Annotated in this window: 48 protein-coding genes and 4 pseudogenes (2 of these 52 only partly in view); 22 read left to right on the top strand and 30 right to left on the bottom strand. The window is 73.3% G+C overall.

The window, feature by feature from the left end; all coding sequences use genetic code 11:
• The 5 genes in view from GL259_RS03645 to GL259_RS03625 are tightly spaced (at most 21 nt apart) and all read right to left on the bottom strand, a layout consistent with a single transcriptional unit that may run on beyond the window.
• Positions 1-794, bottom strand: the 5' portion of a protein-coding gene (locus GL259_RS03645; protein ID WP_159529114.1) for a glutamate-5-semialdehyde dehydrogenase. It extends 481 nt beyond the left edge of the window; 794 of the gene's 1275 nt are visible here — the first part of the coding sequence; it begins with the start codon at positions 792-794; the stop codon falls past the left edge of the window.
• A gap of 6 nt (positions 795-800) precedes the next feature.
• A complete protein-coding gene (locus GL259_RS03640; protein ID WP_159529113.1) occupies positions 801-1586 on the bottom strand; it encodes an SDR family oxidoreductase in 786 nt (261 codons plus the stop codon).
• Complete coding sequence (locus GL259_RS03635) at positions 1583-3121, bottom strand: amino acid adenylation domain-containing protein (protein ID WP_159529112.1); 1539 nt, start codon at positions 3119-3121, stop codon at positions 1583-1585. The genes GL259_RS03640 and GL259_RS03635 overlap by 4 nt, the downstream gene beginning before the upstream one ends.
• A gap of 21 nt (positions 3122-3142) precedes the next feature.
• Complete coding sequence (locus GL259_RS03630) at positions 3143-6382, bottom strand: non-ribosomal peptide synthetase (protein WP_159529111.1); 3240 nt, start codon at positions 6380-6382, stop codon at positions 3143-3145.
• Positions 6379-6615 carry an acyl carrier protein gene (locus GL259_RS03625; protein WP_159529110.1) on the bottom strand — a complete coding sequence of 79 codons (237 nt, stop codon included), beginning with the start codon at positions 6613-6615 and terminating at the stop codon, positions 6379-6381. Before GL259_RS03625 ends, GL259_RS03630 begins: the two co-directional genes overlap by 4 nt.
• Before the next feature lie 404 nt (positions 6616-7019).
• Here GL259_RS03625 and GL259_RS03620 point away from each other — a divergent pair, with 404 nt between their 5' ends.
• The 4 genes from GL259_RS03620 to GL259_RS03605 are packed head-to-tail and all read left to right on the top strand — an operon-like array spanning position 7020 to position 11662.
• The gene (locus GL259_RS03620) at positions 7020-8507 is read left to right on the top strand and encodes an AMP-binding protein (protein ID WP_243762535.1); all 1488 of its coding nucleotides are present in this window, start codon (positions 7020-7022) and stop codon (positions 8505-8507) included.
• Positions 8504-9754, top strand: coding sequence for an alanine racemase (locus tag GL259_RS03615; protein ID WP_159529109.1), 1251 nt, complete (start codon positions 8504-8506; stop codon positions 9752-9754). The genes GL259_RS03620 and GL259_RS03615 overlap by 4 nt, the downstream gene beginning before the upstream one ends.
• The gene (locus tag GL259_RS03610; protein WP_159529107.1) at positions 9747-10283 is read left to right on the top strand and encodes a cobalamin-dependent protein; all 537 of its coding nucleotides are present in this window, start codon (positions 9747-9749) and stop codon (positions 10281-10283) included. Before GL259_RS03615 ends, GL259_RS03610 begins: the two co-directional genes overlap by 8 nt.
• On the top strand, positions 10280-11662 hold the full coding sequence (locus GL259_RS03605; RefSeq protein WP_159529105.1) for a methylaspartate mutase: 1383 nt from the start codon (positions 10280-10282) through the stop codon (positions 11660-11662). The genes GL259_RS03610 and GL259_RS03605 overlap by 4 nt, the downstream gene beginning before the upstream one ends.
• 241 nt (positions 11663-11903) lie before the next feature.
• On the opposite strand, the gene GL259_RS03600 is transcribed toward GL259_RS03605, so the two are convergent.
• From GL259_RS03600 to GL259_RS03580, 5 genes are all read right to left on the bottom strand, one after another.
• Positions 11904-12377 (bottom strand): hypothetical protein, encoded by a 474-nt coding sequence (locus tag GL259_RS03600; RefSeq protein ID WP_159529103.1) that lies wholly within the window; start codon positions 12375-12377, stop codon positions 11904-11906.
• Between the two features lie 132 nt (positions 12378-12509).
• A complete protein-coding gene (locus tag GL259_RS03595) occupies positions 12510-13424 on the bottom strand; it encodes a hypothetical protein (protein ID WP_159529101.1) in 915 nt (304 codons plus the stop codon).
• A 249-nt stretch (positions 13425-13673) separates the two neighbouring features.
• Positions 13674-14900, bottom strand: a complete 1227-nt coding sequence (locus GL259_RS03590; protein ID WP_159529099.1) for a hypothetical protein — start codon at positions 14898-14900, stop codon at positions 13674-13676.
• 200 nt (positions 14901-15100) lie between these two features.
• Positions 15101-15391 carry a hypothetical protein gene (locus tag GL259_RS03585; RefSeq protein ID WP_159529097.1) on the bottom strand — a complete coding sequence of 97 codons (291 nt, stop codon included), beginning with the start codon at positions 15389-15391 and terminating at the stop codon, positions 15101-15103.
• A gap of 255 nt (positions 15392-15646) precedes the next feature.
• Positions 15647-16588 carry a LysR family transcriptional regulator gene (locus GL259_RS03580; protein WP_243762236.1) on the bottom strand — a complete coding sequence of 314 codons (942 nt, stop codon included), beginning with the start codon at positions 16586-16588 and terminating at the stop codon, positions 15647-15649.
• Positions 16589-17244: 656 nt separating this feature from the next.
• On the opposite strand from GL259_RS03580, the gene GL259_RS03575 reads away from it, so the two are divergent.
• Positions 17245-18258, top strand: a complete 1014-nt coding sequence (locus tag GL259_RS03575) for a winged helix-turn-helix domain-containing protein (protein WP_159529095.1) — start codon at positions 17245-17247, stop codon at positions 18256-18258.
• 55 nt (positions 18259-18313) lie between these two features.
• Here the strand turns inward: GL259_RS03575 and GL259_RS03570 are convergent, their stop codons facing one another.
• Together GL259_RS03570 and GL259_RS03565 are read right to left on the bottom strand one after the other, a co-directional pair.
• The gene (locus GL259_RS03570; protein ID WP_159529092.1) at positions 18314-19708 is read right to left on the bottom strand and encodes a DHA2 family efflux MFS transporter permease subunit; all 1395 of its coding nucleotides are present in this window, start codon (positions 19706-19708) and stop codon (positions 18314-18316) included.
• Positions 19705-20085: a hypothetical protein gene (locus GL259_RS03565; RefSeq protein ID WP_159529089.1), complete on the bottom strand. Its 381-nt coding sequence runs from the start codon at positions 20083-20085 to the stop codon at positions 19705-19707. The genes GL259_RS03570 and GL259_RS03565 overlap by 4 nt, the downstream gene beginning before the upstream one ends.
• A 96-nt stretch (positions 20086-20181) precedes the next feature.
• Here GL259_RS03565 and GL259_RS03560 point away from each other — a divergent pair, with 96 nt between their 5' ends.
• Together GL259_RS03560 and GL259_RS03555 are read left to right on the top strand one after the other, a co-directional pair.
• Complete coding sequence (locus GL259_RS03560) at positions 20182-20805, top strand: TetR/AcrR family transcriptional regulator (protein WP_243762235.1); 624 nt, start codon at positions 20182-20184, stop codon at positions 20803-20805.
• 170 nt (positions 20806-20975) lie between these two features.
• A complete protein-coding gene (locus tag GL259_RS03555; protein WP_159529087.1) occupies positions 20976-21218 on the top strand; it encodes a DUF6411 family protein in 243 nt (80 codons plus the stop codon).
• A gap of 298 nt (positions 21219-21516) precedes the next feature.
• Here the strand turns inward: GL259_RS03555 and GL259_RS03550 are convergent, their stop codons facing one another.
• Positions 21517-22074 carry a TetR family transcriptional regulator gene (locus GL259_RS03550; protein WP_159529085.1) on the bottom strand — a complete coding sequence of 186 codons (558 nt, stop codon included), beginning with the start codon at positions 22072-22074 and terminating at the stop codon, positions 21517-21519.
• A gap of 267 nt (positions 22075-22341) precedes the next feature.
• On the opposite strand from GL259_RS03550, the gene GL259_RS03545 reads away from it, so the two are divergent.
• The gene (locus tag GL259_RS03545; RefSeq protein ID WP_159529083.1) at positions 22342-23214 is read left to right on the top strand and encodes an SGNH/GDSL hydrolase family protein; all 873 of its coding nucleotides are present in this window, start codon (positions 22342-22344) and stop codon (positions 23212-23214) included.
• A 296-nt stretch (positions 23215-23510) separates the two neighbouring features.
• Here the strand turns inward: GL259_RS03545 and GL259_RS03540 are convergent.
• Positions 23511-24100, bottom strand: a pseudogene (locus tag GL259_RS03540) (TetR/AcrR family transcriptional regulator).
• A 206-nt stretch (positions 24101-24306) separates the two neighbouring features.
• Here GL259_RS03540 and GL259_RS03535 point away from each other — a divergent pair.
• A complete protein-coding gene (locus GL259_RS03535; RefSeq protein ID WP_159529081.1) occupies positions 24307-24873 on the top strand; it encodes a hypothetical protein in 567 nt (188 codons plus the stop codon).
• 324 nt (positions 24874-25197) lie between these two features.
• On the opposite strand, the gene GL259_RS03530 is transcribed toward GL259_RS03535, so the two are convergent.
• Both GL259_RS03530 and GL259_RS03525 read right to left on the bottom strand, forming a co-directional pair.
• Complete coding sequence (locus GL259_RS03530) at positions 25198-25851, bottom strand: YceI family protein (protein ID WP_159529079.1); 654 nt, start codon at positions 25849-25851, stop codon at positions 25198-25200.
• Positions 25852-26496: 645 nt separating this feature from the next.
• Entirely contained in the window at positions 26497-26892 is a 396-nt protein-coding gene (locus tag GL259_RS03525) for a RidA family protein (protein WP_159529077.1), read from the bottom strand.
• Between the two features lie 135 nt (positions 26893-27027).
• Between GL259_RS03525 and GL259_RS03520 the strand changes: the two genes are divergently transcribed.
• Positions 27028-28002 carry a WYL domain-containing protein gene (locus tag GL259_RS03520; RefSeq protein WP_159529075.1) on the top strand — a complete coding sequence of 325 codons (975 nt, stop codon included), beginning with the start codon at positions 27028-27030 and terminating at the stop codon, positions 28000-28002.
• Positions 28003-28223: 221 nt separating this feature from the next.
• Entirely contained in the window at positions 28224-29297 is a 1074-nt protein-coding gene (locus GL259_RS03515) for a hypothetical protein (RefSeq protein WP_243762234.1), read from the top strand.
• Between the two features lie 135 nt (positions 29298-29432).
• On the opposite strand, the gene GL259_RS03510 is transcribed toward GL259_RS03515, so the two are convergent.
• From GL259_RS03510 to GL259_RS03465, 10 genes are all read right to left on the bottom strand, one after another.
• A complete protein-coding gene (locus GL259_RS03510; protein ID WP_159529071.1) occupies positions 29433-30689 on the bottom strand; it encodes a CU044_5270 family protein in 1257 nt (418 codons plus the stop codon).
• Entirely contained in the window at positions 30689-31237 is a 549-nt protein-coding gene (locus GL259_RS03505; RefSeq protein WP_243762233.1) for a sigma-70 family RNA polymerase sigma factor, read from the bottom strand. The genes GL259_RS03510 and GL259_RS03505 overlap by 1 nt, the downstream gene beginning before the upstream one ends.
• Before the next feature lie 249 nt (positions 31238-31486).
• Entirely contained in the window at positions 31487-32707 is a 1221-nt protein-coding gene (locus GL259_RS03500; protein ID WP_159529069.1) for an FAD-dependent monooxygenase, read from the bottom strand.
• Entirely contained in the window at positions 32704-34101 is a 1398-nt protein-coding gene (locus GL259_RS03495; RefSeq protein ID WP_159529067.1) for an MFS transporter, read from the bottom strand. Before GL259_RS03495 ends, GL259_RS03500 begins: the two co-directional genes overlap by 4 nt.
• Before the next feature lie 189 nt (positions 34102-34290).
• The gene (locus tag GL259_RS03490; RefSeq protein ID WP_159529065.1) at positions 34291-36840 is read right to left on the bottom strand and encodes an FtsX-like permease family protein; all 2550 of its coding nucleotides are present in this window, start codon (positions 36838-36840) and stop codon (positions 34291-34293) included.
• A complete protein-coding gene (locus tag GL259_RS03485) occupies positions 36837-37694 on the bottom strand; it encodes an ABC transporter ATP-binding protein (protein ID WP_159529063.1) in 858 nt (285 codons plus the stop codon). The genes GL259_RS03490 and GL259_RS03485 overlap by 4 nt, the downstream gene beginning before the upstream one ends.
• Before the next feature lie 437 nt (positions 37695-38131).
• Positions 38132-38824 carry a response regulator transcription factor gene (locus GL259_RS03480; RefSeq protein WP_159529061.1) on the bottom strand — a complete coding sequence of 231 codons (693 nt, stop codon included), beginning with the start codon at positions 38822-38824 and terminating at the stop codon, positions 38132-38134.
• Positions 38821-40053 carry a histidine kinase gene (locus GL259_RS03475; protein ID WP_159529059.1) on the bottom strand — a complete coding sequence of 411 codons (1233 nt, stop codon included), beginning with the start codon at positions 40051-40053 and terminating at the stop codon, positions 38821-38823. The genes GL259_RS03480 and GL259_RS03475 overlap by 4 nt, the downstream gene beginning before the upstream one ends.
• A 367-nt stretch (positions 40054-40420) precedes the next feature.
• Complete coding sequence (locus GL259_RS03470) at positions 40421-41095, bottom strand: SUMF1/EgtB/PvdO family nonheme iron enzyme (RefSeq protein ID WP_159529057.1); 675 nt, start codon at positions 41093-41095, stop codon at positions 40421-40423.
• 223 nt (positions 41096-41318) lie between these two features.
• A complete protein-coding gene (locus tag GL259_RS03465; RefSeq protein WP_159529055.1) occupies positions 41319-41924 on the bottom strand; it encodes a dihydrofolate reductase family protein in 606 nt (201 codons plus the stop codon).
• 347 nt (positions 41925-42271) lie between these two features.
• On the opposite strand from GL259_RS03465, the gene GL259_RS03460 reads away from it, so the two are divergent.
• The 7 genes and pseudogenes from GL259_RS03460 to GL259_RS38480 all read left to right on the top strand — a co-directional run bounded on the left by GL259_RS03460 (position 42272) and on the right by GL259_RS38480 (position 49004).
• Entirely contained in the window at positions 42272-42481 is a 210-nt protein-coding gene (locus tag GL259_RS03460) for a hypothetical protein (protein WP_159529053.1), read from the top strand.
• Between the two features lie 2077 nt (positions 42482-44558).
• Positions 44559-45944, top strand: a complete 1386-nt coding sequence (locus GL259_RS03455; RefSeq protein ID WP_243762232.1) for an APC family permease — start codon at positions 44559-44561, stop codon at positions 45942-45944.
• Between the two features lie 444 nt (positions 45945-46388).
• On the top strand, positions 46389-46754 hold the full coding sequence (locus tag GL259_RS03450; RefSeq protein WP_159529051.1) for an STAS domain-containing protein: 366 nt from the start codon (positions 46389-46391) through the stop codon (positions 46752-46754).
• A 237-nt stretch (positions 46755-46991) separates the two neighbouring features.
• Entirely contained in the window at positions 46992-47321 is a 330-nt protein-coding gene (locus GL259_RS03445) for a glyoxalase superfamily protein (RefSeq protein ID WP_159529049.1), read from the top strand.
• Positions 47322-47357: 36 nt separating this feature from the next.
• A pseudogene (locus GL259_RS39485) lies at positions 47358-47613 on the top strand (hypothetical protein); the annotation flags it as partial.
• A 198-nt stretch (positions 47614-47811) separates the two neighbouring features.
• Positions 47812-48636: pseudogene (locus GL259_RS39480) on the top strand (SpoIIE family protein phosphatase); the annotation flags it as partial.
• A gap of 68 nt (positions 48637-48704) precedes the next feature.
• Positions 48705-49004 (top strand): PP2C family protein-serine/threonine phosphatase, encoded by a 300-nt coding sequence (locus GL259_RS38480; protein WP_243762230.1) that lies wholly within the window; start codon positions 48705-48707, stop codon positions 49002-49004.
• A 345-nt stretch (positions 49005-49349) separates the two neighbouring features.
• Here GL259_RS38480 and GL259_RS03435 read toward each other — a convergent pair.
• The 3 genes and pseudogenes from GL259_RS03435 to GL259_RS03425 form a co-directional block, all read right to left on the bottom strand.
• Positions 49350-49643 (bottom strand): annotated as a pseudogene (locus GL259_RS03435) (transposase family protein); the annotation flags it as partial.
• A gap of 43 nt (positions 49644-49686) precedes the next feature.
• Positions 49687-50562: a PaaX family transcriptional regulator C-terminal domain-containing protein gene (locus GL259_RS03430; protein WP_159529047.1), complete on the bottom strand. Its 876-nt coding sequence runs from the start codon at positions 50560-50562 to the stop codon at positions 49687-49689.
• Positions 50563-50567: 5 nt separating this feature from the next.
• Positions 50568-51200, bottom strand: coding sequence for a GNAT family N-acetyltransferase (locus GL259_RS03425; RefSeq protein ID WP_159529045.1), 633 nt, complete (start codon positions 51198-51200; stop codon positions 50568-50570).
• A 108-nt stretch (positions 51201-51308) separates the two neighbouring features.
• Here GL259_RS03425 and GL259_RS03420 point away from each other — a divergent pair, with 108 nt between their 5' ends.
• From GL259_RS03420 to GL259_RS03405, 4 genes are all read left to right on the top strand, one after another.
• Positions 51309-52373, top strand: a complete 1065-nt coding sequence (locus GL259_RS03420) for an alpha/beta hydrolase (RefSeq protein WP_159529043.1) — start codon at positions 51309-51311, stop codon at positions 52371-52373.
• A gap of 311 nt (positions 52374-52684) precedes the next feature.
• A complete protein-coding gene (locus GL259_RS03415) occupies positions 52685-54166 on the top strand; it encodes a HEAT repeat domain-containing protein (protein ID WP_159529041.1) in 1482 nt (493 codons plus the stop codon).
• A 461-nt stretch (positions 54167-54627) separates the two neighbouring features.
• Entirely contained in the window at positions 54628-55971 is a 1344-nt protein-coding gene (locus GL259_RS03410) for an endonuclease domain-containing protein (RefSeq protein ID WP_159529039.1), read from the top strand.
• Positions 55972-56467: 496 nt separating this feature from the next.
• A complete protein-coding gene (locus GL259_RS03405) occupies positions 56468-57340 on the top strand; it encodes a trypsin-like serine protease (protein WP_208026421.1) in 873 nt (290 codons plus the stop codon).
• Positions 57341-57434: 94 nt separating this feature from the next.
• Here the strand turns inward: GL259_RS03405 and GL259_RS03400 are convergent, their stop codons facing one another.
• A protein-coding gene (locus GL259_RS03400; RefSeq protein WP_159529035.1) for a hypothetical protein crosses the window boundary here: on the bottom strand, positions 57435-57671 show its 3' portion. The gene runs 213 nt beyond the window's last position; only the last 237 of its 450 coding nucleotides appear in the window; its start codon lies beyond the right edge, outside the window; it ends in the stop codon at positions 57435-57437.

Genomic DNA, 57671 nt, shown 5'->3' with positions numbered 1-57671 from the left:
ACGGCCCGCTCGACCAGGACCAGTTCCAGGGCGTTGCAGGCGGTCGGCTCGGTCATCTTGCTGTTGAGGGCGAGCGACGCGGCCAGCGGCAGGTCGGCGCTGGCGTGCACGAACAGGTGGTTGACCCCGCCGCCGCTGGCGATGACCGGCAGGGTGCTCGCGGTGCGGCAGTAGTCGACGAGCGACGGCCCGCCCCGGGGGACGAGGACGTCGACGACGTCCGGCCGGGCCAGGAGCCAGCGCAGCTGGGACCGGTCCGGGTCGTCCAGCACCGTGGCCAGCGCCTCGGGCAGCCCTGCCTGCGCGCAGGCGGCGCGGATCGCCTCGCCCAGCTCGGCGTTGGTCGCCGCGATCTCCTTGCCGCCGCGCAGCAGCACGGCGTTGCCGGTGGCGACGCACAGCAGGGCGCCCTCGACGGTGGCCGTCGGCCGGGCCTCGTACACCATGAGGACGACGCCGAGGGGCTTGCGCACCTGCCGGCGGCTGCCCCAGGTGCCCACCGGGCTCTCCGGGCCGGGCGCGGTGACCTGCGGCAGCGCCTCGTGCACCTGCTCGGTCAGCCGGACCGCCACCTCCAGGTGGGCGTCGCGCAGGCGCAGCCGGTCCACCAGCGTGGGCGGCAGGCCGCGGCGCTCGGCGGCGGCGACGTCCTCCTCGTTGGCCTTGCGGATCCGCGGCCAGCGGGCGCGCAGCTGGTCCGCCAGGCGCAGGCAGTACTCCCGGTAGGCCGGGGCACCCACGGGGGGCGCCTGCACACTGGCCTCGCGTGCCGCTCGGGCGGCTTCTTCGATCATGACTCCCTACCACATGAATTGGCCGCCGTCGACGATCAGCTTCTGCCCGGTGACGTACGAGCTGCGGGAGTCCACGAGGAACTCCAGGGCGTCGGCGATCTCGGCGGTGGAGGCGATTCGTCCTTGCGGGATCTGGCGCAGCACCGCTTCGCGTGCCGCGTCGTCGTCCAGGCGGAACCGGGTGACGACCTCGTCGGTCCAGGTGAAGCCGGGGATGAGGCAGTTGACCCGGACCCTCGGCGCCAGTTCCAGGGCCAGGCACTTGGTGAGGTGCAGCAGGGCCGCCTTGGCGGCGCAGTAGGCGGCCCCGTCCGTGCGGGGGCGCAGCCCGGTCGTCGCGCCGATGTTGACGACGCTGCCACCGGGCCCGTCCAGCATGTGCGGGGCGCACGCGTGGGTGAGGTTCAGGGCGCCGAAGAGGCTGGTGCCGATCACCGTGTCCCACTCGGCGGGGGTGCTCTCCAGGAAGGGCTTGTCGATGTTGACGCCCGCGTTGTTGACCACGACCCCCGGCGGGCCGTACCGCTCCACGGCGTCCGCCACGGCGGCGGCCACGGCGCCGGCGTCGGTGACGTCGGCGCGGACGGCCCGGACGGCGGGGCCGAGGTCGTCCTCGGTGGCGCGGGCGGCCTTCTCGTCGGAGACGTACAGGGCGACCACCCGGTGGCCGCGGCGGGCCAGGCGCTCGGACAGGGCGCGTCCGATGCCCCGGGTGCCGCCGCTGACCAGGGCCAGGGAGCCGGCCCCGGCCGGGGAGGCGCCGGCCGGGGCCGCCGCGGTGGCGGTGCTCATGCTCCCCCCGTCCCCGCCAGCACCTTCGCCCGGTCGACCTTGCCGGTCGCGCCGAGCGGCAACTCGTCCAGGACCCTGATCACTTCGGGGACCATGTAGACGGGCAGCCGTTCGCGCAGCTCCTGCCGCACCCGGGCGGTGAAGACGTCCGCCGGCACCGCGCGGTCCTCCGGCACGACGTGCGCCTCCAGCCGGTCCCGGCCGCCGGGGCCCCTGCCGACGCCGACCACCGCGCCGCGCACCCGCGCGAGGCCGCGCAGCACCACCTCGATCTCCTCCGGCTCGATCCGGAAGCCGCGGATCTTCACCTGCCGGTCGACGCGCCCCACGAACACCAGGTCCTCGCCGTTCCGGGACACCAGGTCGCCCGTGCGGTACCACACGCCCTCGCGCCCCGGGAGCCGGACGAAGCGTTCGGCCGTCAGGTCCGGGCGGTTGAGGTAGCCGCGCGCCACGCACCTGCCGCCCAGGTACAGTTCGCCGCCGGCGCCCGGGGGCACCTCGCGGCCCTCGTCGTCCAGCACCACCGCCTCGTGCCCCGGCACGCAGGTGCCGATGGGCACCTGGTCGCCGCCGTCCCAGCCCTGCCGGATCCAGTAGCGGGTGGCGGCGATCACCGCCTCGGTGGGGCCGTAGCCGTTGCACAGCGGCACATGGCCCAGCGGTCCGGCCGCCCACCGCCGCACCACGGCGGCGCTGGGCGCCTCCCCGCCGAAGAAGACGGCGCGCAGCCCGCTCAGCAGCTCCACGTCACGCGCCGTCAGCTCCTCGCCGAAGAACGTCTCGAAGTAGGCGGTGGTGCAGCCCACGTAGGTGACACCGTGCTCGGCGACCCGGGCGAACAGCTGCGGGCCGGTCCACAGGGCGGAACCGCGCAGCAGCACGGTGCCCCCGGCCACCAGACCCGCCCACATCTCCATGACGGTGGCGTCGAAGGCGGGCGCCGAGAAGGAGAGCAGCACGTCGTCGTCGGCGAGACCGTACGCCTCCACCGCGCCGGCCAGGTGCGCCGCCAGCGCCCCGTGGTCCACGCACACGCCCTTCGGGGCGCCCGTCGAACCGGAGGTGTAGATCACGTACGCCTGGTCGTCGGGGCCGGGCCGGCCGGGCGGCGCGCCGTCGTCCGGTGTGCCGTCGTCCGGTGTGCCGGAGGCGATCGCCCCGGCCACGGGGAGGACCGGAGTCCCGTGCAGCCGGTCCGGTGCGGCGGACCCGTCGGTGGCCAGGACCAGCGGTGCGCCGGTGTCCGCGAGCACGTGCCGCTGCCGCTCCTCGGGCCACGCCGGGTCCACCGGCGTCCAGGACGCCCCGGCCAGCCAGCAGCCGAGGACGGCGGTCATGAAGTGCTCGTTGCCCGGGCCCAGCACCCCCACCACGGAGCCCCGGGCCGGGCCCCGCGCGGCCAGCGCCCGCGCCACGGCCCGCGCGCCGTCCCACAGCCGGCGGTAGCTGAGCCGGGCGTCGGCGCAGATCACCGCCGTACGGTCCGGGGTGCGCCGGACCCGCTCCCCGATCGCGTCCAGGGCCGTCGTCATGTCCGTCCTTCCCGCCATCGCTCAGGCACCCCCGTCCACGTGGGCGGCGAGCGCCCGGACGGTCGGCCGGCGGAAGAAGTCACCGACCGTCGGGGGCCGGTCCGTGGTCTCGCGCAGCGCCGCGATCAGCTTCAGCACGTCGAAGGAGTTGCCGCCCAGGGCGAAGAAGGACTCGTCGGGGCCGCTCGGCGCGCTGCCGAGCAGCGTCGCCCACAGGTCGCGGATCATCCGCTCGGTCCCGGTCGGCTCCCAGCCGGACGCGGCCCCGTCCGGCCGGGCGGCCCGCAGCCGGCCCGCCTGGAGCGCGGTCGTCAGGGCGGTGCGGTCGACCTTGCCGTTCGGCGTCAGCGGCACCGCGTCGATCAGCCGCACGTGCCGCGGGAGCATGTAGGAGGGCAGGATCCGCTCCAGGTGGGCCCGGACGTCCGGCTCCTGGGGCTGTGCCTGGCCGGCCGGCCGCAGGAACAGGCACAGGGCGGCCTGTTCGCCGGTGCCGGTCACCGCCGCCACCGCCTCGCCCACCTCGGGCAGGCGCTCCGCCGCGGACTCCAGCTCGCCCAGCTCCACCCGGTGCCCGCGCACCTTGACCTGCGCGTCCCGGCGGCCGAGGAACACCAGGGCGCCGTCCTCCGCGAGCAGGGCCAGGTCACCGGTGCGGTAGACACGGGCGCCGGACCCGGACGGCGCGTCCGGCGCGGGCAGGAACGCCGCCGCGGTGCGCTCGGGGTCGTTGACGTAGCCCACCGCCGGGCACACGCCGCCCAGGTAGAGCTCGCCCACCGCGCCCGGCGGCACGTCGCGGCCGTCGGGGGTGAGCAGGTGGGCGTCCACGCCCGGCACCGGACGGCCCACGGGGACGTGGTCGTGGGCGGGCAGGTCGTCGCCGCGCACCACGTGCCAGGTGACCGCGGTCGTCTCGGTCGGGCCGTAGAGGTTGACCAGCTCGCGTCCGGTGTCCCGGACCAGCAGCCGCCGCAGCCGCTCGTCCAGGTTCAGCTGCTCCCCGGAGACGCAGACGTGGCGCACGGTGGGCAGGGTCAGCCCGGCCTCCTCGACCGCGCCGGCGAACGCGCCGGCCACCGCGACCGGCAGGTAGACGTGGGTCAGCTCCTCCCGCTCGGCGAGCCGGGCCACGGCCGTCAGGTCCCTGCGGTCCAGCGCGCCGAGTCCGACCACCGTCCCGCCGCAGGCGAGGGTCGGGAAGATCTCCTGGTAGGAGACGTCGAAGCCGAGGGGCGCGTACTGCAGGAACCGGCTGTCCGGGCCCATCCGCAGCTCGCGCAGCTGCCAGTGCAGCAGGTTCACCAGGGGACCCTGTCCCATGTGCACGCCCTTGGGGCGGCCGGTCGAGCCGGAGGTGAACATGATGTACACGGGGTCCGTGCCGTCCGCCGCGTCCGGCGCCTGCGCCGTGCCGGCCTCGGCCTCCAGCCGCGCCGGGGTGGCGCGCGGCGGCCCGTCCGGCACCGCGTCCCGGTCGCCGACCGTGAAGCGGCACCCGGACTGCTCGATCATGTAGGCCAGCCGTTCGGCGGGCAGCGAGGTGTCCAGCGGCAGGTACGCCGCCCCGCGCCACAGCACGGCGAGCATCGCCACCACCGTCTCCACCAGGTCGCCCGGGACGACCGCCACGGTGTCGCCGCGGCCCACACCGCGCCCGGCGAGCCCGGTCGCGGTCCGCTCGGTGCGCCGCAGCAGCTCCGCGTAGGTCACCTCGGCGCCGCCCGGCTGCCGCACGGCGACGGCGCCGGGGTGGCGGCGCGCGGCCTCGCGCACCAGGCCGAGCAGCCCGCCCGGCGCGTCGGTCCGCCCGTCGGCGCCCCGCCGCAGGGCACGGGCGATCGCGCCGCGCCGCGCGCTCAGCCCGGCCAGCAGGCTCCCGGTGCCCGCCGACGGCGCCTCGACGGCGCGCAGCAGCAGCTCCCGGTACTCGGCCAGGAAGCGCTGCGCGTAGGACGCGGGCAGCAGGTCCCGGTCGTAGTCCAGCTCGATCCGCAGGCCGTCCTCGACCGCCGTCGCGCCCAGCCAGAGGTCGAACTTGGCCGAGCCGTTCTCCAGGATCTCGACCCGCCCCTCGATCCACGGCATGAGCGCCACCCGGGTGCGCAGCTCGTCCTGCATGGCGAACATGCACTGGAAGACCGGGTTGCGGTTGCTCGAACGCTCCGGGGCCAGCCGCGTCACCAGGGCGTCGAACGGCACCGACTGCCGGGCGCGGGTCCCGCGCACCGTCGCCGACACCTCACGGCAGTGCGCCTGGAACGGCACGTCGCGGGCGGGCAGCGCCATGGGCAGCGTGTTGACGAAGAACCCGCACAGCTGGTGCGAGGCCACCGTGCGCCGGGTGGCGAACGGGCTGCCCACCAGGACGTCCCCGGTGCCGGCGTAGTCGCCGAGCAGCAGCGCGTAGCAGGCCAGCAGCAGCTCGTACGGCGTGGTGCCGAGGTCCCGGGCCGCCCGCTCGACGCGCGCCCGCTCCGGCCGGTCGAGCAGCACGCGCAACCGCTCGGCCCGGTGGGCGGTGTCCTGCGGACGGCCGGGCACCGGGTACAGCGTGGTGGGGGCCACGCCGGCCAGCGGTCCGGCGAGCGCGTCGGCGTCCCCGGCGGCCACCGCCGCCCGCGCCGCCGCGCACTGCGCCGCGAGCTCCGCGCGCAGCGAGCGCTCGCGCGCCAGGGCCAGCACCGCCGGGTCCTCGTCGCCCTCGGCGGCGGCGCGGCCCAGGGCCTGCCGGTACCCGGCGCTGATCTCGTCGACGAGGACCCGTACCGACACCCCGTCGCTGACGGTGTGGTGCACCGTCACCAGCAGGGCCGACCGGGCGGGCGCGCCCGGCGCGGACGTCAGCAGCCGGAACCGGCACAGCGGGGCCCGGGACAGGTCCAGCGGCAGCCGCACGAACTCCTCGGTCCGCTCCTCCAGCCAGGTCTCCCACGGCACCGCGCCGCCGTCGTGCCCGACGACCTCCCACGGCAGCGCGACCGCCCGCGCGATGCGGGCGCCGGGGCCGTCCGGGCCGGCGTGGAACTCGGTGCGCAGCGCCGGCTGCACCAGCACCAGCCGCTCCAGGGCGGTCCGCATGGCGTCGGCGTCCGGCGTTCCGTCGAAGACGATGCGGAAGCTGTTGTTGTACAGGTCCTTGCGGGCGGCGGCCTCCTGGATGAAGAGCAGGCTGCGCTGGGAGTCGGTCAGGGGGAGCACGTCCCCGTGCCCGTCGGGGCGCAGCACGGGCGTCTGCGGTCCCAGGTCGAGGGCGGTCACGGGCGCGGCCCCCCGTTCCACCGGCCGACGAACTCCGTCAGGTCGCCGACGGTGACGAGCCGTGCCAGCTCGTGCGGCTCGATCTCCTGCGTCTCGTCCGCCGCCAGGTCGGTGATGATGCGCAGCAGCAGCAGGGAGTCGACACCCAGGGCCGTCAACTCGCTGGTCTCGCTCATCGGTTGGTCCCCGACCCGGCGGCTGATGCAGGCCAGGACGTCTTCGGTGGTCGTCATACGGAGCAACCGCCCTTTCTGCGGGATCCGGCGTCGGCGACCAGCACAACAGCCCGTCCTAACGATCCGGTTGCCGTCGGCTACCGGCGGACCGCGCGCCACCGCCGACGTGCGTCGCTAGTGGTCCGGTAGCCGCCGGTGAGCCGAACGTCAGGGGCCGGTGGTGTTCTCGGTGCGCACCCCAGGGGCGGTTCCGCGGCCCGCGGCGCGCACCCGGCCCGTACCGGCCGCGCGCCGCGCCGGCCCGGCCGGAGCGCTCGGGCCCGGCCGCGTCCGTCCCCGCCCCCGCCCACAGGCCCGCCGGGCCGGAGAACCCGGGCCGGAGAACGGAGAGCGGAGCATTGGCAACCCCACAGGACCTGATCGAACGAAACACCGCGCCCCCCGCGGCCGGCGGCCGGACGGTGCACGGCCTTCTGGACGAGGCCGTGGCCGAGACCCCGCACCGCCCGGCCGTACGGGACGCGACCGGCGCCTGGACCTACGCCCAGCTGGCCGACCGGACCGCACGGCTGACCGCCTGGCTGGCGGCCCGTGGCGTGGGCCGCGGCGACCGCGTCCTGCTCCAGCTGCCCACCGGCCGGCCGCTGGCGGCCCTCTTCTACGCCACGGTGCGGCGCGGGGCCGTCTTCGTGCCGGTGCACCCGGCCATGAAGCCGTTCCACCTGCGGTCCGTCGTCGCCGACGCCGACCCCGCCCTCGTCCTGACCGACACCGAGGGCGTCCACCGCCTGCGCCCCCTCACCGGCGCCCCCGTCCACGACGTCGCCGAGGTCCTCGCCGAGGCGGCCGCGCGGGAACCCGGCCCGGACGCGGCCGCGTCGCCGGACGTGTCCGGCGACGACCTGGCGGCCCTCGTCTACACCTCCGGCAGCACCGCCGCGCCCAAGGCCGTGGCCTGCCCGCACGCCGCCGTGGTGTTCGCCTCCACCGCGCTGGTCCGGACCCTGGGCTACCGGTCCGACGACGTCGTCTTCTGCCGCTTCCCGATGTCCTGGGACTACGGCCTGTACAAGGTCCTGATGACCTGCGTCGCCCGCTGCGAGATCGTCCTCGCCGACGGCGACTCGGACTTCACCGTGCTGCGCCGCATGCACGAGACGGGTACGACCGTGGTGCCGCTCGTCCCCTCCTACGCCTCGATGATCGTCTCGCTGGCCCGGCGTCACCCCGACCAGCGGCCGCCCGTGCGCATGTTCACCAACACCGGCGCCGCCCTGCCCGCCGCCACCGCCGACGCCCTGCGCGCCCTGTTCCCCGGCGCCCGCGTGGTGCGCCAGTACGGGCAGACGGAGGCCAAACGGATCACCGTCATGCCGCCCGAGGAGGAGCACGAACGCCCGCACAGCGTCGGACGCGCCCTGCCCGGCACCCGCGTGCTGGTCTGCGGGCCGGACGGCGAGACCCTGCCGCCGGGCACCACCGGCGAGATCGTCGCCGTCGGCCCCCACGTGATGCGCGGCTACTGGCGCAACCCCGAGGCCACCGCCCGCAGTTTCCGCCCCGATCCCGGCGACCCGGCCGTCACCCGGCTGCACACCGGCGACTACGGACACCTCGACGAGGACGGCTACCTCTACTTCCAGGGCCGCCGCGACGACATGTTCAAGCGCAAGGGCTTCCGCATGAGCACCGTGGAGATCGAGACCGCGGCCCTGGACATCCCCGGCGTGCGGGCCGCCGCCGCGCTCCCCCCGGACGACCGCCACGACCTGACCCTGTTCGTGGAGAGCGACCTCGACGAGCGCACGGTCGTACGGGAGCTGATGGAACGCCTGGAGACCGCGAAGATGCCCGCCCGGTGCCGCGTCCTGGCCGAGTTCCCGCTCACCCTGCACGGCAAGAACGCCCGGCGGGAACTGGCCGCCCTGATCGACGGAGAGCGCCCGTGACCGTCAGCCCCCACCACCGCGACCTCGCCGAGCGGTACGGCACCCCGCTGTACGTCTACGACCTGGCCCGGGTGCGCGCCGCCCGCCGCGACCTGTTCGGCTTCCTGCCGGAGGGCGTGGAGGTCTACTACGCCTTCAAGGCCAACCCCCACCCCGACCTGGTCCGTGCCCTGCGCACCGGCGACGGGCCCGCCTGCAAGGCGGAGATCAGCTCCACCGGCGAACTGGCCGCCGCCCTGGAGGCCGGCTACCCGGGCGCGGACATCCTCTACACCGGCCCCGGCAAGACGCCGGGCGAACTCGACGAGGCCGTCCGCCACGGCGTCGGCCTGTTCTCCGCGGAGTCCCTCACCGACCTGGAGCACATCGGCCGCGCCGCCCGCGCCCACGGCACCACCGCCCTCTGCCTGCTGCGCGTCAACAGCGCGACGGCGAGCGCCGCCAGCGGGGTGCGCATGACCGGCAAGCCCACCCAGTTCGGCATCGACAGCGAGACCGTCCCCGAGGCCGCCGCCGCGCTGACCTCCGTGCCCGGCACCTCGGTCGAGGGACTGCACCTGTTCTCGCAGAGCAACGCCCGCGACGAGGAGAGCCTGCTGGCGGAGTTCCGGCACACCCTGGAGACCGCCGCCCGCCTCCAGGACGAGCTGGGGGTGCGGCTGCGCGTCCTGGACATCGGCGGGGGCTTCTCCGCGCCCTACGGCCGCACCGGCGACCGTGCCGCCTACCCCAAGCTGCGCGGCGAACTCGCCGCCGCCCTGGACCTGTTCTTCCCCGGGTGGCGGCAGGGCCTGCCGCGGGTCGCCGTGGAGTCCGGCCGCTACCTCGTCGGCGACAGCGGCCACCTCGTCACCGCGGTGAGCAACCTCAAGACCGGGCGCGGCCACACCTTCGCCGTGCTGGACGCGGGCATCAACGTGTTCGGCGGGATGTCCGGCCTCGGCCGCATCCTGCCCGTCTCCGTCGAGGTCCCGGAGGACGGGGACAGCAGGCAGGTCACCCTGGCCGGCCCGCTGTGCACCCCGGGCGACGTGCTGGGCCGCAACGTCGCCGTCCCCGCCGGCCTGGCGCCCGGCGACCTCCTCGCCGTGCCCAACACCGGCGCCTACGGCCCCACCGCCAGCCTGCTGATGTTCCTCGGCCGGCCCAGCCCGGTGGAGGTCGTCACCGACGGCGAGGACACCGTCTCCGTCACCCGCATCGAACGCACCAGGGTCCCTCACGGCGCGGAGCACACGCATGGCTGACCTGTCCCGGCCGGCCGGCACCGCCCCCGGCCGCGCCCGGGCCACGGTCGTCGTCACCACCGTGGCCTCCGACTCCCACACCTGGAACCTGGTGTTCCTGCAGTTGCTGCTGGAGGAACTCGGCTACCACGTCGTCAACCTCGGCCCGTGCGTCCCCGACGAGCTGCTGGTGCGCCACTGCCGGGAGATCCGCCCGGCCGCCGTGATCATCAGCAGCGTCAACGGCCACGGCGCCCAGGACGGGCTGCGCGTCATCCGCGCGCTGCGCGACGACGAGCTGACCGCCGCCCTGCCCGTCGCCATCGGCGGCAAACTCGGCGTGGACGGCGGTGCCACCTCCCACGCCGAGCGGCTCCTGGCCGCCGGATTCGACGCCGTCTTCGAGGACGGCACCGACACCCTGGCCGCCTTCCGCCGCTTCCTGGACGACCTGGGCACCGGACCGGACCGTGCCCTGGGCGCCCGCCCGCGGCGCGCCGGCGCCGGGCAGGCGCGCCGCGCCGACGAGCAGATGGGCGTCCCCGCGTGACGCCGCCCGCGCCGGGCGGCGCGCCGGACCGCCGACCGGGTCCCGCCGCCGGACCCGCCCCGGCCGGTCCGGCCCCGCGCGGCTTCGGCGACTTCGTCCGTGCCCACGGCGGCAACGGCCGTCTGGTGGTCCAGCCCCGGATGGGTTTCAGCGACCCGGCCGCCATGCGCGCCGGTCTGGCCGCCACCCGGGCCGCCGCCGCCCGAACCGTCGGCACCATCACCCTGGACGCCCACACCCGCGTCGGCCACCTCGACGCCGCCGCGGCCGCCCTGCGCGCCGGCACCCCCCTCAACGGCTACCCCGTCGTCACCCACCCCCCGGCCACCACCGAGCAGGTCCTGCACGGCATCCGGGGCCCCCGCTTCCCCGTCCAGGTCCGGCACGGCTCCGCCCGCCCGGTCGGCATCTTCCGGGCCCTGGCCGCCCTCGGCCTGGACGCCAGCGAAGGAGGCCCCGTCTCCTACTGCCTGCCCTACGGCAGGACCCCCCTGGCCGAGTCCGTCACCCAGTGGGCCACCGCCTGCGAACTGTTCGCCTCACTGCGGGAGACCGGCCGCGAACCCCACCTGGAGACCTTCGGCGGCTGCATGCTCGGTCAGCTGTGCCCGCCGAGCCTGCTGGTGGCCATCAGCGTCCTGGAGGCGCTCTTCTTCCTCCGGCACGGCGTGCGCAGCCTGTCGGTCAGCTACGCCCAGCAGAGCTCCCCGGAACAGGACGCCGAGGCCGTCGCGGCGCTGCGCCGCCTGTGCGCGGAGCTCCTGCCGACCGACGACTGGCACGTGGTCCTCTACACCTACATGGGCGTCTTCCCCGAGACCGAGCAGGGCGCCCGGCGGCTGCTGGCGAGCTCCGCCGAACTCGCCGTACGGACGGGGGCGGAACGGCTCATTGTCAAGACGGTCGCCGAATCGCGGCGCATCCCCACCATCCAGGAGAACGTCGACGCCCTGGAACTGGCCGCCGCCGTCGCGCGCACCGCCGGACGACGGGCCCCGGCCCAGCCGTCCCGGCCCGCCGACAGCCCCACCTACCAGGAGGCCGCCGCCCTCGTCCACGCCGTCCTCGACCTGCACCCCGACCTCTCCCAGGCCCTGCTCCACGCCTTCCGCCGCGGCTACCTCGACGTCCCGTACTGCCTCCACCCCGACAACCGGGGCCTGACCCGCAGCTACATCGACCCGGCCGGACGGCTGTGCTGGGCCGCCACCGGCAACCTGCCCATCGCCCACCTGGTACGTCCCCGCAGCGGCACCCGCCTCACCTCCGCCACCCTGCTCGCCGACCTCACCCACGTCCGCAGCCGCTTCGACGGCCCCGCGGCCCCCGCCGTCGCCCCCCGCACGGCAACGCCGGGGGAAGCCGCCCCGGCCCGCTGAGCCGACCCGGACGACCCCGGGCGCCGGCGACCCGCGGCCGGCCCACCCGCCGTCCAGGAGGAAGCTCTCCCCGGCCCCGTGCCGACGGCGGCCCCGGCGCCGGAGTCCCGCCGGACCCGGCGGCCGTCACGGTCGCCGGGCGGCAGCGTGCGGGCGGCATCCGGGCCGGACCGCCCGCTCGGCGGGACGCGGCGTCGCCGAGCCGGAGGACGGCTCGGCGACGCGCGTCGGACCATGCGGGTCAGGTCAGCCAGCTGTTGCCCGCGCACTCGGAGGCGGTCACCCACCGGTGGAACGCGACGCCCTCTATCCGGGCACCGCTCGTGTAGTAGTTGTCGGTGATGTCGTCCGCGTACAGCTCGTAGGGGGAGAGGCAGACGTAGCTGGCACCGCTGTTGTGGATCTGGTAGAAGGCGACGACGTCCCTGCCGCCCACATAGCCGTTGTTCATCACGGACTTGACCTCCTTCCAGTCCTGGTTCCGGAAGGCACCTCCCTGGTCACCCCAGTTGAGGTCGTTGTCGTAGGCCGCGCCCAGCAGAGTGCCCGTGCAGTCGAACCCGCTCCAGGCCCGCAGGTAACCGTCGCGGCCGATGCTGTTCCAGGTCTGGTCGCAGTAGTACCCCTGCTGCGGAGCCGCCTGGGCCGCGGAGGGGAAGGCCGCGCCGAGGGCCAGCAGGCCCAAGGACGCGACGAGGGTGCCCAGCTTGCGCATGTGTACTCCTTCGTGGAAGCCCCCAGGGGGGCATGGCCGGTCCGCGGGTGTGGGACCCGCGGAGGTGTGCGGGAGGCCGGACCCGCGGCCGGGCGGTCGGACCCGCGGCCGCTCGGCCCCGCGGCCGGACGGTCAGGTCCGTGGCCCGACGATCTTCATGGCGCGTTCCAGCGCCCGGTGCTGCAGGCGCGCCCGGGTGTCGAGAGCTTCGCGGTGGACACCGTCGAGCTGGTTCACGTAGTGCTTCTCACGCTCCTGGCCGATCGACCGGAGCTTCACCGAGCGGGCACAGGCGGCGTCCGCCACCGCGAGCGCACGCTCGGCCTCGAAGGCCTCGCCCGGGGCGGCCCCGAGCCTGTGCAGCAGCGCCGCGTCGCGGGCGTCTCCCGGGTTCGCGTAGGTGTGGCCGGCACGCTTCAGGCACCTCGACCAGGCCGCCAGCGCGGCCGTGAACTCCTTGTCGGCCATGACCTTCGGTACGAGGAGGCGGCCGGCGCTCCCGGCGACCTTGTCCGCACGGAACCATGCCTCGGGGTCCCCGTACAGCCGCTTCTCCGAGTCGGCGACGCAGCCGCCCACCCGCTTGCGGACGACGCCGCCGGAGGGCAACCGGACGGACATCTCGGGGGCGCCCGGCCCTTCGTCGAGAGCCCGGTCGTAAGCCGTCCGCCGCTCGGGGGGCAGGGCGGCACGGTAGGCGGCGTTGCGGTTGTTCCTGCGGGCCTCGTCCTCCTTGGCGTGGATCCGGCTGCCGTAACCGTACGCGCGAGCCCAGCCGACATCGTCCGCCACGTAGCCGAGTGTGCGGCTCTCGCGCAGACTCAGCCGTTCCGCTTCCCAGTACTCGAAGCCCTTGCCGGCCATGCAGCGGCCGATCAGCCGCTGCTGGGCGTCCGCTATCCGCAGCGTCTCCGCGTCCGTCAGCGGCCTGGGCCGCTCCGCCGTGGCGGGGACGGGCCGGTTCCGCGGCTCCTCGCTGTCCGCGCATCCCGTCACGGCGAGCGCCGCGACGGCCAGTGCGGTACTCGCGGCGGTGAGTGTGCGCATGCGCCACATGGCGGTGTCCCCCTGACTCGGTGGCCGCTTCGGTCGCGGTGGCCACGCCGGAAATGCTCATGAGGTCCCGGGCGTAGGGCGGGACCGGGTTCGTCGCGACCCTGTCGACGCGGAACCGGGTTTCCCGGTCGCCGTGAAGTTCCGCCGGGCCCGTGCCCGGCGGAAGCCGGATGCGGGGCGTGCTCGTGCGGCGGGACCACCCGGGCCGGGGACCGTGCCCCCGGCCCGGGGACCGGTGCGTCACTGCCGGCTCGGGCACAGCGGGACGTCCGGCAGCTGATTGTCCGGATGGCTGATGTAGATGTTGGAGACGTAGCCGCCGTACTGGGGCAGGTACGCCCACCACTCGTTGGTGTACGGCGGCACGGAGACGGTCTGGCCCTTCTTCTGGCAGCCCACCAGCACCTCGACCCCGGCGGGCAGTCGGGTCATCACGTTGTTCCCGAGGACCGGTTCGCTCCGGACATTGACGAGCGAACTCCAGGTCCCGTACCACTTTCCGGACGGAGCGACGCCACCGGGCACGTTCAGCGAGCGGGTCAGCCGGCCCAGGTCGGTGAAAGCCTTCCCGTAGGAAGTGCCGTTCGGGTGCAGCGTGAAGACGGCCACGATGGAGCGGTCACCGGCGCCGACGGTGCCGGTGGAGTGCAGGGCCGGACGGGTCAGGTCCACGGCCGCGGTGGTGGTGGTGCCGGGGCCGGGGCCTTCTGCCGCCGTGTCCGCCCGGGCCGGGGCCGTGCTGACGGGGCCGCATGTGCCCGCCGGGTACGAGGAGCCCGCCCAGCCCTGCTTCACGGCCCACGGACGGTCGAAGGCGCCTGCGATACCGAAGTGCTGGTCGAATCCGTCCGACGCGCAGCGTGTCGACTGACGGAGGTTGCCCATGATGAAGTCCCGGACGGGCGCGGGTGCCTTTTCCAGGACGTAGCGGTAGACCTTCACCGTGTCGCGGGCCGACATGGCGGTGTAGCCCCAGAAGTTCTCGTCGACGGGCGGCACCGTGTCGCTCAGGCCGAGCCGGCCGACCATGCGGTCGATGATCGCCGAATAACCGTAGTTCGACCAGTAGTGATTGGCCGCGGCGTCGTCGCTGCTGCGGAGCATCGGTTCCAGCCGGGCGCGGTCGGCGGCCGGGACGGTGTAGTCAGGACCTCGGTTCCACAGGAAGTCCAGGGCCATCAGCAGCTTGACGATCGAGGCCGAACGGAATTGCGCGCTCGCGTTCACCTGCTCGGTGAAGGTGCCGGTCTGCCGGTCGAAGACGGCGACTCCGGCCGTGACACCGGCGGGCACCTGGGCGCTCGGTTCCTCGACGGACGAGGTGTTCCCGGGCCGTGCCGGTGCGGCCGCCGCGGGCGGGGAGAACGAGGTGGCGGCGAGGGCCAGGGAGAAGAACACCGCGATCGCGGCGAGAAGGCTCCGGTGTCTGCGACCTCCGGTCGCCCTGGTGGGGACAGTGCAACGCATATCGTCGTCAACCTTCGAGTGATGGGATGACAAGGCGTTTGGGGGCGTGACGCACGCCGTTCCGCGGGACACGTCGGTGTACTCGTCACCGGCTGCCGTCGCGCGACGGCAGCCGGTGCCCTTCGGCGCCCGACGGGCGTGCCGGGCAGCCCTTTCCCGTCCGTGCGGCGCCGGCTTCGTGTCCCCGCGTCCGCCTCGGCTCAGAGGGGGCACGGGCGGATCCGCTGCTTCCAGGCGTCGGGGTGCCCCGTGTCGGGGTACCGGTCGTTGACGCAACCCCAGAAGCTGTCGCCGGCCCCCGCCTGCGTCCAGTGGCGGTAGCCGGGGTCGTCGTACGCTCCGTCGCCCGTCGTCCAGCAGCTGGGACCGGCCTCGTTCCCGTTGTACAGCCTGCTGCAGGGCCCGTGGAGGGGGCCGTACCCGTGGCCGGGGCCCGTGCGCACCCGGAGCCAGGAGCCCGGACCGATGCCGGTGACCGTGGTGCAGTTCATCCGGTCGCCGCCGGGCTTCCGGCACCGGTGTGTCGCGGCGCTCGCCGGTGCCGCGACCCCGGCATCATCGTGACGGCGGCGGCCGCTGCGGTCACGGCGGCGAGTCTCTTTCGGCAGCCCGTGTTCATGTCGGACACGTCCTTCGCTCCGGTTCGGTCCTGTACCGCAGCTTGCCGATCCGCGCGGAAAACCGCGCTGCCTTTCGGTCTGGACCGAAATCCCCTGGTGACGGCCCCGACGCCGCGGTCGGCACGCTCAGCGGGACGGGGCGTCTCCCCAGCCGGGGGCGGCCATGGCGGCGGCCGCGGCCTCCCGCACGGCTCGTACGCCCGGGCGGTTGCGGTGCTGGGCCGGCCAGCCGAGGGCCGACACCGACGGGGACAGATCCACCACGTCGAGGTAGCGCACCCCCGGACGGGGAAACAGCTCCCGGGCCGCCGCGGGCAGGAAGCACATTCCCTCGCCCCGGGCCACCGCGAGCAGCAGCCCCTCCATGTCGGAGACGACGGGGCCGTAGCGCACGCGCGTGCCGTCCGGGCGCGGGTCCACCGCCCAGAAATCCCACCACAGCCGGGGTACCTCCGGGGGGACGTCCAGGAAGACGCGGTCGGCGAGGTCGGCGAGCCGGACCTCGGTCCGGTCCGCCAGGGGGTCGGTGGCCGCCAGACAGGCGACGCGGGGTTCGGTGGCCAGTTCCAGGAGCTCGATGGTCTCCGGCACCGGCGGCCGCAGGAAAGCGAGATCGATGTCGCCGGAGAGCAACTGCGCCAGGTGTTCGGAGAAGTTGAGACTGCGGATCTCGACGGTGATGCGGGGGTGGCGGGCGCGGAGGTGCTCGAGGACCGCGCGGGTGTAGGGCATCGCCGCCTCCGCGCCGACCGTCCCGATCACCACGTGCCCGGCGAGGGTACGGGCCCACTGGTCGGCGCGGACGCGCAGCCGGTCCATCGCCTCCACCGTGGCACGCGCCTCCACCGCCAGGGCGCGGCCCGCATCCGTGAGGGACACCGTGCGGCTGTCCCGCGAGAACAGCAGGACGCCCACCCGTCTCTCCAGATCGCGTATCTGACGGCTCAGCGCGGACTGGGTCATGTGCAGCCGCGCCGCCGTCCTGCCGAAGTGCAGCTCTTCGCCCAGCACCAGGAACAACCGCAGCTGATGGATGCTCGGCTCCGCTGATCCCGCGAAATCAGGCACAGCAGACGTCCTCCACCTGCGGCCATAGCGGCCACTGCATCGATCACACGCATTTTCTCATCACTTGCCTCCCTGACAAAGGCGATGTCTTCGTACGACCCTGGAGGAGCCGCTTCGCCGACCGGCCTGACCACCGGCACGGGCAGGGTGGCCGCACCTGTGGGTCGAGGGGGAAGAGGGAATGAAGACACGCCCGTTCTCCGGCGTGAGCCGTGTGCTGCCCGCCGCCCTCCCTCCGGCCGGCGGCCTCTCCGCCACCGTCGCACCGGTGCTTCCGCCGGTGCCCTCGTCGGTGACCGCCCGGCCGCCGGGCCGCGTGGGCGGCGCCGGGTGCGGCCCGGCGGCAGGGCCCGTACGGACGCCGCCCGGCACCCGCATACACACCCGGCTCCTCACCGCCGGGTGCCCCCGGGCGGCCGGGACCGCAGACGACGTCCCGTCAAAGTGACGGCCGGGGACGGGCCACCGCCTCCGGACCGCACGGCCCACCGCGCCCGCTCCCGCGGGTCCGCACCGGCGGTCGACCGCCACGGCCCCCCACCCGGCCGGCGAAGCCGCTGTCCGAGCCGTTCCGCACGGCGACGGGCGGCCTGCGCCACACCCGGAACACACCCACCGGAAAGCGTGTCCCGACAGCGACCACACGGGGAGAAAAGGTGCTGCGCATTCATTTCACGGACGGGGACCTGGCCCGCGTCCATCTGGCCCGGGAGCCCGATCCGGTCTGGGAGACCCTGCTGGGCCTGCACCAACTGACCGCGCCACGGCGCGGCCTGCCGGTCTTCGCCCCCTGGCGGCGCGACGCCCGCGCCCGGCTGGCCGAGGAACACCTGGCGGGCCCGGTCCGGATGCTCTCCGCCCTGGCCCCCGCTTCGGCGGGCTACTGGCCCGACTTCCTGACCCCCGGCGCCTCGGCGGACGGCCTCGAGGTCGCGCTGGAGGCACTGCGCGCCACCCCCCGGCCGCAGCTGCGCCAGGAGATGTACCGCCTGGCGGACACCCATCCGCTGCCGCGCTGGGCACACGGTCTGGCCCGGGGGGAACGGCACCGGATGGAGGAGGTGGCGACGGCGTTCCGGCTGGTGCACCGCACGATCATCGCGCCCGACTGGACCGGGACGGCCAGGACCACCGAGGCCGACCGGGCCCTGCGGACACGCGTCCTGCGCGATCACGGTGTCCACGGACTGCTGAACTCCTTCCGCCCCCTGATGGACTGGCGGCCGCCGGTGCTGCACGTGCGCTACCCGGAGGACCGGGACCTCCACCTCGGCGGACGCGGCGTGCGACTGATCCCCTCCCACTTCTGCTGGAACACGCCGATCGCCCTGGCCGACCCCGCCCTGCCGCAGGTCCTCGCCTACCCCGTCGCCCACCCGCCGGCCTGGGCGCCGGCGGTCACCCGTGACCGCCGCCCCGAGGCCCTGGCCGCCCTGCTCGGCCGGACCCGCGCCCGCGTGCTGGCGGCCCTGGAGAGCACTGCGACCACCGGAGAACTCACCCGGCGCCTGAACATCTCCGCCCCTTCGGCGAGCGAACACATCGCCGCCCTGAGAGAGGTCAGCCTCGCCCACAGCCAACGCGTCGGCGCCCAGGTCATCCACACCCTCACCCCGCTGGGCACCGCGCTCCTCCGCGGCGAACTCCCGCCCCACCCCCCGGCCGGCTGAGGTGGGGGAGGCCGGGAGGACCGAGGGGACGCGGTCGAAGGCGCGGCGTCCGTGTTCACGGCCGGTGCTTCGGCAGGCGCGCCGCCATCGGCAGCGCCAGCGCCATCAGGCCCGCCCCGCACAGCAGCGTCGTACGGAATCCGTCCGTCGCCGTCAGCAGCGAGGCCATCAGGGCCGTGCCGACGGACGCGGCCATCTGGGAGACGATGTTCAGCGCCGTGCTGCCGGCGGCGACCTCGGTGTCCGCGAGGCCGCGCGTGGCGGACGCCATGACGGGCATGTTCGTCATGCCGACCCCGGTGCCCATGACGGCGAGGGAGGCGACCAGGCGCCAGTACGGGGTGTCGGAGCCGGCCTGGACGGCGAAGGCGAGGAAGCCCGCGACGGCGACCAGGACGCCGGGCACGACGATCGCGCGCGGTGCCACGCGGTCCGAGATCCGGCTGGATATCTGCATCACCGTGCCGCTGCACAGGAACTGGGGGACCATCAGCAGGCCGGCCTGTGTGGCGGACAGGCCGCGCTGCTGCTGCCAGTACAGCGGTACGAGCATCATCGAACCGAAGTACGCGGCCGAGAACGGCATCATGGTCGCCACCGCACGGCCGACCGACGCCCTGCGCAACAGCCGCAGGTCGAGCAGGGGGTGGTCCGCCCGCAGCGCCCGCACGGCGAAGGCGGCCACCAGCGCCGCACCGGTGACGACCGGGACGACGACTCCCGCGGTGCCGAAGCCGCCGCGCTCGCCGCCCAGCGTCAGCCCGTACAGCAGAGCGGCCAGGCCGGGGGAGAGCGTCAGCAGTCCGGCCAGGTCCAGCGGGCGGCCGGTCCGCTCGTCGTCGTCGCGCATGACCCGGGCCCCCAGCAGCAGGGCGAGAGCGCCGACCGGAACGTTGACGAAGAAGATCCAGCGCCAGGACAGCGCGTCGGTGAAGACGCCGCCGAGGACCGGGCCCGCCATCGGTCCGACGAGGACGGGGATGCCGAGGATGCCCATCATCGTGCCCTTGCGCTGCGGCGGGGCGGCGCGCAGGACGACCGTCATCGCGACGGGCACGATCATGCCGCCGCCGAGTCCCTGCACCACGCGGAACACGATCAGTGAACCCGCGTTCCAGGCCAGGCCGGTGAGGCCCGAGCCGAGCGTGAAGAGCGCGACGGCGGTGAGGAAGACCCGCTTGGCGCCGTACCGGCCCACCGCCCACGCGGTGACCGGGATGACGGTCGCCAGCGCCAGCGAGTAGCCGGTCACCGTCCACTGGATGACGGACAGGGGCGCGTCGAAGGCACGCGACAGGTGGTCCAGGGCGACATTGACGATGGTCAGGTCGAGCACCGTCATGAACGAGCCCAGCACCACCACGCCCGCGAGGGCGAGGACGTGCCGGGGGACGGCCGGCGGGGGCGGCCCCCCGCTCTTCCCGGCCCGTGCCGGGAGAGCGGTGCTCATCGCTCTCCGTACGCGGCGCGGGCGCGCCCGGTCCGCGGCGTCGGCATCGCCTCGCCCGCCCCTTGGAGCGTCCCGGGCCGCAGCGGCGCGCCGTCCCCGGCGCGGTCCTCCCGCGCGTTGCGGAAGCCCACCGTGTCCCGCGCCGTGACGGCGTGCGGTTCGGCCGGGACCGGCCGGAGTCGGCCGCGTTCGGGATCGTCGCGCTGGGCGGCGGACCGCAGGAACCGGTCGGCGACGGCAGGGGCGGAGCGGCCCTCGCGGGTCGGTCCGGCCGCAACGGCGGCGCGCAAAGGGGTGTTCGCCGGGAGAGCGCTCGAGGGGGCCCCGGTCGTCAGGGGGGCGTCCGAACGGGGAGGAGAGGCTGAGGAGTTGGCCATACCGAGAAAGTACAACGACCATGGCAACAATTGCAACGATCGTTGTAATCTCTCCGGTCCGGATACCGTGGCCGACGACAGGAAGGGGCAGGACGCGTGAGGCAAGGGCTGGCGGAGAAACGGCAGGCGATCGTGCGGGGGGCACGCCGCGTCTTCGGGCGCGACGGCTACACCCGCGCCGGCATGGACTCCATCGCCAAGGAGGCCGGGGTCTCCACCCGCACGATCTACAACCACTTCCCGGAGGGGAAGGCGCAGCTCTTCCGCGTCGTCGTCGTGGAGGGTTCGGAGGAGGTCGTACGGTCCCATCTCGACGCCGTCGACCGGCGGCTCCACAAGGTCACGGACCTGGAGGCCGACCTCGTCGGCTTCGCGCACGCCTGGATGGCGCCGATGTACCGGTACCACGACCACTTCGCCGTCGTGCGGCAGCTGCGGGCCGAGGTCGGCCACATCCCGCAGGAGTTCCTGGACGCCTGGCGCGCCGCGGGTCCCGACCGTGCCCTCAAGGGGGTGGCGGCCCGCTTCCGTGAACTGGCCGAGGACGGGCTGCTCGACGCCCCGGACCCGGAGCGTGCCGCGAGCCACTTCCTGCAGCTGACCGTCGGCGAGATCAGCGACCGCACCTACCAGGGGGGCCTGCCCCTGCCGGACGGGAAGCGGGACGAACTGATCGCATCCGGGGTGCGCGCGTTCCTCCGGGGGTACGAACGGCGCTGAGGCCGCACGCGCACGACGGCACCGGGACCGCGCCGGGGGGCGCGACGCCGGCGCGGACGTCACGGTGGCGGGCCGCCCCGGTCCGGAAGCGTGTTCACGCGGGAACGGGGCACGCGGTCCCACACGGACCGACCGGTCCGGCGTCCGCACCCCCGACTCCGGAGGCCCTCATGATGGTTGTCGGCATCATCGCCGTTTGCGTGGTCATCGCCGCCCTCGCCTTCCTCGTCCCGCGTCTCTCCCGGCACCCGCAGAACGGAGCGCAGCGCACGCTCGGCCTCGGTTCCCGGGCCGGGTCCAAGGCCCCGGGCCCGCTCGGGCGCCTCTTCAGCAAGCCCTTCCGCTCCAGTTCCCGCGCGGTCGGCCGCAGCGGCTCCGCGGGCCGACGGGCGCGGGGGCGGCTGCCGTTCTGACGCCCGGAGGGGGCGCCGCCCTCCAGGGGGAGGAGGGCGCCCGCGACGGAGCCGTGCCTGACCGGTCGTCCCGGGGCCGCCTTGCGGCCGAATCCGGGCGGGAGGCGAGGAGTCCGGCCCCTTGAAGACCTCCGGTCACCGCTGCGGCGCAGCGGCCGGAGCCGACACCGCCCTCACCGGCCCCGGCCGCCCGACGCGCTCCTCCGGCACGGCCGCCGCGAGATCCGCCTGCCGCGACACCCCTCGTCGGTGGACGCCCCGCCGCGGCCGGCCCCGCCCCGGCGACGCCACGAGGACGTCAGTGGTCCCGGGGGGTCAGCACCCCTTGAAGCAGCGCGCCGTACCGTGACACCAGTTCCGTGCGGTCCGTCCGCAGCAGTCCCTCGTCCTCGACCACCCACAGTGCGTACAGCAGTCCCCCGGCCAAGGCGGCCGCCATGCGCGCACGGACGTCGGCGTCGGGGCCGGACAGACGGCGGCGCAGGGGTGCGACGAAGAGGTTCTCGTGCGTGCCGCGCAGACGTTCGTGGATCTGCGGTTCGTTGCCGCCGTGCACCAGGGCCAGGAAGACGCCCCGCGCGGAACCGTCGAGTTCGACGAGGAGTTCGGCGAGCCGATCGCCCAACTGCTCCAGCGGCACGTCGAGCAGCGGCTCGTCGTCGATCGTCAGGTGCATCGTCTCCAGGAACAGGAGTTCTTTGCTCTTGAAATGACGGATCACCAGCGCAGGGTCCGTGTCGGCCGCCGCCGCGATCCGGCGGACGGTGGTCCTGGAGAAACCCTGGTCCCGGAACAGCCGGGCAGCGGCCGAGCGGATGGCCTCGCGGGTCGTGGTACTGGAGCCGGTCTGCAGCATGCGGGACAGGATAGGGGCCCGACGCTTCGCGACTGCGGGTTCGCGCGGTTGCGGGATCGGGTCGGGGGCTTTTCGTGAGCATTTCAAGAAGTGCGGTCAACAATGTTGACTCCCCGTCGGGGGAGCTGCACATTACCTGTCAGTAGAACCGTTCGGTAATTGTGCAGCCCCACGCTCTTCCCTGGTCGAACCGCTCCGTTCCCGCCGGTGGCGCGCCCCGTCGGCTGCCGCGCCCACCGCTCCGCGCCCCCCGAGAAGAGGGATCACATGCCGAAGCACGCCCTGCGGAATGTCATGGCCACGTCATTCGCACTCGTCGGTGCGCTCGCCCTCAGCCTCACGGGCGGCACCGCCCACGCCTCCGCACCGCTGGACTACGTCGCCCTCGGCGACAGCTACAGCGCCGGCTCGGGCGTGCTGCCCGTGGACCCCACCAACCTGCTGTGCCTGCGCTCCACCGCGAACTACCCCCACGTGATCGCCGCCCGGACGGGCGCCCGCCTGAAGGACGTGACCTGCGGCGCCGCCCGGACGAAGGACTTCACCGAGGCGCAGTACCCCGGGGTCGCACCCCAGGTGAACGCGCTCGACGCGGACACCGACCTGGTGACGCTGACGATCGGCGGCAACGACAACGGCACCTTCATCAACGCCCTGACGGCCTGCGGCACCGCGGGTGTCCTCAGCGGCGGCAAGGGAAGTCCCTGCAAGGACAAGCACGGCACGTCCTTCACCGACCAGATCGACGCGAACACCTACCCCGCGCTGAAGGCCGCCCTGCAGGCCGTGCGCGCCAAGGCGCCCGACGCCCGGGTGGCGGTCCTGGGCTACCCGTGGATCACACCGGCCGAGGCCGACCCGTCCTGCTTCGTGAAGCTGCCGGTCGCCGCCGGTGACGTGCCCTACGTACGTGGCATACAGGCCCACCTCAACGCGGCCGTCCAGCGCGCCAGCGAGGAGAGCGGCGCCACCTACGTGGACTTCTCCCGGGTCTCCGAGGGCCACGACGCGTGCAAGCCCGGCGGCACCCGCTGGATCGAGCCGCTCCTCTTCGGCGGCAGCCTCGTCCCCGTCCATCCCAACGCCCTCGGGGAGCGGCGCATGGCCGAGCACACCATGAGCGTCCTCGGCCTGGGCTGACGGCGGATCACCTCACCTTCGGTGACCGCCCCGCTCGGGGCCGACACGGAACTCGAGCGGGGCGAGCCGCGCCGGGCCCGGCACAGGGACCGGATCCTCGGGGAACCCGGCACGTCCGCAGCGGCGTGGACGCCCACCGGGCCGACGGCGACCACCGCCTGATGCCGAGGAACGGTCCGACGCCTCCGCGCACGGCCTCGACGCCCGCCGCGGACCGGCCCCCGGCGGCGTGATCGGCGAGTGCCGCTCCGCCGCTCGACCGGCGACGACTTCTCGAGCGGCACGGGGGTCCCGTTTCAGGCAGGGACCGTGCGCGCGTGCAGGATGCCCTCGACGCCGTGCAGGAAGGTCTCGGAGATCAGTGCGGGGTCGAAGAGGCAGCCGGCCGCCATGGCGCCGTCCCGGAGCATGACGAAGTGACGGCCCGCCGCGTCGGCGGGCGTGCAGCCGGCCTGCGCCAGCAACTGTGTGGCGGTCTCCAGGAACCACTGCCGATGGGCCAGCACGGCCTGGTGGACCGGGTGTTCCGGGTCGGGGTACTCGGCCGCCGCGTTCAGGAAGGCGCACCCGCGGAACCCCGGGGACCGGATGCCCTCGGCGATGGAGCGGCTGACGGCCCGGACCGTGTCGTCGGCCGGCAGCCCTTTCGCCCGGGCGGCCGTGACCTGCCCCGGATGCCCTGGTCGGCGCGTCGGAGGTAGGCGAGGATCAGCTCCTCCTTCCCCTTGAAGTGCCGGTACAGGGTGGCGCGGGTGACCTGGGCCTCCACAATGATCCGGTCCACGCCGACGGAGTGGATCCCCTCGGCGTAGAAGATCCGGGTCGCCGTGTCGAGCAGCCGCGACCGCGCCTCGGACGTGCTCCCATCCTCTGGACTCGCGCTCATGGCGCCACCGTACCAGCCGATGAGGGAGAACGTTCGGTCTTGACAGGGGAGGGCGGACGTCTTTGGATGAGAAGCGAGACCGAACGTTCTCCCTCATGAGGTGGACGGCCCACGGCGGACGGTCGGGCGCGTCCGCGCCGCACACGGCGCCCGACGCTCCGCCGCGCTCGCCGCACGCCATTCCCACCGAACAGAAAGAAGCCCTCATGGACAGCTCCGTCGCCGCCCCCGCCCCTGCCGCGAGCACTTCCGCAGCGCTGCGCCGCCTGTACTTCCTGCGCTTCGCGTTCGCCGCCGTATGGGCCGCCCTGCTGTTCACCTCCGCGCGCACCCTGGACACCCTCGGTGCGACGCTGCTGGTGATCTACCCCTTGTTCGACGTGGCGTGCGCGGTCGCCGACGTCAGGTCCGCCCGGGCGAACCGCGGACCGGTGCGCGGTCTCCACGCGAACATCGTGCTCAGCACCCTCACCGCCGCAGGTCTGGTCGCCGCCTCGTCCTCCGGCATCCCGGCCGTCCTCCGCGTCTGGGGCGCCTGGGCGATCACCGCGGGTCTCGTCCAGCTGGTCGTCGGCGTCCTGCGACGCGGCATGGGGGGACAGTGGCCGATGATCGTCAGCGGCGCCGTCTCCACCCTCGCCGGAGCCTCCTTCGTCGCGCAGGCCGGCAAGGACGACGCCTCCCTGGGCGCCCTGGCCGGCTACGCCTTCCTCGGCGGGGTCTTCTTCCTCGTCTCCGCACTCCGCCTGGGACGAGCCGGCAGGACCGCGTGACCGTGAACGGCTCGTGCGGATCATCCGGCAGATCCTGAGGGCGGGCGAAGGGACCGGGGAAGCCTCAGTGTTCCAGGAGCGCACCGCCACGTGGCGGTGCGCTCCTGGAACACTCGCTGCCCACGGGCACTTCGAACTCCTCGTGCCACCGGACCGAGGCCGCGCCGGCCGCCGGAATCGGCGCCTCCTGGGTGACCGGCGGCGAGGCCCACGGACAAGACCCCCGGCGTACCGGGCCGCCCCCGAGGCGCGCGGCCCGGTACGCCGCGGTCATCATGACGGTGGTCCGCGGATTTCCCCGGGCGACCACGTCCCCCGGAGAAGCTACGAGGTGGACCGGATCGCGGAGATGTCGAACTGCAACCGGACCTTCTCGCTCACCATGGCGCCGCCGTTCTTGAGGCGCTGGTTGTAGACCAGGCCCCACTCGGTGCGGTCGATGGTGGTGGTGCCGTCGAAGCCGGCTCGTTCGTAACCGAACGGATCCAGGACCGAGCCGAGGTAGTCGAGTTGCAGGTCGACGGGCCGGGTGACGTCGCGGATGGTCAGGTCTCCCGTCATGCGGAAGCTCTCCCCGCCCTCGTGGACGGTGGAGGTGCTGCGGAACACCATCTCCGGGTAGCGCCGCACGTCGAAGAAGTCGGCGCCGATGAGGTGCGCGTCCCGTTGTTCCACGCCCGTGTCGACGCTGGCGACCCGGATGACGAGCTCGGCACGCGACTCGGAGGGCCGCGCCCCGTCGAAGTACAGTGTGCTGTCGTAGTCGGTGAAAGCTCCCCGTACCGTCGTCACCATCGCGTGCCGGACGGAGAATCCGATGCGGCTGTGCGGACGGTCGATGGTCCATCGCCCGGTCAGCGCCCGCAGTGCCGGATCCAGCGCGACACCGGTGCCCCAGGCCTCCGCAGTGGGCGTACTGGTACCGGCAGTCGGCGTCGGCTCGATGACGGCTGTCTGGCGGCGGCTGAAGATACCCATGAGGTCGTAGGCCCTTTCTGTCTGATCGCCCTGTGCTATCACGGAGCCGACAGGTGCCACACGGCGAGATGGGCGGCCCCGTCCGGGTTCCATACGGTCGACCGTAAAGCTGCACAAGATCAACATGAGTGGTCTCCGGTTGACCGGTGAGGCCGGTCCTCCGTGTGCCACCGTTCCTCCGAAGGCTCCACGGCGAGGTTCCCGACGGGGGCTCGGCATCCACGGCTCGGAGTGGCGCCCGGACGGTGCGGGCCCGCACCCTCACCAACGGCTCCGCGAGAGGACCTGCCCGGAGGCTTCCGGCAGCGCCGGGACCGGTTCGTGACGACGTGTGAGGCTGAGGTGATCAGACCACTCCCGGGCTCGCGGCTCGCGGCGGAGCGGCCCGCAGGGCAGCCGGGCTCCTGACGCTGAGGGGTGGTCAAGACCGTTGGGCCAGGACGCCTGTCACGCATGCCGCGGGCACCGCGGCGCCGGCGTACGCCGAGCGGCAGGCGGACGTCCGCGTACCGCGGTCGTTGCAGGAAGGACTCGCCGTCGGGGCCGTGGGCGCGGAGCGTCCCCCTCCTGAGTGCCGGGAGTCCTTCCTGCCTGCTGCTCGCGTCCGGTTCGACCGGCAGCCCTACCGGAGGCGGCGAGGCCGCCTCACGCGACCGCGGTCCCCTCGAGCTCGACCATCAGGCCGGGGACCGCCAGCCGTGTCACCCCGAGCATCGTGGTGGTCGGCGCCACCCCGGCGGCGCCCAAGCGCGACGCCAGTACACCGTAGTGCTCGAGGAGCCGGTCGACGTCGGTGGTGTAGACGTTGAGCCGGACCAGGTCCGCGAGGGACATGCCGGCCTCGCCGAGCACGGCCTCCAGGTTGTCGGTGGTCAGCGCCAACTGCGCCGCCATGTCACCGGCGTGCCGGGGCTCGCCCTCGTCGCTCATCGCGGTCTGCCCGGAGCAGTACAGGGTTCGCGTGTGCCCGGAGACGATCTCGCCCTGGCTGCAACCCATCTCCACCGACCACGTCCACGGGTTGACCGTTGACCGCTCCATCACCGCATCAGCTCCATTCGATCCATCGGCAGTACGTACGTCCGAAGGCCCGGTGGCCACCGCCTTCGGCATCACGTCGGCAAGCCTCTCCGTGAAGCACGACATCCTTGGTCATGTATTCGCTAGCGTTCTCGTGTGCGTGCCGACCGGTTGATCTCGTTGGTGCTGCTGCTGCGCCGGCACGGTCGGCTGACCGCGGCCGCGCTGGTCCGCGAGCTGGAGGTGTCCACCCGCACCGTGCTGCGCGACATCGAGGCGCTGTCCGCGGCCGGCGTCCCGGTCTACGCCGAACGCGGCCGGCACGGCGGGTTCGCATTGCTGCCCGATTTCCGGACCGATCTCACCGGACTGAACCACGACGAGGCCCTCGCCCTGCTGACCGCCGGATCGGGGCGCGGCGAGCAGGTGTTCGGCCTCGGCCCGGCGCTCGCTTCGGCCATGCGCAAGGTGGTCGACGCGCTGCCCGAAAGCCACCGGGCCACCGCGAGCGACGCCGCCCGGCGATTCCTCGTCGACCCGGAGACCGACCTGCTCTCACGCCGACTGGTCACCGAGGAGGTGCCCGGCACCACGATGAGCGAGGTCAGGCGCGCGGTGCTCGCCGGACGCAAGCTGCGCATCCACTACGCGGCCACGGGTCAGGCACCGCAATGGCGCACGGTGGACCCGGTCGGCCTGGTCACCGTACGCGACCGGGGCTACCTGCTGGCCACGAGATCCGGCGCGGACCGCACCTACCGGCTGTCGCGGGTGTCGGCCGCCGAGCAGCTCCCCGAACCGGCACAGCGACCCGACCGGATCGATCTGGACCGGATCTGGCGGGAACGCTGCGCGCAGTTCCTGTCCGACGGCGACCAGGTCACCGTGCGGGTACGGGTGAACCCGGCGCGGCGGGAGGAACTGGTGGACACCGCGCTGGCCGTCCGCGTCGAGGAACCCGATGCGGACGGCTGGCTGCGGCTGGAGGTGACCTTCCAGGATCCCCGGCACGCCGAATGGGCGCTGTGGCAGCTCACCGCGGACGCGGAAGCCCTGGCCCCGCAGTGGTTGCGCACCTCCCTGCGCAACCGCGCCGCCGCGATCGTCTCCTGCTACGGAGGGTCATCCTGAGCGCCGCCGCTTTCCGCGAGCCGCTGCCGACGGTCCGGACCGCTCCCACCTGACCGGAACCGTGCCTCTCGACAGTCATGCGACGCATTGACCCCACAGCGCCATGGCGGTTGCATGCTTGTGGCTCTCCGGTGGGGAACCGGGGAGAAGGACCATGTCCTGTCCCTGGGGGGAAAATGAGAAACGCGGAACGGAGCGCCACCAGACGTGTGCGGGCCGCCTTGAGCACCGCGGTCGTGGTCTGCGCGGTCACGGCGGTGCTGCCCGGAGCCGCTTCGGCTGAGCCCATGACCGTGCCGGGCGTCGCGAGCGACAGCGGAGCCGGGGTCGAGCGGATCAGTGTCGCGACCGACGGCACCCAGGGCGACGGCGACTCCGCCGGCGCCACGATCACGACCGACGGCCGGCGTATCGCCTTCTCGTCGTCGGCGAAGAACCTCACATCCGCCAACCCGGTGACATGGGAAAGGGTGTTCGTCCGCGACCGGTGGACGAGCCAGACCACGCTGATGAGCACCACCGCCCCTCCGATCCAGCGCCCGGTGATCAGCGGGGACGGGCAGTACGTTGTCCTGTGGGGGCTGCTGTTCAGGGACACGAAGGTCTTCCTGTCCCAGGTGAGCTCGGGAAGCACGATCGGCGTCAACTGTCCGGGCCTCGGCTGCGGCCAGCCGTCGCTGAGCGCGGACGGCCGCTCCATCGCCCAGGCCGCCACCTTCAACCGACCGCCGTCCCGGCAGCGCATCGAGGTACGGGACTGGCGCACCGACACCACGGAGACCGTCGCCGAGTTCGGTCACACCGTCTCGGCCCGGCCGTCCATCAGCGGCGACGGCCGCTTCGTCGCCTACCAGGACGGTCGGGCGGAGGACGTCTTCGTGTGGGACCGGACCGACGGCACCTCCTCCGGCCCGGTCGAGGGCCCGTCCAAGGCGGCGACGCTCGTCCAGCTCAGCAAGGACGGCAGCAAGGTCGTCTACCTCTCGGGCTCCGACACCTACATCCACGACGAGAGCTCGGGCAGCGACCAAGTGGTGCCGAACGCGCGGGGCGTGGCCATCGATCCCACCGGCCGCCATCTGCTGTACGCCCCGCACGACGCGAACGGACCGTCGCTCGTGCTGCGCGACCTGGAGACGGGCACCGACGCGATCGTCTCGAACCAGCCCGCCTCGGCCGGGACCGACGCGGTCAGCGCCGGTGGACGCGACGTGGTCTTCCATTCCACGGCCGACGACATCGTGCCCGGCGACACCAACGGCAAGTCGGACGTTTTCGTCCGCCGCTTCCACTGATCGCCCCGACCACCACGCTCTCCTGCCGCCCCACCGCTCGTGCGCGAGCGGCGGGGGCCGTGGCGGGGGGATCGCGACGCCCTGCCCCGTGCCCGCCGCACAGGCGGGCACGGGGCAGGGCAGGTGCGGTCGGGGTCAGCGCCTGCCGGTGGGCTCGACGCCGGCCTCCGCGTTCGGGTGCCCCGGTTCGCCGGTCATGAAGTCCTCGTCGAACGACGGGGCCCGGTCGGTCCACCTCATCACCGTGAAGGTGGTGTAGCCGGTGAGCTCTCCGGGCCGGTGCCCGTCGCCGGCCGAGGTCGCGTACGACTCCTCCGACAGCGGCAGCCCGGTCTCCTTGTCGAAGATCAAGCGGCGCTTGTTCTCCGCTCCGGGCCGCGGGCTCCCGATCTCCACGGCGTAACCCGGGCGCCCGGACCGGTCGGTGACCTCGCCGATGTCCCGCACGCCCGGCAGCGAGGCACGCACCCGGTAGGCCGCGGCCCGCAACCGCGGCGACACCGGCAGCTCGAGGGCCAGGTTCTCGGCCGTCTGGCCGAGCAGTTCCCGCAGGATGTGCCGCGGCGCGTTGTACTGATCGTCGACGATCCGCTCCAGCCGCTCGCGGAGCCGGTCCGGGTCGGTGGGCAGCGACTGCAGTTCCGTCAGGTCGATCTCCGCCCCGGCCGAGACCGTGTCCGTCCCGCCACCGGGGGCGTCGCCCGCGAACTCGCCCGCGCCGTCCCAAGTGACGATCTCCGGCCGGGGTCCGAGGGGCGTGCCGTCGTCGCGCCCGGGCTCGTTCCGCTCGCGCCGGGCCCGGTCGTGGTCCGTCAGGTCCCACCGCTTCGGCGAGCCGTCGGCGCGCCAGGCCTCCTCGTCGGCCGGGGTGGCGGGCCGGGCCCCGGCGTCGATGTGCAGCGTCCAGCGCCGGTCGCGCTCGCCGGTTCCCTTCGTCAGCCACGTCCTGGTCTCGTGCCGGACGTCGAGCGTGTAGCCCTTGCCGGGGACCCTTCGCAGTGATCCCGTGCGCTTCTCCTGGTACCAGTAGGCGCCCGAGGTCGCCTCCGTCTTCTCGACGTCGGAGGCGGCTGCGAGCAGGATGCGGGACGCGGAGAAGTCGGTGGCGGGCGCGCCCGCCCCGGGCCGCGGTCCCTCGCCGGGCGGCCCGGCCGTGGTGACGACCAGGGCCGCGGCGGCCACGGCCGCCGCGCCGGCCAGGGCCACGCTCCACGCCGGCCGCGCGCCGACGCGGCTCCTTCCCCGCTTCACCGGCGCCGCCTGCGGCTCTCGGGCCCGCCGCATCACACCCTGCAGCTCGGCCCGCCGGACCTCGGGGTCGACCGGCCTGTCGGGGGCGAGGTGTTCGGGGCGGGCGTCGGCCAGCCGACGCATCAGGTCGTCGTGCTTCATCACACTTCCTCTCCTGCCGTACTGACCAGGGGGCGGACACCGGGGCGCACCGGTGGTGCCTCGTCCCGTACCGCCACCGCCTTGGCGAGCCGGCGACGCGCACGGTGGAGCCGCACGCGCATGGTGGCGGCCGTGCAGCCGAGGACGCGGGCGGCCTCGCGGGGGGTGAGCCCCTGCCACGCGGCCAGGACCAGCACCTCGCGGTCCTCGTCGCTCAGGGACGCCAGGGCGTTCCGGAGCGCGATCCGGTCGGCGACGTCGTCGGCGATGTCACCCTCGACCGTGTCCGTCCAGTCCCGCAGCTCGGTGGCGAGCGAGGCGCGCCTGGCCTCGGCGCGTCCGGTGTCGCGCAGGACGTTGCGGGCCACGCCGAGCAGCCAGGGCAGCGGCGGCTGGGGTATGTCGCCGATACGGCGCCAGGCCACGGTGAAGGTCTCGCTCACCACCTCATCCGCCACCTGCCGCCCCGCGCGGCTGACCGCGTAGGCCCAGACGCGTTGTCGGCAGGCGTCGTACATCGCGGTGAAGCGTGCCTCGTCATCGGGCACGGCGTGCACCTCCGTCCTCCAGGTTCGTCCGTCACCGGGAAGTGGTGCGTGCCGCCCGATCGTTACAGCATGATCCGGCAGATCGCGTGGCGGGCCTCCAGGAACTCCCAACGAAATGATCTTCGAGGTGGCTGGATCACTCCGGGACCGTTGATCCGGGGGTGTGGGGTGGCGCCTGGCCGAGTGGAACGAGGCCGGGGTGCGGCCCCGGTCGCCGGGCACGCCCGTCATCAGTGCGCGCAACCGGTCTCACGCCGGGGGCATGAACTCGGGCAGGACGAGGGCCGAATGGGCCGGTCGTCCCTCCGTGGAAGGCATGGAGCTGAGACCGCGCAGCCTGTCGTTGCGTTGTTCCAGGGCCCGGGCGGTGGTCGGGAGGAGTGTGGCACCGCCCTCGCCGACCAGCTCCTGGTTCACGGTCACAAACGCACGGGAGCCGTGTTCGTAGGCAGCGAAGCCTGCGGCGTGGTCCCGGCCGGCCAAGGAACCGGCGAGCATGTACGCGCCGACGAGGGCGAGGCTGGTGCCCTGACCGGTGAGGAACGAGGGCGCGTACGCGGCGTCGCCCACCAGCGCCGTCCTGCCGCTGGACCACCGGGGCATGCGGATCTGGCCGACCGCGTCGAAGAACAGGTCGTTCGCGTCGCGCATGGCGGCCAGCATCCCCGGGACCTCCCACCCCGCGTCGGCGAAGACCGTGGCGATCAGGTCTCGTTGGGCTTCCGGGTCCCGGAAGGCGTCGAACGGCGGTTCCGGCCGTGCGAAGTTCAGGAAGGCGTGTACTTCGTCGTCGCCCCCCACGGCGTAGAGAGCCGCGGCCTTGCCCGGGGCGTTCCACATCACGGTCTCGTGGGAGAGCCCGAAGGCGTTGCGCATGGTGAACACGGCGAAGCAGTAGCCGAGGTACCGGTGGAACTGCCTTTCGGGGCCGAACAGCATCTCCCGGGTACGGGAGTGCAGACCGTCCGCACCGAACACCATGTCGAACGTCCGCCTGCTGCCCCCGTGGAAGGTGACGTCGACCCCGTGGCCGGACTGGTCGAGGGCGTCGATGGAGTCGTTGAACAAGAACTCCACGTCGTCACGGATCGCCGTGTGAAGGACGTCGGTCAGATTCCCGCGCCGAACCTCCAGGTCCCGTCCGGTGACACCGCCGGTGACGCTGTGCGGGTGGAGCGAGGCCACCTCACTGCCGTCCCCGTCGAGGAAGGTCAGCCGGCGCACGTCGATGTGGGCGTCCTGCAGTTGTGGCAGGATCCCCATCCTCCGGACGACCTCCAGTGCGGTGCCGCGCACGTCGATGGGGTGACCGCCACCACGAAGCGCGCCCGCCCTCTCCACCACCGTGACTGCGTATCCGTAGCGGTTCAGCCAGAACGCGAGGGCGGAACCCGCGATGCCGGCCCCGGATATCAGGACCTCGCGCCTCGGCGTCGTACGGATGTCCGTCAGCTGATCGGTGAGGGTCATTCCCCGGCTCCTTTGCTCATGGTGCGGACGACAAGCAGGGACAGCGCCGTGACGGCGCCGGCGATGACGAAGCCGGTGACGAAGGCCGATTCAGCCGGGACGTCCGACCCGGAAGGAGTCCCGGCGGTGAGGACCGCACCACCGACCTGCGAGCCCACGGCGAAACCGATCACGCGAGTCACCAGGACCAGGCTGGTGGCGATGCCGGTGTCGCTCCGAACGACGGAAGCGGCGGTGCCGGTCACCAGCGCCGTGACGCACAGACCGTTGGCAAGCGCGATCAGCGCCTTGCCGACAACGAGGTGCCAGACCTCGGTGTGGGCGGCTGACAAGGTGATCAGGGCGGCGGCCAGGACGACGGTCCCGGTGGTGACCACGGCACGCGAGCCGAAGCGCCGTGCCCCGATCCCGCTCATCGGCCCGGCCAACGACGCGGCCACGGCGCCGGGGAGCAGGAAGAAACCGATCTCGGTGGCGTCGGCCCCGAAGCCGTAATCGCCGGCGGACACCGCGAACAGTTGCGGGACGAGATGGACCGCCATCGAGGTACCGGCGCAGATCATGAACGTCAGCACACACGACTGCCACATCGCAGGCCGTGCCAGCATGCGCAGATCGACCATCGGCGAGGCCGCACGACGCTCAACGGCCGCCCATCCGGTCACGAAGGCGGCCAGAACCACGACGAGGGCGCCGAGCACGAGTGGCTGCGAGCCGATGGCGGGCGCCAGCGCGAGCGCGAGCACGAGCGTGAGCAGCGTCCCGCTCAAGAGGACCAGGCCGGGCCAGTCGACCCCGGCGTCGTCCGACCGGCCCGGTGGATCGTTCGGCATCAGCCTGTTCACCAGCACGGTGGCCGCGATGACCACGATCGTCGGCAGCGCGAACATCCAGTGGCGGGACAGCCCTTCCGCCACGGGCCCGGCCGACAGCGTTCCCGCCGTCCCGCCCCCCACGAACAGCCCGCTGACCACTCCGATGGCCACCTTCGACTCTTCCGCGGGGAGGTGTTCGCGCACCAGAATGAACGACAGAGGCAATGCGCCCACCATCGCGCCCTGCAGCACCTGACCGAGCAGCAGCACCGGCAGGTTCGGCGCCAGGGCGGACACCAGACCACCGGTACAGACCACAGCCATCAGCCGGATCAGGACCCGTTTTCCGCCGCACCGGTCGCCGAACTTGCCCGCGACCGGTGTGACGAGCGCGCCGGTGACAAGGAGCACGACGCTGAGCAGCGCCCCTTCGGCCGGACTCATGTTCAGCTCGCGTTGCAGGAGCGGGAGCGTCGGCGTCACCACCGACTCCAGGGCACCGGTGGCGACTGCCAGCATGCCGAGGGCACCGACAGCGGCCTTCCCGATGCGGGCCGGAGGAGCCAGAGTCACAGTCATGAACGTCCTTTCCGTCATTGCCGTGCGAGTGAGGGGTCGGCCGTGCGCGGAGCGCTGTCGTTTCGGGCCCGCGCCGGACGCCGGCAAGGGGCACCGCGCCAGGACGCGCTCGCTGCTCTGCGGCCCGCGGTCCGAGAGGCCGTACGGGGCGGGAGCCGCGGTGAGGCCGGCTGCCCCGGTACGCATGCGCTACGACCGGCGGCGCAGCGCCGCTCGTGCCGGCAGGGTGACCGCGAGCAGTGCCAGGCCGCCGACGGCGGCCGCGAAGGATCCGTACACCAGCGGCGGCACGTACGGCCCCTCGCCGGTCATGCCGCGCATCATCGGGATGAGCGTGGCCGCGGCGATCGCGGAGCCGAGGGCTGTGCCTGCCGTGGAGACCAGCAGGCCCTCCCAACCGAGCATCGTCAGCACCTGGCGCCGGGTGGAGCCGACGAGGCGCAGGGTGCCCAGCTCGCGGCGGCGGTCGAGGACCGTCATCACCAGAGTGTTGACGGCGGCGATGGCGGCGAAGCCGCCGAGGACCGCGGCCATGGTGATGTTGGTCCAGGCGCCCAGCTCGGCGTCGAGGTTCCGCTCGGTGGCGTAGCCGGAGGCGTCGGTGACCCTGCCCAGGGCGGTGAGCGACTTCTTCGAGCCGCCCCGTACCAGCAGTGCGCTGTCGAAGCCCGAGGTGACGTGCCCGGCCAGGGACGCCCGGTCCATGGTCACCGTAGCCAGGCCGAGGCCGCGGCCGTAGACGGCGACGATCTCGGGGCTGGCCTTGGTGCCGTCGGGAAGGTGGAGCGGGAGCCGGTCGCCGACGCCGGCGTCCGCCGAGTCGGCAAGGGTCTTGTCGATGGCGATCCGGCCCTTGCCGAGCCGGTGGAGACTGCCTTCGCGTACGTCCAGGTCCTGCACCTTCGCGAGCTCGGCACCGGAGCCGGTGACGCCCTGGGTCGCCGCGCCCCGCAGTGACTCGAACTCGCCGGAGCCGACCGGTACCAGCACCTGCGTGTTGAGCAGGCCGACGGCCGCCTCCACACCCGGCGCGCGGGCGGCCCGTGCCGACGCGTCCACCGGGAGCCCGGCCGGGGCCGTCACCACGTGGTCCGCGACGATGCCCGCGCGCACCTGCTCGTCGGCGGCGTGGGTCTCGCTCGTATGCATGAACACGAGGGTCGAGGCGAAGGCCATGGCGAGCACGATCGGAGTGATCGCGGAGGCGAGGCGGCGTGCGTTGGCACGGGAGTTGGCGGCCGCGAGCCGGGCGGCCGGGCCGGCGCCCCGTAGCGGGAGGCCGAACAGGCCCGCGCACAGCCGCGCCACCAGCGGGCCGAGCAGCGCGACGGCGAGCATGAGCAGCATGACGACGCCGAGGGCGGCGCCGGCCGCGTCACCTCCCGTGGAGCCGGCGGAGAGGCCGGTGAGGAACCCGCCGCCGACGAGGGCGCCCATGCCCAGCACCGTACGGATCAGGCCGGGCCGCAGCCGCTCCACCGATGCCTCGGCGAGCGCCTGTCCCGGCTTGATCCTCGAGGGCCGGCGCCCGGCCGTCCAGCCGGCGGTGAGGGCGGTGAGCAGTCCCATGCCGACGGCGGCGAGGAGGGGAAACGCGGAGACGTGCGGGTCCACGGCCTGCGGGACCGCGCCGCGGTCCTGCAGCTGTCCGAACCACCAGTGCGCGAGCCCGATGCCGGGCAGGCAGCCGATGATCCCGGCGAGCGGCGCGACGAGCAGTGCTTCGGAGGCGACCGCGCGCCGGACCTGCCGCGGGGTGGCGCCGACGGCGCGCAGCAGCGCGAATTCGCGGGCCCGCTGGGACACGGACAGGGCCACGGTCCCGGCCGCGGTGAGGACCGCGACGACGGCGGCGATGCCGCCGAAGGAGCCGCCGATCCCGAAGAGGGCTTCCTTGGCGTGCCCGAGCCCCGGGTCCTCGGCGGTACCGCGGTCGTCGCCGGTGTGCACCTGGGCTCCGGAGCCGGCCAGGGCCTTCTTCACGGAGTCGGCGAGGGCGTCGGCATCGGTCCCGCGCTCGGCCAGCACGGCGATGGCGTCGGCCTTGCCGGGGTGGCCGGCGAGCGTGGGGGCCTGGGTGTCGGCGAACCAGACCAGGGCGCCGGCGGCGCCGGTGTTCCGGGCGGTGTCCTCGGATCCGGCCCTGGCGACCCCGGCCACGCGGAAGCCCTGCCGCCCGGCGGCGGTCTGCAGTACGACGACGTCGCCGACGGCGGCCCTCGCGGCGCGGGCCGTACCCGCGTCGAGCACGACCTCGCCCTCGCGGGGCGCGGAGCCGGTGGTCAGCGCGGTGCCGGTGAAGGTGTGCGAGCCCCATCCGTGTGCGGTGAGCACGCCGCCCGGAACGGTCAGTTCGCGTGCACCGGCGCCTGCACCCTCGTCCGCCGTGCGCACCGGGAAGGTGAAGTCCGGGACGGCGGTGGCCGCACCCGGCGCCTCGGCGGCCTTCGCCACCAGCCCGGCGTCCACCCGTGCGGTGTCCGGCAGCGGGACCGCCTCCTTCTCACGGTCCTCGCCGCTGCCCGTGACGATGTACTCGTACTGGTCCGCCGCCACGACGACAGGCGTCTTCGCGTACCGTTCGGGCGGCACCGTCGCGCGCAGGCCGGTCTCGAGCAGGATTCCGCAGGTCGAGACGATCAGTGCGGACATCATCAGCGCGAGGAAGGTCCCCGCGAACGACGCCGGTTTGAAGCGGACGGCCGCGCGGGCCAGGCCGTTCGGGGTGGAGAGCCTCATGCCGCGGCCCCCGCCGTCGCACCCTTGCGGCCGGTGAGCACCGCCATCCGCGCCGCGATCTGCTCCGCCGAACCACGCTCCAGGCTGCCGGCGAAGGTGCCGTCGGCGAGGAACAGCACGCGGTCGGCCCAGGCGGCCGCGGCCGGGTCGTGGGTGACCATGACGACGGTGGCGCCATGGGGGTACCCCCTGCTCGAGCGGAGCCGAGAGCTCGGGGGAGTGTCCACCGCGTGCCGGAGCAGGCCGAGGACCTCGGCGGCGGTGCCGGTGTCGAGGGCGCCGGTGGGCTCGTCGGCGAACACCACGTCGGGGCCGGTGACCAGGGCGCGGGCGACGGCCACGCGCTGCTGCTGCCCGCCGGAGAGCTCCCCGGGCCGGCGCTTCGCCTTGTCGGCGAGCCCGACCTGCGCGAGCACCTCGGCCGCCCGACGGCCGTCCTGGCGCTGCCCGGCGAGGCGCAGGGGCAGCAGGACGTTCTGCTCCACGGTCAGCGACGGCAGCAGGTTGAACGCCTGGAAGACGAAGCCGATGCGGCTGCGGCGGAGCCCGGTGAGCTCGTTCTCGTTCATCCCGGTGATCTCCGTACCGCCGAGGCGCACGGATCCCGCCGACGGCCGGTCGAGCCCGGCGGCGCACTGCAGGAAGGTGGACTTGCCGGACCCGGACGGGCCCATGACCGCGGTGAACGTGCCGCGCGGGAGGGCGAGGTCGATGCCCGCGAGGGCGTGCACGGAGCCCGCGCCGCGGCCGTACTGCTTCCGGACACCGCGCAGTTCGACGGCGGGCCCGGGGGTGGCGGCCGGTGCCTCCGGCCGGTCGTCCGTCTTCCGTCGCCTGTCGTTGCGTAGCCTCATGTTCCGTCCTCTCGCGGTTCTCTCTGCCGTCGGGTGGAGAGTGCGGGGACGGCTGCGCGCCGGGCGTCATACCCGGGAGCCAAGGTGGAGGTGCTACCCCGGTAGGGGGCGGAGGAGGAACAGGTCCCTCCGCCACGGGCTGCCGCCCGGGACCCGCGGACGGCAGCCCCGGCCCGCGCCGGCGCGGCGTGGACGGAGCCTCGTCCCGTCATTCCCTGCGCCAGGGACCGGGCCACAACCCCGCCGAGGCGGTCATCCTGCCGGATGGGGGAGTCGCCCGCCGGGTGCCACCGCCGGGGCCCCGGGGAGGCGACCACCCCGGCCCGCGCCGGCGCGGCGTGGACGGTGCCTCGCTCCATCGCCGCGCTGTGCCAGGGATCGGGCACACGGCCGGTGAGGGGGCCGTTCCCGACGCGGCTCGCGGTGCCGGGGCCCTCCTACTCGCCCGGGGTCACCAGCCCCGATTCGTATGCGAAGACCACCGCCTGGGCGCGGTCGCGCAGGTCGAGCTTGGTGAGGACGCGGCTCACGTGCGTCTTCACGGTCTGCTCGGCCAGTACCAGCGCCGACGCGATCTCCGCGTTGGACCGGCCGCGGGCCACCAGGGTGAGGACCTCGGTCTCGCGTTCCGTCAGGGCCTTGAGCCGCAGCGCGGGCCTGCCCCGGGTGGCGGGACGCTGCCGGGCGAAGTCCGCGATGAGGCGGCGCGTCACGGAGGGGGCGAGCAGCGCGTCGCCCGAGGCCACGACGCGTACCGCCGCGATGAGGTCGGCCGGCGGCGCGTCCTTCAGCAGGAAGCCGCTCGCGCCCGCCCGCAGCGCCTCGTAGACGTAGTCGTCGACGTCGAACGTGGTGAGCATCAGCACGCGCGGCCGGTGGTCTCCCGAGGCTGTGTCCCCGCCCCCCGGCGGTGGCGCGAGGATGCGGCGCGCGGCCTCGAGGCCGTCCATCTCGGGCATGCGGACGTCCATCAGCACGACGTCGGGACGGGTGCGCCGGCTCAGCTCGACGCCCTGCGCGCCGTCGGGGGCCTCGCCCACCACGTCGATGTCGCTCTGGGCGGCCAGCAGCGCGGCGAAGCCGGCCCGCACCATGGCCTGGTCGTCGACGATGATGACGCGCGTCGTCACGTGGAGTCCTTTCCGTTCAGGGGGATCCGGGCCGCCACCCGGAAGCCGCCGTCCGGCAGCGGCCCCGCGTCGAGGGTGCCGCCGACGAGCCGCACCCGCTCGCGCATGCCGACGAGGCCGTGCCCGGTGCCGCCCTCCTCGAGCGGCGCGGCGGGCGGCTCGGGCGGTGGCCCGTTGACGACGAGGACGGTGAGCCGCGCGCCGTCCTGCGAGGCGGACTCCGACACCGAGACCTGCGTCGGAGCACCCGGAGCGTGCCGCACGACGTTCGCGAGGGCCTCCTGGACGATGCGGTACGCGGAGAGGCCCACCGCCTCGGGCACGTCGGCGTCGCAGGGGGTGAACTCCACCGGCATCCCCGCCCTCGCCGTCGCCTCCACCAGCTGCCCGATCCGCGTCAGGCCCGGCTGGGGCGCGAGCTCGCCGTGCGCCTCCTCGTTCCGCAGTACGCCGAGGAGCCGCCGCATCTCGACGAGCGACTCGCGCGCGGTCGCCGCGATCGACGTGAACTCCTCCCGCACGTGCGGCGGCAGCCCGTCGAGGCGGTACTCCGCGGTGTCCGCCTGCACCGTGATGACGGACATGTGGTGCGCCACCACGTCGTGCAGCTCGCGTGCGATGCGGGCGCGTTCCTCCAGCAGCGTCCGCCGGCCGCGCTCGGCCTCGCTGATCGTCTCCTGCTCCGCCAGCCTGCGCTGCGCCTCGTACCGCTCCCGGAGCGCACCGGCGAGCAGGAGCGCGACGCCGCCGAGGATGGTGAGCAGTACGCTCTCGGCGCTGGTGCCGTGGGGCGAGACGAATCCCAGGCCGACGTTCGCGCCCGCCGTCGCCAGCCACACCAGCACCAGCGTCCGGCGCGACTCGCGCAGGCCGAGGGCGAGGCAGAGGCCGATGTACCCGACGATCCCCATGGGCGGGAACGGCCACAGCAGCCGCTCCTCGAAGTCGACGGTGAGCAGGGCGAGCGCCCCGGCCACGTCCGCGGCGAAGATCACGCACCAGGCCTGCAACGGGCGGACGACGGCGAGCAGCAGCGGTGCCGACTGCGCGACGGCCAGCGCGCTCGCGACGGCGCCGTTCAGGCCGTAGTCGGCGGTCAGCACCTGGATGGTGGTGGGCAGCAGGGCGACGCACAGCACGAACGCCACGCCCCACGGCAGCAGCCGTACCCACCGGCGCGAAGCCCCCGCGAGCAGCGCGCGCGGCGGCTTCTCCTCCGCTGACGTCATGGGCTCCACCTTATGTGCGACGGGACGGCGTCAGGAGCGGCGCGGCTGTCAGGCAGCCGCGCCGTCCTGGTGATCGCGAAGACGCGGACCGCTTCGGAACGCCGGCAGCAGAAGCTCCCGCCTGCTCTTCCCCGGGCGCCGGCCCGGGCAGCCGATGAACCCGGTCGGCCTCCGAGTCCATCTGCGCGGGATCGGCGTCCCTCCCCGGCGCGGCAGGACCTCCGCGATCCGCCAACTCGTCCTCCGAGTCCCGGCCCCCGTCGTCACAAAGGCCTTCGGCCACCACGACAAGACCGCCACCCGCCTCGTCACGAAAGCCGGCGGAACCCGGAGCCGATACGCTCCTGGGGATCACGCACGGTGAGGATCAGCCCCTGACAGACCGTGCGATGCGAAAGCCCACGTCGTCGACTCGGAAGGTCGGGTGGCTACGGCGGCGCACGGAGGCCCGGCAGCTCCAGTGCTCGTCGAACCAGCCACCGCCGCGCAGCACCCGGTAGGTGCCGTAGACCTCGGCGTCGTAGACGTCCCAGCACCACTCCCAGACGTTGCCGAGCATGTCGTACAGACCCCACGGATTCGGCCGCTTGCCGCCCACGTCATGCACTCGCTCCCGCGAGTTGCCGCGATACCAGGCGACCTCGTCGAGAGGCCCGTAACGCGGTCCGGTCGTCCCGGCCCGGCAGGCGTGTTCCCACTCGGCCTCGGTCGGCAGCCGGTACCCGTCGGCGGACGGGTCCCACGTGATGCCTTCACCCCCGGCAGGAAAGCGATAGGCGGGTGTGAACCCGTCACGCTGCGACAGGGCGTTGCAGAACCGGACCGCGTCCCACCAGGAAACACCCTCCACGGGTGACCGGCCCCCCTGAGAGGTTCCCGGCCGCTTCCCGGTGATCTGTGCGTACAGCGCCTCAGTCACCTGGAACGCCGCCAGTCGGTAAGGCGCAAGCTCAACCGACCAACTGCGTTCTGTCCGCCGGTCCGACAGCGTCACCTGCCCCCGCGGAACGGTGATCATTTCGCTTCCTGCGCCCGTGTCCATGAGCAGGTGATCCTAGTCCCACCCCCTGACGGCCCGCACGGCCCGTCACCATGCGGACACCATGGCCGGCCGCTCAACGCTCACCGTGAGGGAACCGGCGCCGCCCGTCGAGTACGCGACACCCCGACATGCGAGCTCACCAGTCCCACGCCCGGGGCCGGCCGACAGGCGACGTGTCAGCCGCGAACGGCCCACGGCCGCCCTCGTCGCGCGGGACACGGTGTCAGTAGCTGTCGTAGCCGGGCTTGCCGGTCGGCCGGTAGACGCCGACGACGGTGCCGCTCTTCGTCGTCGAGACACTGACCGGCTCCAGAGCGGTGGGGACCGCTCCGTCGGCGAACAGCCGCTTGCCGGTGCCGATGATCACCGGATGGATGGTCAGCCGGTACTCGTCGACCAGGTGGTGCCGCATGAGCGTCTGGGCGAGGTCGCCGCTGCCGACGACGTTGATGTCACCGCCGTCGGACGCCTTCAGCTCGCGCACGGCGTCGGCGACGTCGCCCTCCAGCAGCGTGGAGTTCTCCCACTCCAGGGACGTCAGGGTCCGGGACGCCACGTACTTGCGCATGCTGTTCATCCGCTCGGTGAACGGGTTGCCGGGATCGGCGGTCGGCCAGTACGCCGCGAAGATGTCGTACGTCTTGCGGCCGAGCAGCATCGCGTCGGAGGGCCCGTACCAGCCGGCGACGGCCGCGCCGACCTCGTCGTCGGACACCGGCTTCTGCCAGCCGCCGTGCTCGAAGCCACTCTCGCCGTCCTCGTCCGGACCGCCCGGTGCCTGCATGACGCCGTCCAGCGACAGGAACGTGCAAACGATGATCTTACGCATGGTGCGCTCCCTTCGTGTCGATGGGTGGACTGCGCGACCACCGGGAACTCATCGGCGGGGCCCGGCGGCGCGGCAGGGATCACCGTCCGAAGCCAGCCGCCGTTTTCCTGTCGGTGTTCACATGGATCAGCCCGGGACGTCAAGCAGATCTGAGGTCAAGGGCTTCACTCGCCGTGATCACCCCGCAGGTCCTGCCCGAGGGAGGTGTACGGGGCGAACACGGTGACTCCGCCGAACGGCCCAACCCAGGCGATCAGCCCGTCCACTGATAGATCCCGCGCCTTCCAGGGAACCCGACGTCGAAATGACCCGGAACCCGGCGTCACCCACCGGGAAGGAACGCACTGATGGAAGAACAGCAGACCCGACGCGCCGGCCATGACCAGGCGATGTGCAAGGCCTGCGGGAGCAGGCCCGCCGACCCGGCCGCACACGGGACGCTGTGCGGGCACTGCGCTGCCGCACTCGAACTGCCGGACGCCTCGGGACTGGTCGAGGACGAGGGCGCCGCGGTCCGGCGCGCGTTCGAAGACCGTGACATGCGCTCAGAACGCTGACGGGCACACCTGGCACACCGCACCGACGAGCCCCTTGCCCTTTCGGCCTCCCCGTCCTGTTTCCGCCCCCTCTGCTGAAGGGGGAGGAGGACAGGGGCCGGGAGGGGGTAGGCGGAGAGGTATGAATGACACACGATCCCGGCAGGGCGAGCAGAGCCCACAGGAAGCCCGTGCCCGGGGAACCATGCGGATCTGGCGGTGGGCCAGGTGGGCGGCGCTTGTCCTTGCGGTCAGTTGGGCGGTGAACTGGGTCGTCAATCTCGTCCGGGGCGAGCAGGGGTGGGATCTGTGGTGGCCTCTGGTCAGTACCGTCATCTGGACAGCGTTGACCGCGTACGGCTTCAGGACCTACCGCCGGATCAGGACAACGACTTTGCCGGCCGTCACCGGTCGCTCGCCTGCCTGACCGCCCCTCACCCGGCACCGTCCTTGGCCGGCCCGTTTCCCGCTCCCTGCCCTCCGTCACCTTTCGGCACCCGGACCGAAGCCCCCTCACGGACAGAAGCCCGCACAAGCGGACGGGACCCAGGAGAGGAGACGTGATGCGGCAGCGTTCGGGTTCACGCACACCGCCCTCATGGACCATGCCAGGCGCACGGTGGAGGACCTGGCTCTATTGGCCGATGCTCTGCATGGCCGTCGGGCTCCTGGCCTGGCGGGTGACCGAAGGCTCCAGTGGAGCGAGCATCGCCCTGTCCTCCTGTCACGTCCTGGTGTGGGTGTGTCTCCTGCTGGCCAACCGGTCTGCTCGGCGTAGACGCTCACAGGCCTGACAGGAGGAGTACCAGGAGCCGGCCTTCCCCCGCGGTCGCGTCCGGATGTCATGAGTCCTGGTACTCGTGCGTGACAGCCCTCCCGCGCGTCACACTGCCTCTGCCGTGACAAACCATCAGATCGGAAAGGGGCAGGCGTGACGAGTGTGCGCAGGACGGTGGCAGTGATGACACTGGCGGTTTCGGGGGCGGTGGGAGCAGGTGCTGTGCCGGCCGCGGCAGCTGACGGTCTTCTCCCTCACCCCGGACCTGAAGGCCTGGTGTGGGTGCAAGAGCGGACGGGGGACGGCGGGGTCGCGTCCGGCGGGGCATGGGAAGGCCTGCCGACCGTGCTCACGGTGGCCTGCGAAGGCGGAGGCAGCGTGGCGGTGACGATGGACTCACAGCGGGCGCGGGTGGCCGAGTTCACAGTGGACTGTCCTGCCGGCAGCGCGGGGGTGGGCTCGGTGACCATGGATCCGGGTGTCGTGCAGTCGGGTTCCTTCACCGTGGGCGTTGACGCCTCGGACGAGAGCATCCGGTGGGCTCTGACAGTGACCCAGCCCGAATAGGATCACCCGCACCCCCGGCTCCTGCTGCTGCTCGGGCCGCAGGCCCGTTGGCCGGCCTCGCGCGGCGAGGCCGGCCTGTGTGGCGCGGGGCGCCACCTCGCGAGGCCGAATGCCCCGCAGCTCCGGGAGTACGGCGCATGGAGCGGCTGACGGCGTTCACCTCGAACTTGACGACGTCGGCACCGGACGGACCGGCGCGGTCGAGGGGCGAGGTCGTGGGTGGGCTGTGCGATCACGGCGATGAACAGAGGCCGGGTCTCGTTGCAGCTGAGCGGTGCCGGTCCGTTCGGGCCGGCCCCGTCGGCCCGATCGCGAGGTTCGAGGGTGGCAGCGACCGCCAGGAAGGCATGGGCGAGCGGAAGCCGGGGTGGCCCAGCGGTGCCGGGAGTTCCAGCGGCGGACCTGGTGCTCGTCCAGCGACGACCACCGCGAACCCCGCGTCCAGCACGTCCTGACCGGCATCACCGTCGACATCGAACGGCTCGCCTCACGGGCGACTGAGCACCTCCACCGTCCCAGAGGCCTCACGGCGTTCCAGCGCTGCCTCGACTCGCGGGACCTGCCCCGGGAATGCTGGTGGCGGCAAGGGAAACGGACCCGAGTCCCAGGATCCCCGACGGAGTCGCTCACTGACGGTGACGGGATGGAAGTCGCCGGCCCGTTCGTGAGACATGCGGCCGGTGTGACGCGACGCGTCCGTGCGGCGACCGGTGGGCGAGCGTGCATCCCGCGGTAGGGGGGACACGAGGCGGTATGGCGAGACGAGTCGGGAACAGGGTGTCGGCGCAGGCAGCGGCGGAGGCGGGGGAACAGGGAGGGGCACAGGAGACAACGACGCTCAAGCGCGCGCTGACGACCCCGCTGCTGTACTTCTTCATTCTGGGCGATGTGCTCGGTGCCGGCGTATACGTCCTGGTCGGCCAGGTCGCGGCCGATGCCGGGGGAGCGGTGTGGGCACCGCTGGTCGTCGCGCTGCTGCTGGCGCTGCTGACCGCGGCCTCCTACGCCGAGCTGGCGACGAAGTACCCGCGGGCGGGCGGAGCCTCCCACTACGCGACGCGTGCCTTCGGACCCTTCTTCGGCTTCGTCGCGGGCTTCTGCATGCTGGCCGCGGGCATCGTCTCCGTGGCAGCGCTCGCCCGCGGCTTCGGCGGCGACTACCTGTCGGCCTTCGTGACCCTGCCCGTGGGGCTCGTGGCCGTGCTGTTCCTGGCCCTGCTCGCCCTGGTCAACGCGCGGGGCATCAAGGAGTCGACCCGCGCCAACGTCGTCGCCACCGTCGTCGAGGTGAGCGGGCTGGCCGTCATCGTCGTCCTCGGCGCGTGGCTGCTGCTGCGCGGCGACGGCGATGTCGGGCGGCTCACGCAGCTGGGTACGCCGGAGAAGGGGGCGGCGGCGGCCGTGCTGAGCGGCTCCGTACTGGCGTACTACTCCTTCGTCGGGTTCGAGACCTCGGTGAACGTCGCCGAGGAGACCCGCGACCCGCGGCGCTCCTACCCGCGCGCCCTGTTCGGCGCCCTCGCCACCGCCGGGGCCGTATACGTGCTGGTGGGCATGGCCGCGTCCGCGGCGGTACCGACCGCCCGGCTGGCCGGGTCGAGCGGGCCGCTGCTGGAGGTCGTCGAGGAGGCAGGCGGCGTGCCGACCCGCCTGTTCAGCGCCATCGCACTCGTTGCCGTGGCCAACGGCGCGCTGCTCACAGGCATCATGTCCTCCCGCCTGGCCTACGGCATGGCGAAGGACGGGCTGCTGCCCGCCGCGCTGACCAAGGTGCTGCCGGGCCGCCGTACGCCGTGGGCCGCGATCGCGGCCACCACACTGCTGGCGATGCTCCTCGCGCTCACCGGCAGCGTCGCCACCCTGGCGTCCACCCTGGTCCTGCTGCTGCTGGTCGTCTTCCTCATGGTCAATACGGCGGTGCTGGTACTGCGCCGAGAGCCGGGCGAAGCCGATCACTTTCGCACCCCGACCGCACTGCCGGTACTGGGCATCGCGTCCTGTGTCGTGCTTGCCACGCAGATCGAGGCCCAGGTGTGGCTGCGCGGACTGACGGTCGTGGCCGTCGGCACGGTGCTCGCCGCACTCATCTGCGTGCGGCGAACCAGGCGGGCGGACGAGGACGTGCGGGACCCCGGCTGAACGGGCGTTGCTCCCTCGGCCGGCCAGGACGACGCAGCCCAGCCCCCTACGCGTGACATCGCCCGAGGAGCCTGGCGCTGCCACGTCGGCCGACCGGTGGGGTGATCCTCGGGTCGATCGAGCCGGAAGGGGTCCTCGGTGGACAGCGCGCCGTCGTACAGGGGGCATCGGTATCCGGTCGAGGTCTTCGCAACAGCGGCTCCACCAGGCCCTCACCGCGGCCGGTCAGCTGCGGAGACGGCCTGCTTTCCCTCCTCCTTCCCGCCCCGTGGCTTCTTCCCCGCCCCTGGCCGCGCAGGTGCCCGCCGGGCCGGCCGGCGCATCGCAGACGCTTTGGCAGATGCTGCGTATCCTCGACAGGAGCACGTCAGACAAACCAGAGTCCGTCAGACACGCCGGACGGGGCAGCAGCCCTCCGTCCTCGACAGCTCACCGAAGGCTTTCATGCCGGCCCACCACGGGGCGCCACACCGTCCGCTGCCCGCTGGGCAGACCGCGGCCACCGAAGACATCAGCGTGGTCACCCTGCACGGAGACATCGACCACCACACCATCCCTCACGTCCGTGACCACCTGCTCTTCCCCCGCGGTGCGGCCGCGGCCCGCACGGTGATCGACCTCAGCGCCGTCACCTTCATCGACTCCAGCGCCATCAACGCCTTCATCACCGCTCACCACGCCGCCCAGCGCTCAGGGGGCTGGCTGCGCCTGGCCGGCCCCCTCGAATCCGTCCTGCACCTCATCCGGATCGTCGGCCTGGACGGCATCATCCCTTGCTACCCCACCCTCCACCGCGCTCTGGCCGCCTGACGGCAAGCCCCCCGCCCGCGCCACGGACCTCACCCAGCCGGTGGTCAGCGAGCCGGTCACCCACGCCCGCGCATACGTCCCCGGACCAGTCCTGCTGGAACCGCGCATCAACGGCAGCACGGTGGAGGTGGCCGGCCCCACCGAGGCGCCGGCCGGTGCCCGGCCGGCCCTGCTGCAGTGCCGCATCAGGCAGCGTTCGTCCCCCCCCCCCCCCCCGCGGTCTGCGACGACGGCGCCATGGACGGGGAAGTCGTTCCCGTTCTTCGCGCCGAGGACGCTGCGGCGGTCGCCTGGTGGGAGCGGCCGGGCTCCGCCAAGCAGTGGGAACACCGCTTCGAACCGGGACTTCCCGCGTTCGTCGAGGTCGCCCGGGGCGGGGTGCGGTTGTTCTTGTCGCAGCACCGGGGAGACGCCCGCCCGGACACGTTGCTCCACCTCCGCGTTCGGGACGTCGAGGCCATCGCCTCGGAGTTCGGTGTGCAGGTGAAGGACGCTGTGCGGGCGCGTGAGATCGAGCCGCGCGACCCTGACGGCAACCGGCTTCGGATCGGCACGCCGGCAAAATGACACTCGCCGGCGGCGCACGGCGGGGAAGCTGTGCCGGTGACTGGGCGAGCACGCGTCCGCGAGATCGATGACGACGAGGGGCGGCGCCTGCTGCGGATCATCCGCCGGAGCAGCGGGTCGGTGGCGACGGGCGCGGACGGTGCTGCCGTCCGCGCGGGGCACGCCGGTGGCGAGGGCCGCCGAGGCGGCGTTCACCAGCGGGGACCGGGTCCGGGTGATCCGCAGCTTCGACGCCGACGGCTTCGGCCCTCTCCATCCGAGGTGCACGGGCGGTCGGCCCAGGACATTCACCCCCGTCTGTGCGGGTGGAAGGCGGGTACTCGTGCGGTGATCGAGGACCTGTAGGGGCCGAGCGGCCGGAGGGGGTTTTCGAAGTGGTGCATTCGCCCGTGGTGCGCGCGGTCGTGCCGGGGACCGGTGACCCGCCCGTACCCCTGCCTGGCGGGAAGGTCCGGGTGTGACGGGGAGCAGCGCGGCGCTGGTGCGGTTGATGCAGGCCAGTCATACGGCCACGCTCGAGCGGCTTCCGGGCATGATCACCGAGTACGCCGCCGCAGCCGGGATGTATGACGTGGCCCTGTTCCTGGTGGACGTCCGGGAGAAGGTGCTGCGCCGCCTCACCGGTCAGGGGCCGGACGCCGGGGAGGGAGGGCAGGAGTTCACCGTTTCGGGCAGTCTGCCCGGCCAGGCCTTCCAACGCGTGGACCTGCTCCCCGAACCCGAACCCGAACGGGACGTGGCGGGGGACCGTCCGGGCGGGCGGCGGTGGTGGGTGGCCATCACCGACGGCGTCGAGCGCCTGGGCGTGCTGCGGGCCGACACCGGCACCGACGACGAATCCACCCGCCAGGCCCTGCGGGACCTGGCGTCCATGACGGCCCTGCTGCTGCTGAGCAAGCGGTCCTTCAGCGACTCCTACGCCCGTCTGGTGCGCACCGAGCCGATGAACGTGGCAGCCGAGATGCAGTGGAACCTCACCCCGCCGCCCGCCTACGCCGGACACGACGCCACCGTGGGGGCGGTGATGGAGCCCGCCTACCAGGTGGGCGGGGACGTCTTCGACTACGCGGTGGCCGGCAGCACCCTCCACCTGGGTGTCTTCGACGCCATGGGCCACGACACCACCGCCGGGATCACCGCGAACGTCGCCGTGGCCACCTGCCGCAACGCCCGCCGCCAGGGCGCCTCGCTGACCGAGACCAGCGAGCAGGTGGAGCAGACCCTGATCGAGCAGTTCGGCACCAGCCGCTACGTCACCGCGATCCTGGCCGACCTGGACATGGAGAGCGGCCGGCTGACGTGGATCAACCGCGGCCACCACCTGCCGATCCTGATCCGCGGCAACCGCTGGACCACCGAACTGCCCTGCCCCCCGCCGGCCCCATGGGCGCCGACCTGGGCCTGCCGGTCACCGAGGCCACCGAGCAACTTGAGCCCGGAGACCGCCTGCTGCTCTACACCGACGGCATCGTCGAGGCCCGCGACGTCCACGGAGAGGAGTTCGGCAGGGACCGCTTCGCCGACTTCATCCGCCGTCACCACTCCGGCCGGCACACCCTGCACGAGACCCTGCGCCGGCTGATGGCCGCCGTGGTGGAACACCACGACGGCAGGCTCGACGACGACGCCACCGTCCTGCTCGTCGAATGGCGCGGCGGTCACCAGCAGGAGCTGACCCCGTGACCCGCGGCCGGCACGGAAGGAAGCGCTGATGGGCACCGGCCAGCCCGCCTCCCCCGGCCGGCAGGACACCCCGCAGGTGCACGTCCGCTCCCTGGACGCCGACCGCTTCCTCGTCGCGGCCGCGGGCGCCCTCGGCCTGCGCACCGCCCCACAGCTCGCCGGCACCCTGCACCCACTGCCGCTCACCGGCGGCCACAGGGTGCTCGTGGACCTGTCCGGCATTGCGTTCCCGGACTCCACCGGGCTCACCTGCCTGCGACATTCTTCCGTCCTCGGGCACCGACACGTCGTCGGTCACCCGGGCCGCCGGGGAGATCAGCGGCAGCATCCGCTCTGCGACAGGGGCCGTCGCCGGGGCCGGAGAGCGAGAGCCGGTCCGAGGTGATCGCCGATCCGGTCGGCCGCAGACTTCGAGACGCCGGACGACGGGGCGAGCCGGCGCAGGGTGAGGTTGGTGCGCCAGTACGCGGCCACCAGCAGCACCCGGTTCTGAAGCGGCAGCGACCACGGCCGGCCCTTGCGGACCGGATCGGCCCCCTCACGTCGCGGCGCGGTGGTCAGCTTGCCGAACCGCCGCGGGCCCAGCCCGGTGAACGGAGCTGTCCAGGACGGTTCCGACGCCGTGATCACACCAGCCACGGCAGGATCACCTCACTCCTGACCAGGCGCTACGGGACAACTCCTAGCGCGTGGCTCGGTCTGCTGCTTCTCGGGTGATGTCGGCGTAGAGGCGGAAGAGGGTCGGGCGGGTTTCGCCGTGGCCGCGTTCCGGCAGGGCCGCCCAGCACCGGGCGATGAGCTTCCGGGCCTGGGTGCCGGGCCAGGGTTGGGGCAGGAGTTGAGGCGGCAGCAGCGGGTCGGGCTCCATGGCACGGGTGAGTTCGGCCGCCAGCTCGACAACGATGGTGAGCAGTTCGGACGGGGAGGGTCCGGCAGGGCCGGTGAGCCGTTCGAGGCGGGGCTGGGCGATGCGGCTGAGGCGGTGGTAGCGGTCGGCGATCTCCGGCAGGGGCCACAGGCGGCGGGCGAGTTCGGCGGGCTCCCGGGTGTCGCCCCTGCGCAGGTCCGTCGTGCTGAGGAGGGTGAGCGCGTCGTGGGCGCCGAGGCGGTGCGCCGCGGCTTCGACATGGGGTTCCCAGGCGTTGGCGCAGACGTACAGTCCGCCCTGGAGAGGGGCGCCGCCGAGGTGGACGAGCGTCTCGCGCAGGGCGTCCCGGACCGTGCGCGCCGATTCGGGCACGGCGAAGGCGGCTAGGTGCCAGACGCCGTCCCAGGGGGCGAGTCCGGCGTCCTGGCGAAATGCGTGCCGCAGGAAGTCCGCGTTGGGGGCCAGGGCCTGTGTGGTGTCTTCCGTGGCGTGCAGCACCGCTTTGCGGCCACGGCCCTCGTGGGTGAAACGGTTCTCGGCCACGAGGCGTTTGACGCACAGCCGTACCTGCTGGTCGCTCATGCCGAGGGCCGCAGCGACGGTGTAGAGCTCGTCCGCGCTGACTGTGCCGTCCTCCCGGATCAGTGCGTGGACGAGCATGCGGGTGGGAATTTCGACGTGGTCGGTCACGGGGTTCACAGTCCTCTCGGCCCGTCCGCCCCGAGGGGGCGGTGCATGGTGGTCACGGCGCCGAATCCCAGCAACCTGCGGAGGTAGGGGGTGTGTTCGGTCCGTACGGCCGTGAAGCCGCGCCGCTCGTACAGGGCTCTGGCGCGCGGATTGGTGTCGATCACGTCCAGTCTGATCTCCCGGCAGTCCTGCTCCGTCGCTACGGCGGCCACTTCCTCGATGAGCAGGCTTCCGACGCCGCGGCCGCGCACGTCCGGGGCCACGGCGATGCCGTCCATGACGAGCTGCCCGGGGGCCGGCTGACGTTCGAACAGGGCGAGGAGCAGGAGCCGGTGCAGTCCTGCGAGGTGCCCGTACGCGCGCAGCACGGCGGAGGCCGATCCACCGGTGAGGGCCCGCCCGCCGAGTTGGTAGCCGGCGAGGCCGACGAGCTGCCCGTCAAGGAGCGCGCAGACGGCGCGGTCGGCGTTCAGGTGGGCGGCGATAAAGGGCACCGCCTTGCCCGGCGGGTTCAGCGCGGGGCCGAGTTTGCGGCCGAAGGCGTCCCAGTACAGCTCGGCCGCCCGCTGCTCGGCTCCGGCCGGAAGGCCCCGCTGGATTGCCACCGGTCCGCTCCCGTGCGCCGTGTCCAGTGCCATGCCGCCCCTCCTCGTCTCCGCGGAACTGAAATCTATCAGATCAAAAACGATCGTCTCTGTCATGATAGTTTGAGTGCCCGTTCGAACCCGGACAAGGGTGGTCGTCCCATGTGTCCCAAGACCCAGCCCCGACGGCGCGGGTTCCGCATCGCGGCGTGGTCGCTCGTCGTGCTCCTGGTCGTGACCGCCGGTCTCGTCGGTGTGGTGCTGTGGCAACACTCTTACGACATGTACGAGCAGCGGGTCTCGATCCGTCACGGCGGCCACACCCTCAACGGCGTACTGGCCACCCCCGAGGACGGACGCAAGCGCCACGGCCTGGTCGTGTACGTCCACGGTGACGGCCCCGTCGACGCCACCCACGACGACGGCTACAAGCCCATGTGGGAAGCGAACGCCAAGGCCGGGTACGCCTCCTTGTCCTGGGACAAGCCCGGCGTCGCGGGCGCACCCGGAAACTGGCTCGACCAGTCCATGGACGACCGGGCCGACGAGGCGGCCGCCGCCATCGCCTGGGCGCGCGCCCGCCCGGACATCGACGGCGACCGGATCGGGCTGTGGGGCGCCAGCCAGGCGGGCTGGGTCCTGCCGAGGATCGCAGCCAAGACGCCGGTGAGGTTCGTCATCGCCGTCTCGCCCGCGATCAACTGGCTCCGGCAGGGCCGCTACAACCTCCTCGCCGAGCTGCGCGCTGACGGCGCATCGGCAGCCCGCACCAAAGCCGCGATCGCCCGAAGCGACACCACCCGCCGGCTGCTGGAACGCCGTGCGACCTTCGCGGAGTACGTCAAGGCCACGGGCGGTGACACGGGCGGCATGACTGCCGACCGCTGGGGCTTCGTCTCCAGGAACTACACCGCGGACGCCACGCGGGACCTGCGCGCCCTGCGCGGCATACCGGTGCTGCTGACCCTCGCGGGCCACGACATCAACGTGGACACCGCCGACACGGAGCGCGTCTACCGCCAGGTGCTGGACCCGGGCGGCGCGTTGACAGTCAGACGCTACCCCCAGGCGACCCATTCACTGCTCAAGCAGTCCATCGAGCAGTCGCGTGCCAAGACCGCGCTCACCGCCCTCTTCTGCCCCCGCTCGCTCTTCGCGAACGGATTCCTGGACGACCAGCGACGGTTCCTGACGGCACCCGGCCGAGGCAGCGACCACGCGCCATGACCGTCCCGCGAGGTCGGCCATGGCGCGTCGTGCACGCTCGCGTTCACGGCCCGGTGCATTCGCCGTGACGAAGGCCGACGTCGACCCACTCGCCCTCCGCCGGAACCGGACCGCTCCCGCGGCGGTTCGGTGGCGGGGCTTCCGCCCTTGTTCACCCGCGTGGTCAACGCCTCCGTACGCTCAAGGAGCACCCCGGTCGGGGAAATGCACCCGGATCGACGCACCGGCGCGGACGCCCGCCCGGTCGGCGGGGGAGCACCGCCGTACAACCTGCGGACGACTCGGGAGTCTGACTTCCCGGGGGGGATGCCATGACCGCCGAACACCAGACGGCCCATTTCCTGCGGGAGTTGCAGAGCCCCGAGCCGGACCGCCGCGCCGCGGCGGCCAAAGGGCTGGGCAGCACAGGGCGCCCTGAGCACGCCGCCGCACTCGTCAGGGCCGCCGACGACCCGGACGCCCGAGTTCGGGCGGCCGCCGCGCGCGGTCTGGGCCGGCTCGGGGACCGGCAGGCCGCTGCCCGGGTACTGGTGCGGTTGATGGGCGACCCGCAGCCGGACGTACGGCGCGGGGCCTCGCTCGCCGCGCTCCGGCTCGGATTGGACGACCGGCCGGCGACGGAGGCGTACACGCGACTGCTGCGCGACCCGGACCGGCACCTGCGGATCAACGCCCTGACCGCCCTGGCCGCGCTGGACGCGCCCGGGGACCCCGCGGCGCTGGTGGAGTTGCTCGGGGACGAGGACCCCCTCGTGTGGGGACACGCCCGGAACCTCGTGTACCAGTGGCAGGGCACCCCAGCCGTCCGAGCGGAGGTGGTGCGCACCGCCCGTGAGGGGGCGGGAGCCGCGCGGGCCCGGGCCCTGGAGATGCTGCCGGCCCACTGCGGCGAACGGCTGCTCGACTCGCTGCTCACCGGATTGCGCGACCCCTCCGCGCAGGTGCGCATCGCGGTGGCGAGACGGCTGTCCCGCACCAACCGCGACGTGCTGGCCGCAGCTCTCGACGGCGAGCACGACCCGCAGGTGGCGGCGGGGCTGCTCGCCGCGCTCGGCGAGCAGGGCGATTCCCGCGTCATCGGACCTGCGGTGCGGTGGCTCGGCGATCCCGTGGCCGGGCCGGACGCCGCACGCGCCCTCGGTGCCGTCCCCGCCGAGGAGGCCGCCGAGCACCTGCGGACGGCGCTGGACGACCGGGCGCTGTCCGGCCCCACCCGGGCGGCCGCCGCCGTGGCCATCGGCGAGTCGGGGGCGTGGGACGCCGTGTGGCAACTGCTTCCGCTCCTCGACGAGGCGGACGCCGACCTGCGCGGCGGAGCGCTCGACGGCCTGGGCGCGCTCGTCGACGGCGGGCTGCGCCTGTGGGAGCGCCATCCGGTGGCCTGGGCCCTGACCGCGCACCTGGCGGACGGACACGACGTATGGCGCACACGCGACGCGCTCGACGGGCTCTCGCAGGCCCTGCCCGCCGTGCGCCGCCTCGCCGACCGGGCGTCCTCCGGGGAGGTCCGGGCCGCCGCACTGTCCCTGCTGGCCCCTGATGGGACGGTCGGCGACCTGCGGCGCTTCGTGCGAGGCCTGGACGACCCGTACGAAGAAGTCCGCCACCGGGCCGCCCTCGGCCTCGTGCGGTGGGCCGGGACCGACGCCGGGCCCCTGCCGGACGGCGCGGCGGTACGCGCCCGGCTGGCCGTCCTGGCCTCGGACGCGTCACCTCGGCTGCGGCGGGCCGCGGCCGACGCGCTGGACGCCCTCGGGCCCGCCGCGGGCGCCCCGTCCGATCCGCGCCGCTGACTGCCCCGTCCGAAGGTCCGCAGGACCGGCACCCGGGCGGCAACGTCATGCACCGGCCCGCCGTCGCTGAGCGGCACGTCCTGCACGGCAGGACCCGGTGCCGTGAACTCGGCAGGCCGGCGCCCACGGCCTGGTCCGCGGGCCCGACGGGGCCTCCGCGCTGTACGGGGTGCGGCCTGTGGGCGGGGTGAGGGGGCTGGGCGAGTTCGGCCCGCCTGGAGGTGGTGCCGCAGACCCGTACGCCGGATCTACGACCGCCGACCCGGTCCCGCCGTCGACCGCGCTCTCTTCGCCGTGTCCACCGGCCGGTCGGTTGTGTTTTCGCCGGTCATGGCGGAGGCGTGTGACATCCCGCTGTTGACGTCGGAGCGGTACGTGTTCCGAACCCCACTGCCCCGAGACGGTGCATCCGCAGGTGACCGGCCGGCATGAAACCGGGACATCACCACTAGCCTGTCGGTATGTCGGAGCGTGTCATGTCCGGTCGCACGGACGGCCTGATCACCCTGTTCGCCGCGAACGCTCTGTGGGTCGATTTGACGGCCGGCAGTGCTGTGCCGACGGCTCCTGGGGCATTCACCTGCTTTCCCGCCCGTGCCCGGGCGGGGTACGTCTTGCTCGGCGGCCATGTGGTGGCGACGGTGAGGGCGGGCGGCGGTCGGTGGGCTGTTCCGGAGGTCGAGGTGCGCCGGGCGGCCGCGGGCCTGAACGCGGTGGGGATGGACCGGCAGGACCTGGTCCGCGTCGGTCCGTTTCGTGGGGCGCCCGGGCAGGAGCGCAACGAGGACATGCCGCTGCGTTGGCGACGGCGTGTCATGGGGGAGCTGCAGGAGTCGGGCGGCCCCGAGCGGGCGGTGCGACGTGAAGCCGGCCGTCTGCGCCATCTGGCGGGGATCGACTGGCGACAGGTGCTCGTGGAGCGGACCCGCGACGGGACGCAGCGCACGTGGTGGCTGCCGCGCGCCGTGGTCAGGCTGCTGGACGCGGCCGAGCACGCCGAAACACGGTGGGTGCGAGCCGCGCGGCCCCGTCAGGCGGGCGCAGCCGTCACCGTCCCGCTCTCCCGCCCCCGACGGATCCGAGACGCCGGCGGTCGGCGGACGACGAGCCCCGAGAGCCCCACCGTCTCACTGCGCCCGTACCGCAAAGAGCTGGAAGGCCAGTTGTACTCGGTGCTCAGCAGGAAGCCCGGTACCTCCCGCAGGGTGGCTGAGTGGGCGTGCGCCGTCTGCCGCACTGCGCCCGCCACCGTGCTCGACCACTGCCACGAACACGGCTACGTCCGCGCCCCCGTCTGCCAGTCCTGCAACACGCAAGAACGCCCGGACCACCTGTACAGCAACGACATCCGCGTGGCGAACCGCTACACGCGCCTCTTCCGCACCGACACCGACGACTGGCTCCGCCACTGGCACCGCTGCCCCGGCTGCCGCGCGCGCACCACCCTGCCCCTGCCGCACCTCGCCGCATGGACCGCCTGCACAGCCTGCCGATCACTGCGCCCGACCCACCGGGCCCCCGGCGGGCGCAAGCCCTGTGGTGTCCTGCGCGTGTCCTGGACGGGCAGTCAGAACGCGCCCCGTTCCTGCCTGCTCACTGTCGCCGTCGACTTCTGCCCCTCCGGCGAGCACCGTGTCCTGGCGCGCATCCCCTACCGCGAAGCCGTCGAGCGGTTTCGCGTCTGGTTGGCCGAGACGGCCCCTGACGTGGCCGCCGCGGCCGGTCCTGACCGCCTGGACGGCCTGCCCGCACAGTTCCGGCCAGTCATCGCAGACACCAGCGGCGAAGACCTGGAACTGTTTTGAGCGGGCACCGGGAGTCCGGCACCCCTTGGCGCTCACGGTGAACCACCGGTGGCCGGAGACGGTGCGAGAAGACGAGCCGACGGGAAACCGCGCGACTGCCGAGCACGGCCCGGAGTGCGTCTTCCGCACAGTGGTCACGAGAGGCCGGCCGTATGACGAACGCCGACGCCTTGGGTGTCGGGCTGCCCGAACGCCGCGGACGGCGACCGAGCCGCACCTGCGGGGAAGTGACCGCGGAGCACCGCGAACGGCTCACTCCGCTGAGGGAGGCGTACATCGAGAGCGGGCTCAGCCACCGGAAGCTGAAGGGCCTCGCGCCGCCCCCGGGACCGGTCGGCGAACCCCGGTCCCGAGGAGCCGTGATGCGGCACGCGCACCGTACCGTGCGGAACACGGACACCTCCGGCGTGGTCTTGCCACAGACGATCACAGAGGCTTCAATGCACCCACCCCCACAGGAGGAATGCCCGGTCCACACCCAGCGAAGGGGTTCTTCTTGACCGCCGTACGCGTCACCGCCGTCACCGCAGCGGCCTGCGCCACCGTGCTCGCCGCCGCGCTGCCCTCGTCCGCGATCAACTCGTACAACGCGACACCCGCCCCCGAACGCACCGAGGTCGGCGCCCTGGTGGCCACCTGGGACCACGACGGAGATCCGGCGACCCCGGACCGGGTCGACTGGGTCTGCTCCGGCACGATGATCGACGCGGACACCTTCCTGACGGCCGCCCACTGCACCACCGACTGGCCGGACAACGTGCGGTTCCACGTCTCGCTCGACCAGGACGTGCAGGCGGGACTGGACGCGGCCGCGAAGAGGCACCCGGGCGATCCCGCCGCCCAGGCGAGCGCCGTCGCCGTCCGGGGCACGGCCCACAACCACCCCGCCTATCCGGGCCCCGCCGCCGACACGCACGACATCGCGGTCGTCGAACTGCCCGCGGAGAAGATGAAGGCGCGCTGGTCCTTCACCCCGGCCACCCTGCCGACCGCGAACCAGCTCGGGGCGCTGGGGCCGCGGAAGCTGAACTCCGCCGACTGGCTCGTCGCCGGGTACGGCACCCAGGAGGCCGTGAACGGCCCGGGCGGCCAGACCCACCCCGGCGGCGGCGTCCGCATGAAGGCCCCGGTGACCTTCGACGCCCTCAACGACGCCTGGGTCCGCCTCGCCATGACCGCGCCCCAGGGCAACGGCGGTGCCTGCTACGGCGATTCGGGCGGCCCCAACTTCACCGTCCTCGGCGGCAAGCGGATCCTCGCGGCGACGACCATCACCGGTGACAGCCCGTGCTACGCCACCAACGTCACCTACCGGCTGGACACTCCGGGGGCACGGGCCTTCCTGTCCCCGTTCGTGAAACTGCCGTGATCCTCGGACTCCCGGGGCCGGATCGCGCCGGCGGCGGGCCCCGCGGCCTCGCCGCCGGCACGACCGTCACCGTGCGCCGCCCCGGCCCGCCGGTTCAGCCGGCGTGCACCCTGCCCTCCTTCACGACGTAGTGCACCGGCTCCGAGCAGCCGATGGACGGCGTGACCAGCAGGCTCACGGTGAGCGGCGCGGAATCGGTGCCGGCCGTCGAGAACTCGCACACGGCGCCCCTGCCGGTGAGCGGGTACCAGAACCAGCCGTCCACGTCGCCCACGGTCACGCGGTCGGACTCCTTCCAGGCACCACCGGTCTTCGTGTACACCTGCAGGCG

The sequence above is a fragment of the Streptomyces sp. Tu 3180 genome (assembly GCF_009852415.1).
Taxonomy (GTDB): Bacteria; Actinomycetota; Actinomycetes; order Streptomycetales; family Streptomycetaceae; genus Streptomyces.
Note: the sequence above shows the minus strand (reverse complement) of the source record. Positions and strands in the feature narration are given on the sequence as shown.

Excerpts from the sequence above, each read along its gene's own strand:
- GL259_RS03640 (WP_159529113.1), bottom strand. The coding sequence starts at position 1,586 with ATGAGCACCGCCACCGCGGCGGCCCCGGCCGGCGCCTCCCCGGCCGGG.
- GL259_RS03635 (WP_159529112.1), bottom strand. The coding sequence starts at position 3,121 with ATGACGACGGCCCTGGACGCGATCGGGGAGCGGGTCCGGCGCACCCCG.
- GL259_RS03625 (WP_159529110.1), bottom strand. The coding sequence starts at position 6,615 with ATGACGACCACCGAAGACGTCCTGGCCTGCATCAGCCGCCGGGTCGGG.
- GL259_RS03610 (WP_159529107.1), top strand. The coding sequence starts at position 9,747 with ATGGCTGACCTGTCCCGGCCGGCCGGCACCGCCCCCGGCCGCGCCCGG.
- GL259_RS03600 (WP_159529103.1), bottom strand. The coding sequence starts at position 12,377 with ATGCGCAAGCTGGGCACCCTCGTCGCGTCCTTGGGCCTGCTGGCCCTC.
- GL259_RS03595 (WP_159529101.1), bottom strand. The coding sequence starts at position 13,424 with ATGCGCACACTCACCGCCGCGAGTACCGCACTGGCCGTCGCGGCGCTC.
- GL259_RS03590 (WP_159529099.1), bottom strand. The coding sequence starts at position 14,900 with ATGCGTTGCACTGTCCCCACCAGGGCGACCGGAGGTCGCAGACACCGG.
- GL259_RS03585 (WP_159529097.1), bottom strand. The coding sequence starts at position 15,391 with ATGAACTGCACCACGGTCACCGGCATCGGTCCGGGCTCCTGGCTCCGG.
- GL259_RS03570 (WP_159529092.1), bottom strand. The coding sequence starts at position 19,708 with ATGAGCACCGCTCTCCCGGCACGGGCCGGGAAGAGCGGGGGGCCGCCC.
- GL259_RS03565 (WP_159529089.1), bottom strand. The coding sequence starts at position 20,085 with ATGGCCAACTCCTCAGCCTCTCCTCCCCGTTCGGACGCCCCCCTGACG.
- GL259_RS03555 (WP_159529087.1), top strand. The coding sequence starts at position 20,976 with ATGATGGTTGTCGGCATCATCGCCGTTTGCGTGGTCATCGCCGCCCTC.
- GL259_RS03550 (WP_159529085.1), bottom strand. The coding sequence starts at position 22,074 with ATGCTGCAGACCGGCTCCAGTACCACGACCCGCGAGGCCATCCGCTCG.
- GL259_RS03545 (WP_159529083.1), top strand. The coding sequence starts at position 22,342 with ATGCCGAAGCACGCCCTGCGGAATGTCATGGCCACGTCATTCGCACTC.
- GL259_RS03535 (WP_159529081.1), top strand. The coding sequence starts at position 24,307 with ATGGACAGCTCCGTCGCCGCCCCCGCCCCTGCCGCGAGCACTTCCGCA.
- GL259_RS03530 (WP_159529079.1), bottom strand. The coding sequence starts at position 25,851 with ATGGGTATCTTCAGCCGCCGCCAGACAGCCGTCATCGAGCCGACGCCG.
- GL259_RS03525 (WP_159529077.1), bottom strand. The coding sequence starts at position 26,892 with ATGGAGCGGTCAACGGTCAACCCGTGGACGTGGTCGGTGGAGATGGGT.
- GL259_RS03510 (WP_159529071.1), bottom strand. The coding sequence starts at position 30,689 with ATGAAGCACGACGACCTGATGCGTCGGCTGGCCGACGCCCGCCCCGAA.
- GL259_RS03500 (WP_159529069.1), bottom strand. The coding sequence starts at position 32,707 with ATGACCCTCACCGATCAGCTGACGGACATCCGTACGACGCCGAGGCGC.
- GL259_RS03495 (WP_159529067.1), bottom strand. The coding sequence starts at position 34,101 with ATGACTGTGACTCTGGCTCCTCCGGCCCGCATCGGGAAGGCCGCTGTC.
- GL259_RS03490 (WP_159529065.1), bottom strand. The coding sequence starts at position 36,840 with ATGAGGCTCTCCACCCCGAACGGCCTGGCCCGCGCGGCCGTCCGCTTC.
- GL259_RS03485 (WP_159529063.1), bottom strand. The coding sequence starts at position 37,694 with ATGAGGCTACGCAACGACAGGCGACGGAAGACGGACGACCGGCCGGAG.
- GL259_RS03475 (WP_159529059.1), bottom strand. The coding sequence starts at position 40,053 with ATGACGTCAGCGGAGGAGAAGCCGCCGCGCGCGCTGCTCGCGGGGGCT.
- GL259_RS03470 (WP_159529057.1), bottom strand. The coding sequence starts at position 41,095 with ATGGACACGGGCGCAGGAAGCGAAATGATCACCGTTCCGCGGGGGCAG.
- GL259_RS03465 (WP_159529055.1), bottom strand. The coding sequence starts at position 41,924 with ATGCGTAAGATCATCGTTTGCACGTTCCTGTCGCTGGACGGCGTCATG.
- GL259_RS03460 (WP_159529053.1), top strand. The coding sequence starts at position 42,272 with ATGGAAGAACAGCAGACCCGACGCGCCGGCCATGACCAGGCGATGTGC.
- GL259_RS03455 (WP_243762232.1), top strand. The coding sequence starts at position 44,559 with ATGGCGAGACGAGTCGGGAACAGGGTGTCGGCGCAGGCAGCGGCGGAG.
- GL259_RS03450 (WP_159529051.1), top strand. The coding sequence starts at position 46,389 with ATGCCGGCCCACCACGGGGCGCCACACCGTCCGCTGCCCGCTGGGCAG.
- GL259_RS03445 (WP_159529049.1), top strand. The coding sequence starts at position 46,992 with ATGGACGGGGAAGTCGTTCCCGTTCTTCGCGCCGAGGACGCTGCGGCG.
- GL259_RS38480 (WP_243762230.1), top strand. The coding sequence starts at position 48,705 with ATGGGCGCCGACCTGGGCCTGCCGGTCACCGAGGCCACCGAGCAACTT.
- GL259_RS03425 (WP_159529045.1), bottom strand. The coding sequence starts at position 51,200 with ATGGCACTGGACACGGCGCACGGGAGCGGACCGGTGGCAATCCAGCGG.
- GL259_RS03420 (WP_159529043.1), top strand. The coding sequence starts at position 51,309 with ATGTGTCCCAAGACCCAGCCCCGACGGCGCGGGTTCCGCATCGCGGCG.
- GL259_RS03415 (WP_159529041.1), top strand. The coding sequence starts at position 52,685 with ATGACCGCCGAACACCAGACGGCCCATTTCCTGCGGGAGTTGCAGAGC.
- GL259_RS03410 (WP_159529039.1), top strand. The coding sequence starts at position 54,628 with ATGTCGGAGCGTGTCATGTCCGGTCGCACGGACGGCCTGATCACCCTG.